The organism is Escherichia sp. E4736, assembly GCF_005781225.1.
Lineage (GTDB): Bacteria > Pseudomonadota > Gammaproteobacteria > Enterobacterales > Enterobacteriaceae > Escherichia.
This window is the reverse complement of record NZ_VATT01000018.1, coordinates 230686-288356: the sequence shown is the minus strand read 5'-3', so window position 1 is coordinate 288356 and position 57671 is coordinate 230686. Positions and strand designations below refer to the sequence as shown.

Genomic DNA, 57671 nt, shown 5'->3' with positions numbered 1-57671 from the left:
CCGGAAATCGAGAAGTTCGACCGTCTGCCGGAACCGCGCGCCGAAGGGCCGACTGCGTTTGTCTCCATCATGGAAGGCTGCAATAAATATTGCACCTACTGCGTGGTGCCTTACACCCGTGGTGAAGAGGTAAGCCGTCCGTCCGACGATATTCTGTTTGAGATTGCCCAGCTTGCGGCACAGGGCGTGCGTGAAGTCAACCTGCTCGGTCAGAACGTGAACGCCTGGCGCGGTGAGAACTACGACGGTACCACCGGATCGTTTGCCGATCTGCTGCGTCTGGTTGCTGCGATCGACGGGATCGATCGTATTCGCTTTACCACTAGCCATCCGATCGAATTCACCGACGATATCATCGAAGTGTACCGCGACACGCCGGAGTTGGTGAGCTTCCTGCACCTGCCGGTACAAAGCGGTTCCGATCGCATCCTCAACCTGATGGGCCGTACCCATACGGCGCTGGAGTACAAAGCGATCATCCGTAAACTGCGTGCGGCGCGTCCGGATATTCAGATAAGTTCTGATTTCATTGTCGGCTTCCCGGGCGAAACCACCGAAGACTTCGAGAAAACGATGAAGCTGATTGCCGACGTCAATTTCGACATGAGCTACAGCTTTATCTTCTCCGCACGTCCGGGTACGCCAGCCGCCGATATGGTTGATGATGTTCCAGAAGAAGAGAAGAAGCAGCGTCTGTATATTCTGCAAGAACGTATCAATCAGCAAGCGATGGCATGGAGCCGCCGGATGCTCGGCACCACCCAACGTATTCTGGTAGAAGGTACATCGCGTAAGAGCATCATGGAACTTTCCGGGCGTACCGAAAATAACCGCGTGGTCAACTTCGAGGGCACACCGGATATGATCGGTAAATTCGTCGATGTAGAAATTACCGACGTCTACCCGAACTCTCTGCGCGGTAAAGTGGTGCGTACTGAAGATGAAATGGGTCTGCGCGTGGCAGAAACACCGGAATCGGTGATTGCCCGTACCCGCAAAGAAAACGACCTGGGCGTGGGTTATTATCAGCCGTAATTCTCAGGCCCGCCAGTCTGGTAAGTTTTGAGACTGACGACAAACGCAAATTGCCTGATGCGCTACGCTTATCATGCCTACATGATTCCAGCAATATATTGAATTTGCATGAATTTGTAGGCCGGATAAGGCGTTTACGCCGCATCCGGCATGAACAACACGCACTTCGTCAATAATCACTGGCCCGCCGTTCCGGTGGGCCTTGTTTTTTCTCTCTTTATCCCCATCTTTATCGCAATGCTTGCGCCTTTTTCCTGTGGCGTGAATAATTTCGTTATAGGCCGGTGAATGTTCAGCTTCCGGCGGCATACAGATAAGAGGAACAGTTTGAACATAGACACTCGCGAAATCACCCTGGAGCCAGCAGACAACGCGCGTCTGTTGAGCCTGTGCGGCCCGTTTGATGACAACATCAAACAACTCGAACGCCGTCTCGGCATCGAAATCAATCGCCGCGATAACCACTTTAAACTGACCGGCCGCCCGATTTGCGTCACCGCCGCGGCAGACATTCTGCGCAGCCTGTATGTCGATACCGCCCCAATGCGCGGTCAGATTCAGGATATCGAACCAGAACAGATCCACCTTGCGATTAAAGAAGCGCGCGTGCTGGAGCAAAGCGCAGAGAGCGTGCCGGAGTACGGCAAAGCGGTCAATATCAAAACCAAACGCGGCGTAATTAAGCCGCGCACGCCAAACCAGGCGCAGTACATCGCCAATATTCTCGACCATGACATCACCTTCGGCGTTGGCCCGGCGGGTACGGGTAAAACCTACCTGGCGGTAGCTGCGGCAGTTGATGCCCTGGAGCGTCAGGAAATTCGCCGTATTCTGCTGACTCGTCCGGCAGTAGAAGCCGGTGAGAAACTGGGCTTCCTGCCGGGTGATTTAAGCCAGAAAGTAGACCCGTATCTGCGCCCGCTGTACGACGCGCTGTTTGAAATGCTGGGTTTTGAGAAAGTCGAGAAACTGATTGAGCGCAACGTTATTGAAGTCGCGCCGCTGGCCTATATGCGTGGTCGTACGCTGAACGACGCGTTTATCATTCTTGATGAGAGCCAGAACACCACCATCGAACAGATGAAGATGTTCCTGACCCGTATCGGTTTTAACTCAAAAGCGGTTATCACCGGCGACGTCACGCAGATCGACCTGCCGCGTAATACCAAGTCTGGTTTGCGTCACGCCATCGAAGTGCTGGCCGATGTCGAAGAGATCAGCTTTAACTTCTTCCACAGCGAAGACGTGGTTCGTCACCCGGTGGTGGCGCGTATCGTTAACGCCTATGAAGCCTGGGAAGAAGCTGAACAAAAACGTAAAGCGGCGCTGGCGGCAGAACGCAAGCGCGAAGAACAGGAACAAAAATGAGTCAGGTGATCCTCGATTTACAACTGGCATGTGAAGATAATTCCGGGTTACCGGAAGAGAGCCAGTTTCAGACATGGCTGAATGCGGTGATCCCGCAGTTTCAGGAAGAGTCGGAAGTGACTATTCGCGTGGTCGACACCGCCGAAAGCCACAGTCTGAATATGACCTATCGCGGTAAGGATAAGCCGACCAACGTGCTCTCCTTCCCGTTTGAAGTGCCGCCTGGCATGGAGATGTCGCTACTGGGCGATCTGGTTATCTGCCGTCAGGTGGTTGAGAAGGAAGCTCAGGAGCAAGGCAAACCACTGGAGGCGCACTGGGCGCATATGGTGGTGCATGGCAGTCTGCATTTGTTAGGTTACGATCACATCGAAGATGACGAAGCAGAAGAAATGGAAGCCCTCGAAACAGAGATTATGCTTGCTCTGGGCTATGAGGATCCGTACATTGCCGAGAAAGAATAATTTGCCAGGCATTTGACTGGCAGATGTCCCCGCCGTTGGTGATTAACGACGGCGTTTTGATTAACTAACATGAGAACCCATACGACGCCATGAGCGACGACAATTCACACAGTAGTGACACGATAAGCAACAAGAAGGGATTTTTCTCCCTGTTACTCAGCCAACTTTTCCACGGTGAACCGAAAAACCGTGACGAACTGCTGGCGCTGATCCGTGATTCCGGGCAGAACGACCTTATCGACGAAGATACGCGCGATATGCTCGAAGGGGTAATGGACATCGCAGACCAACGCGTTCGCGACATCATGATCCCCCGCTCCCAGATGATTACCCTGAAACGCAACCAGACGCTGGACGAATGCCTTGATGTCATCATCGAGTCCGCCCACTCACGTTTCCCGGTGATTAGCGAAGACAAAGATCACATTGAAGGGATTCTGATGGCGAAAGACTTGCTGCCGTTTATGCGCAGCGATGCTGAAGCCTTCAGCATGGACAAAGTGTTACGTCAGGCGGTTGTCGTTCCTGAAAGTAAGCGCGTAGACCGGATGCTGAAAGAGTTTCGCTCTCAGCGTTACCACATGGCGATCGTCATTGACGAATTCGGTGGGGTTTCCGGTCTGGTGACCATTGAAGACATCCTGGAACTGATTGTTGGTGAGATTGAAGACGAGTATGACGAAGAAGATGATATCGACTTCCGTCAGCTGAGTCGTCATACCTGGACTGTGCGCGCACTGGCTTCCATTGAAGATTTCAACGAAGCGTTCGGCACCCACTTTAGCGATGAAGAGGTTGACACCATCGGTGGTCTGGTGATGCAGGCGTTTGGGCATCTTCCGGCGCGTGGCGAAACCATCGACATCGACGGTTATCAGTTCAAAGTGGCGATGGCCGATAGTCGGCGTATTATTCAGGTTCATGTCAAAATCCCGGATGACTCACCCCAGCCAAAGCTGGATGAATAAAACCGAAACTGGATAGATAACTACATGGCTTTTGCCTCATTAATTGAACGCCAGCGCATTCGCCTGCTGCTGGCGTTATTATTCGGTGCCTGCGGAACGCTGGCCTTCTCTCCTTACGACGTCTGGCCTGCGGCGATTATTTCGCTGATGGGGCTTCAGGCGTTGACCTTTAACCGCCGTCCACTCCAGTCTGCCGCTATTGGCTTTTGCTGGGGATTTGGCCTCTTTGGCAGCGGTATTAACTGGGTCTATGTCAGCATCGCGACCTTTGGCGGAATGCCTGGCCCGGTTAACATCTTCCTGGTGGTACTGCTGGCGGCGTATCTGTCGCTGTATACCGGACTGTTTGCTGGCGTGTTGTCGCGTCTGTGGCCGAAAACCACCTGGCTACGCGTGGCGATTGCCGCCCCTGCTCTCTGGCAAGTAACCGAGTTTCTGCGCGGTTGGGTGCTGACTGGCTTCCCGTGGTTGCAGTTCGGCTATAGCCAGATTGACGGCCCGTTAAAAGGGCTGGCACCGATAATGGGCGTGGAAGCCATTAACTTTCTGCTGATGATGGTTAGCGGCCTGCTGGCACTGGCGTTAGTCAAACGCAACTGGCGTCCGCTGGTGGTGGCCGTCGTGCTGTTCGCCCTTCCCTTCCCGCTGCGTTACATCCAGTGGTTCACCCCGCAACCGGAGAAAACCATTCAGGTTTCGATGGTTCAGGGCGATATTCCGCAATCGCTGAAGTGGGACGAAGGCCAGCTTCTTAATACGCTGAAGGTTTACTACAACGCAACGGCACCACTGATGGGTAAATCGTCGCTGATCATCTGGCCGGAGTCAGCGATAACCGATCTGGAAATTAATCAGCAACCGTTCCTCAAAGAGCTGGATGGCGTTCTGCGTGAGAAAGGTAGCTCGTTGATCACCGGGATTGTCGACGCGCGTCTCAATAAGCAGAACCGCTACGATACCTACAACACCATCATCACGCTGGGTAAAGGTGCACCGTACAGCTACGAATCAGCCGATCGCTATAACAAAAACCATCTGGTGCCGTTTGGCGAGTTTGTCCCGCTGGAGTCGATTCTGCGTCCGTTAGCACCGTTCTTTGATCTGCCGATGTCGTCGTTCAGCCGTGGGCCATATATCCAGCCGCCGCTGTCGGTAAATGGTATTGAGCTTACTGCGGCTATTTGCTACGAGATCATTCTTGGAGAACAAGTGCGCGATAACTTCCGCCCGGATACCGACTATCTGCTGACTATCTCCAACGATGCGTGGTTTGGTAAGTCTATTGGTCCATGGCAGCACTTCCAGATGGCGCGAATGCGTGCGCTGGAGCTGGCGCGCCCGCTACTGCGCAGCACCAATAACGGCATTACGGCGGTGATTGGTCCTCAAGGTGAGATTCAGGCGATGATCCCGCAATTCACCCGCGAGGTGTTGACCACTAACGTGACGCCGACTACCGGACTCACGCCATACGCACGTACCGGCAACTGGCCGCTTTGGGCGCTGACGGCGCTGTTTGGTTTTGCCGCTGTGTTGATGAGTCTGCGTCAGCGACGTAAATAATCCCTTCTTATCGTGCCGGAATACATCCCGTATTTCGGCACGCTCGCCGGATGCGGCATGCACACCTTTTCCACCTTCACCATTCTTCTGTCCATTTCTGGCACATCTATTGCTTTGTTATACAAGGCAAACCTTGAACCGGCATTAGCGCAACCCGGTTGCACCACAACAATCCACCGGTAGCACCAAAAAGGTGCATTTTAAGAATTTTGCTTCGGAATGGTGCGGTGCATCTCGCAAAAACAAACAATAAAACAGCAATATCTTTACATTTAGCCAAACTAAATGTTACCTAACAAGCACAACACTGCACAATAAAGTTGCAGATGATAACAACACAAACACTCACAACGGGTATCCATGCGTTTTTAACGCAGAAGATAAAGGAGTTGGATATGCAATTACGTAAACCTGCCACAGCAATCCTGGCCCTGGCGCTTTCCGCAGGACTGGCACAGGCAGATGACGCCGCCCCGGCAGCGGGCAGTACACTAGACAAAATCGCCAAAAACGGTGTGATTGTCGTCGGTCACCGTGAATCTTCAGTACCTTTTTCTTATTACGACAATCAGCAAAAAGTGGTGGGTTACTCGCAGGATTACTCCAACGCCATTGTTGAAGCAGTGAAAAAGAAACTCAACAAACCGGACTTGCAGGTGAAACTGATTCCGATCACCTCACAAAACCGTATTCCACTGCTGCAAAACGGCACTTTTGATTTTGAATGTGGTTCTACCACCAACAACGTCGAACGCCAAAAACAGGCGGCTTTCTCTGACACTATTTTCGTGGTCGGTACGCGCCTGTTGACCAAAAAGGGTGGTGATATCAAAGATTTTGCCGATCTGAAAGGCAAAGCCGTAGTCGTTACTTCCGGCACTACCTCTGAAGTTTTGCTCAACAAACTGAATGAAGAGCAAAAAATGAATATGCGAATTATCAGCGCCAAAGATCACGGTGACTCTTTCCGCACCCTGGAAAGCGGTCGTGCCGTTGCCTTTATGATGGATGATGCTCTGCTGGCTGGTGAACGTGCGAAAGCGAAGAAACCAGACAACTGGGAAATCGTCGGCAAGCCGCAGTCTCAGGAAGCTTACGGTTGCATGTTGCGTAAAGACGATCCGCAGTTCAAAAAGCTGATGGATGACACCATCGCTCAGGTCCAGACCTCCGGTGAAGCGGAAAAATGGTTTGATAAATGGTTCAAAAATCCAATTCCGCCGAAAAACCTGAACATGAATTTCGAACTGTCGGACGAAATGAAAGCACTGTTCAAAGAACCGAATGACAAAGCACTGAACTAATTACAAGAACCAGGGGCGGAAATTCCAGCCCTCTCGATTGTTACGTAGCACGGACAGACTATACGCCTGATGGTCGTTCCCCATCGGGCCTGAAAACCGCAATACGCTGGGTAACAATCTTCGAGGGTAGCAGTTAACGCTGCTACCCTCTTTTTTCTGGAGTAGATTTATGTCTATAGACTGGAACTGGGGTATTTTTTTACAACAAGCCCCGTTCGGCAACACCACCTATCTTGGTTGGATCTGGAGTGGTTTTCAGGTGACGATCGCTTTGTCGATCTGCGCCTGGATTATCGCTTTCCTCGTCGGCTCGTTATTCGGCATTTTGCGCACCGTTCCTAACCGTTTTCTCTCCGGTCTGGGTACGTTGTATGTCGAACTGTTCCGCAACGTGCCATTGATTGTGCAATTCTTTACCTGGTATCTGGTGATCCCAGAGCTGCTGCCGGAGAAAATCGGCATGTGGTTTAAGGCGGAACTGGACCCAAATATTCAGTTTTTCCTCTCCTCTATGCTCTGCCTGGGGCTGTTTACTGCGGCTCGCGTTTGCGAACAAGTACGCGCCGCAATCCAGTCACTACCGCGCGGGCAGAAGAATGCCGCGCTGGCAATGGGGCTGACGCTGCCGCAGGCTTACCGCTATGTGCTGCTGCCTAACGCTTATCGCGTTATCGTCCCGCCGATGACTTCCGAGATGATGAACCTGGTGAAAAACTCCGCCATCGCCTCGACTATCGGTCTGGTAGATATGGCGGCGCAGGCGGGTAAATTGCTCGACTACTCGGCCCACGCCTGGGAGTCGTTTACCGCCATCACGCTGGCGTATGTGTTGATTAACGCGGTTATCATGCTGGTGATGACGCTGGTTGAACGTAAAGTTCGCCTGCCCGGCAATATGGGGGGCAAATAATGTACGAGTTTGACTGGAGTTCTATTGTCCCTTCCCTGCCGTATCTGCTGGATGGGCTGGTGATCACCCTGAAAATCACCGTCACGGCAGTCGTGATTGGTATTTTGTGGGGCACCATGCTGGCGGTGATGCGCTTATCGAGCTTTGCGCCCGTTGCCTGGTTTGCCAAAGCCTACGTTAACGTGTTCCGTTCGATCCCACTGGTAATGGTACTGTTGTGGTTTTACCTGATTGTGCCGGGTTTTCTGCAAAACGTGCTGGGATTATCGCCGAAAACCGATATTCGTTTAATTTCTGCGATGGTGGCGTTTTCGATGTTTGAAGCGGCCTACTATTCAGAGATTATCCGCGCCGGTATTCAAAGTATTTCTCGTGGTCAGTCAAGCGCCGCGCTGGCGTTGGGGATGACTCACTGGCAGTCGATGAAACTGATTATTCTGCCGCAGGCGTTCCGCGCGATGGTGCCGCTGCTGCTCACTCAGGGTATCGTACTGTTCCAGGATACCTCACTGGTGTATGTGTTATCTCTGGCCGATTTCTTCCGTACCGCCTCAACCATTGGTGAGCGTGATGGTACGCAGGTTGAGATGATCCTGTTTGCCGGATTTGTTTATTTCGTTATTAGCCTTAGCGCGTCGTTGTTGGTCAGCTACTTGAAAAGAAGGACAGCATAATGATTACCCTGAAAAATGTTTCAAAATGGTATGGTCACTTTCAGGTGCTGACCGACTGCTCAACCGAAGTGAAAAAAGGCGAAGTGGTGGTGGTTTGCGGCCCGTCTGGTTCTGGCAAATCAACGCTGATTAAAACCGTCAACGGCCTCGAACCGGTGCAGCAAGGTGAAATCACCGTCGATGGTATCGTGGTTAACGACAAGAAAACCGATCTGGCAAAGCTGCGTTCCCGCGTCGGGATGGTGTTCCAGCATTTTGAACTGTTCCCTCATCTGTCGATTATCGAAAACTTGACCCTGGCGCAGGTGAAAGTGCTTAAACGCGATAAAGCGCCGGCTCGTGAAAAAGCATTGAAATTGCTGGAGCGCGTGGGACTTTCCGCACATGCCAATAAGTTTCCGGCGCAGCTTTCCGGCGGTCAGCAGCAGCGTGTGGCGATCGCTCGCGCATTGTGCATGGATCCTATTGCGATGCTGTTCGACGAACCGACATCGGCGCTGGATCCGGAGATGATCAACGAAGTGCTGGACGTGATGGTGGAACTGGCGAACGAGGGGATGACCATGATGGTGGTGACCCACGAAATGGGCTTTGCCCGTAAAGTGGCGAATAGAGTGATCTTTATGGACGAGGGAAAAATTGTCGAAGACTCGCCGAAAGACGCTTTCTTCGATGATCCGAAATCGGACCGCGCAAAAGACTTCCTCGCGAAAATCCTGCACTAATCCTTCTGGCGCGCATACCCAGGTGCGCGCCATCTCACGCTTTATCGTTTCGGTCCTCGTATCTGTTACATTCCGGCGTTACCCTTGTCGCAAAGAAACACACAACAAGGAGCAACAATGGCACTGCCAATTCTGTTAGATTGCGACCCAGGTCATGACGACGCTATCGCAATAGTTCTCGCCCTCGCCTCACCAGAGCTTGATGTCAAAGCCATCACATCTTCCGCCGGAAACCAGACACCCGATAAAACATTACGCAATGTTCTGCGTATGCTGACCTTGCTTAATCGCACCGATATTCCGGTAGCAGGCGGCGCGGTGAAACCGTTAATGCGTGAGTTGATTATCGCGGACAATGTGCACGGCGAAAGCGGTCTGGATGGTCCGGCATTACCGGAACCGACGTTTGCACCGCAAAACTGTACGGCGGTAGAGCTGATGGCGAAAACGCTGCGTGAAAGTACGGAACCTGTCACCATTGTTTCTACCGGACCGCAAACTAACGTCGCCTTGCTGCTCAATAGCCATCCGGAACTGCACAGCAAAATCGCCCGTATCGTGATTATGGGTGGTGCAATGGGGCTTGGTAACTGGACGCCAGCCGCCGAGTTTAATATTTACGTGGACCCGGAAGCAGCAGAGATTGTCTTCCAGTCAGGGATCCCGGTGGTGATGGCCGGTCTGGATGTCACTCACAAAGCACAAATCCACGTTGAAGACACCGAGCGTTTCCGCGCGATTGGTAACCCGATTTCAACCATTGTTGCCGAACTGCTGGATTTCTTCCTCGAATATCATAAAGACGAAAAATGGGGCTTTGTCGGCGCGCCGCTGCACGATCCGTGCACCATTGCCTGGCTATTGAAACCCGAGTTGTTTACCACCGTGGAGCGCTGGGTCGGCGTTGAAACACAGGGGAAATATACCCAGGGGATGACAGTTGTTGATTATTACTATCTGACCGGTAATAAACCGAATGCCACTGTAATGGTCGATGTTGATCGTCAGGGCTTTGTTGATTTACTGGCTGAACGTCTGAAATTTTACGCTTAATACTCCTTATTGATTAAGATCACCACGTTTTACCAGGGTGGTCTTAATCTGGTTATCTCTTTTTCTTTCAAGATATAAATGCAATGGATAATGCAGAACTCGCCATTGGTATCGATCTCGGTACTACCAATAGTTTAATTGCTGTCTGGAAAGACGGTGCCGCACAATTAATTCCAAATAAATTCGGTGAATATTTAACACCATCCATAATTAGCATGGATGAAAATAACCATATTCTGGTCGGTAAACCGGCAGTGTCCAGGCGCACATCGCATCCTGATAAAACCGCAGCGTTATTTAAACGCGCGATGGGCAGTAATACCAACTGGCGTTTAGGCGGTGACACATTTAATGCACCGGAATTGTCCTCTTTGGTATTGCGTTCATTAAAAGAAGATGCTGAAGAATTTCTGCAACAACCGATTAAAGATGTGGTGATCTCTGTTCCTGCTTATTTCAGTGATGAACAACGCAAGCATACCCGTTTAGCAGCAGAGTTAGCCGGGCTAAATGCAGTGCGCCTGATTAATGAGCCAACGGCAGCCGCGATGGCGTATGGCCTGCATACGCAGCAAAATACCCGCTCGCTGGTTTTTGATCTCGGTGGCGGCACGTTTGACGTCACGGTGCTTGAATACGCTACGCCGGTGATTGAAGTGCACGCCTCCGCGGGTGATAACTTTCTTGGTGGCGAAGATTTTACTCATATGCTGGTCGATGAAGTTTTAAGACGCACGGAAGTTGCCAAAACCACGCTTAACGAGAGCGAACTGGCAGCCTTATACGCCTGCGTGGAAGCGACAAAATGTAGCAATCAATCGCCAATGCACATTCGCTGGCAGTACCAGGAAGAAACACGTGAATGCGAATTTTACGAGAACGAACTGGAAGATTTGTGGTTGCCGCTACTCAACCGCTTGCGTGTGCCGATTGAACAGGCGTTGCGCGATGCACGTCTGAAACCGAGTCAAATCGACAGCCTGGTACTGGTCGGCGGTGCGTCGCAAATGCCGCTGGTGCAGCGAATCGCCGTGCGTCTGTTTGGCAAACTACCGTATCAAAGTTACGACCCGAGCACCATTGTCGCGCTGGGCGCAGCGATCCAGGCCGCCTGCCGCTTACGCAGCGAAGATATTGAAGAAGTGATCCTCACCGATATTTGCCCCTACTCGTTGGGCGTTGAAGTTAACCGCCAGGGCGTTTCCGGCATTTTCTCGCCAATTATTGAACGAAACACCACTGTGCCTGTATCGCGTGTAGAAACTTACTCAACCATGCACCCGGAACAGGATTCAATTACGGTTAACGTCTATCAGGGAGAAAACCACAAAGTTAAAAATAACATTCTGGTGGAGTCATTCGATGTGCCGTTGAAGAAAACCGGGGCTTATCAGTCGATTGATATTCGCTTTAGTTATGATATCAACGGGTTGCTTGAAGTTGACGTGCTTCTGGAAGACGGCAGCGTTAAGTCCAGAGTCATTAATCACAGTCCGGTAACATTGAGCGCTCAGCAGATTGAAGAGAGTCGGGCGCGGTTATCCGCATTGAAAATTTATCCGCGCGATATGCTCATTAACCGTACCTTTAAAGCCAAACTGGAAGAGTTGTGGGCGCGTGCGCTGGGTGAAGAGCGAGAAGAGATTGGCCGGGTGATCACCGATTTTGATGAGGCGTTGCAGTCAAACGATATGGCCCGCGTCGATGAGGTTAGGCGGCGGGCGAGCGATTATTTAGCCATTGAGCTCCCATAAACACGACTGCCGGATGCGGCGTAAACGCTGCATCCGGCCTACTCGTAGATCGGATAAGATGCGTCAGCATCACATCTAACTGAGCAACATCGCGATTTTGCCGAGAGCATAACCTATCACCAGCACCGTTAAGCCGATTTTAATAATGCTGGTAATGCTCTGTGGTTTTTCATCCTCATCATTTTTCTCTTCATGATTTTCAGGTATAGGCTCATCGACATCTTCATCCTCCGGCTCGAGTTTCACTTTTGTCAACAGCATCCGGGTGATAATGGCCTCTAATGGATGAGCGTCTCCGCCTTCCAGCCTTGTATTAAGACGGGCCAGCATCTCTTGTTTCGGAAACGCTTCCAGTACTACCTGTTCCGCTACCCGATACAGATCCAGTAACGGTGAATCTTGCCCTGTCTCGCTACCGACTCTCGATTTCCACCACGCCCATGCTTTGCGTTTGAAGAATAACGACTCGATAAACGATTGACCTAACGGCGATAATTTTCCGCTATGTAAAATTTCCGCCCATAACAGCCGCGTCCAGGCGCTCTCGCCAGGGACATATTTCAGCGGCTTACCTTGTGCATCAATCATGCTTCGCGCTTCGATAACCATCGCTAATAACGCGAAGTAATCCGGGCAATGACGCTTGCTCCACTGCAACAACAAATAATCCGCTTGTGTAGATGGGTAACTCTCCCAGTATGCGCAGAGATCGGCAAGCAGACTTTCCCCCTCACCGCAGTACAACCGTTGTGCACACGAGTAATATCGGGCATCTCCGCTTTCTGGTTCTTCCGTTTGCCACTGTTGGGCAACAGGAATGAGTTCCGCCATACCTGTTTGCACCGAGCTATACCAGCGCAACAATTTGCGATGCAACTTCGCATCATCAGGAATTAACCATGGACCTGCCATCGCCAAAAATGCAGTGACATAGTCAGGATGGTAACGGCAGCAACGTTCCAGCGCGAAGTAATAATCAACAGTCTGGTTCTGTAACGCGACGGGATATTCCAGAAGGCTAAGGAAATCGAAACAATCCCCAGCCTGAATGTCCTCAAGAAAAGCCTCCCGCTCTTCTTCATCCATTCCTTCGCTGTCACTAAACGAATGCCAGTTCAAACGCTCTGCCAACAAAGATGCACAATTCAATGAAAGATATCGCGCCTTCATAGCGATTGCACACAGCGGCCAGCGTAATTGTTCGACATCCTCCATGTTCCAGGTATTTAATTGCTGAATAAATTTCTGCCAGGCGGAGGGCTGAAAACGATCACTTTCCGAAGCCAGTAAGGTTCTGAACGCTTTCAGTGCTTCGTGCTCTTCTGCAAGATCTTTCTCGTTATCAGCATTTTTTTCGTCTGGATTGACCGCAAGTCGCAGCGCCTCTTCATAGGCCTGGCGTAACGCTTTAAACCCCTGCGGATCGGTTTCTGGATGGTACAACGGTAAACGAGCAAGATAAGCCTGACGGATAATATCAACTTGTGTTGTGCTTTCGATTTCGAGGATTTGCCAACATGTTTTCATAGGTCGCTCACATCCTTAAGCGTTGCCGGGCATTCAGGCTGGGCAGTTAATGGCTGCCAGGGAAGCGTGGCATAGAAACGATCGCTTCCCGCTGCCAGCTCTTCGAACATCCGACTCCCGGCGCTATCGTATTTGTACAAGGTCAGCGCCTCGCGTAGCGAAGCGTTGTCTTCGCACTGAGCGGATTGCCAGTAGAGACGTCCTAACGAATAGGCGGAAAAATAGTGCATCCAACTGTGATAGTAATGGTGTGCTCGTTCATAGACACGCGATTGCAGCCATAAACTCTCGTCTTCCGTCAGCCACTTGTTGAGCACACCGACCCGTGACAGAAACCCCATTCGAACATAATCCCAGGCTTTGATTCCCCCTTCCCCGCAGCACATAGCGGTTTGTGCAACAAATTGGGTATAAATCAGCCCTCTGTCAGAGCCACCAGCTATTAATGCTTTCCACTCTTCAGGTGAAGAGCGATGCCATGCCAGATATAACCCGGCTAAATCATTTGCGTGACCATCATCGGTCATTTGGTAAATAGTCTGAATTAAATCATCACGATTATTTATTCCCCAGGATGATGACAGATCAAATTCTTTTACTCCGGTATACATTTTTGGCGAGTCATGTGCAGGCTTGCATCCCTTATTAAGAATCTCCATTGGCGTAGAAAGCGCAAATAGAAGGCGTTGTTCTTCCTTATCCATATATTAACAATCCTTTAAGTACATTAACTGACTACTTTTTTATTAATGATGAGTATAAACTTGACGCTTTCAAAATAAAAAGAAAATCGAAGCATTGATAAATGAACAAAAAAATATATTTTATATTCGCAATATTTATAGTTGCGGCTATCACTTGTATTAGCCAACCTAAGAAAACGACCTTGCGCGATAAAGCTATGGCGAATTATGTCTTTGATTATTTAAGATCACCAGGCAGTCTTCCGTTTACCACGGCAGCAACGGAGCTTTCCGCGATTCATGGTCACTCAACGTCGCAATATCGCCTTGGCGAATTTTATCTTCATGGTAGCGACGGTAAACCACTGGATTATACACAGGCGAGATACTGGTATGAGCAATCAGCAGAACAGGAAAATCCGCGCGCACAAAGCAAACTGGGGTGGATCTACCTGAAAGGTCTGGGAGTCAAACCAGATACCCGTAAAGCAATTCTCTGGTATAAGGAAGCAGCTGAACAAGGGTATGCTCATGCTCAATATACTTTGGGTTTGATCTACAGAAATGGCTCAGGTGTTAATGTTAACCATTATGAATCTCAAAAATGGTTAAAACTGGCCGCCAAACAACATTACAAAAATGCGGAAAGATTGCTTGCCGGGCTTCCCGCACATTAACGTCGACTGTCACCCGAAGAGATGGAGTATTTTCCCTATCAAACCAGCAAAAATAAAAATATAGAAAATAATTTTAATGATGCCCAGACAGCCCGGCCCACCATCATCAACAGGCATTGGCTGCGGTTGCGGCTCCGGTTCGACGGTTTGCTTCTCGGTAAAATTCGCCGACTGAATTAATAATCGACGAATAATTAATGCTTCCAGTGGGCAACGATCTTCTGCATCAAGACGAGCGACGATCGGCATTAATGATTCTTCTGTAGGCTGGTTCGCCAGCACTAATTGTTTAGCAACTAAATATAATGGCCATAAGGGATGCTCTGTATCACGCGTGAGTGAGATTCGCGGCTTACGCCCTTTGTGCAAAACCATCTCGACCAGAGAACGCCCCAGCGCAGAGAGTTTTTCATGGCTGAGTATTTCGTATAATTGAAAGCGCGTACGGGCGCTGTCGCCGGGGACATAAAGTAGCGGTTTTCCCTGATCGTTAACCAGTTCACGTGCTTCAATCATCATAACCACTAACGGGTAATAATCGACCCGATGCTGACGGCACCATTGCAACATTAAAGCATCCGCCTGGGTAGAGGGAGACTCGCGCCAGTAATCACAAAGTTCTGCCAGCAGGTTTTCGCCTTCCCCACAATAGACGCGTTGCGCGTATTCATAATAACGCGCATCTTCATTATCAGGTTCAGCTTCCCGCCACGACCGAGCGTAATCCAGGAGTTCGGGTATTCCCACGCGGCTTGAGGTATACCAGCACAGTAAATTTCTGTGCAGTTTTGCATCATCGGGGATAATCACTGCGCGATGTTGCGCTAAATACAGTGTCAGCCATTCTGGATGCGATGACCAAATCCGAGCGAACATTTGATAAAAATCAATGGTGTCATTTTGCACGGCAACGGACAGATGCAGGATGGTCTGGAAGTTAAAAATATTCCCCTTCGCAATGGCATATAAAAAGGATTCCAGTTCTTCTTCGTCTATTTCCCCGGTGTTTTCCTCCTGCAACCACCGCAATCTTTCTGCTAATAACACCACGCACTCGAAGGATAAATGGGCAGTGTTCATAGCTATCGCGCACAACAACCAGCGTAATTCATCAATCTCTTCCATCGAGCAATAATTTAATTGCTGAATGAATCGCTGCCAGGCTGAGGGCAGAAAACGTTCGCTATCAGAGGCAAGTAACGCACGAAAGGCGAGCAGAATTTCATGTTCTGCAACTTCATGTTCTTCTGCTTGCCAAACAGATTTAGCAGGCGACTGCGCAATCCGTAGCGCGTCTTCATACGCCTGACGCAGTTGTTTAAAGCCCTGTGGATCGGTTTCTGGATGAAAGGACGGTAACAGCGCCAGATAAGCGCGACGGATAATATCGACGTCAGTCGTTTCCTCTATTTCAAGGATCTTCCAGCAATTTTTCATAGGTCGCTCATATCCTTAAGCGTTTCCGGGCATGAAGGGTAGTCAGCCAGATGTTGCCAGGGTAAGGTCGCGTAATATGCATCGTCACTGGCAACTAATTGATAAAACATATCATTGCCGGAATCGTCGTATTCTTTACGCGCTAAGAATTCACGTAATAAAGGCAGATTATCATCCTCGGGAGACTGCCAATAATGTCGACCAAAGGTATAACCGGCAAAGTATTGCCGCCAGTTACTATAATAACGTAGCGCCCGTAAATGAATGCGCGACTGGATCCATAGACTTTCTTCTTCACTCAACCAGTTATTAAGTACGCCCATTCGGCTTAAAAAACCCATCCGGACATAATCCCAGGCTTTGATTCCCCCTTCGCCACAGCATTCGGCGGTGCTGGCGACAAATTGCGCATAAGTCTGACCTTGCTCATTTAATTCAGCAAGATAGCCACGCCATTCACATGGCGAATAACGAAACCAGCGGTGATAAAACCCAGCCAACCGTGCAGCATGACCGTTATCGATCATTCGGTGAATTGTGCGCAGCAGGTCATCACGGCCATCAATTCCCCAGGAAGAAGAAAGGTCAAAAAAGCGTGTACCTAAATACATTTTGGGAGATGAATGCGAAGGTAAACAGCATTCATTGCGTATTTCCATCGGAGTGGAAAGTGCAAACAATATTTTTTGCGACTCCATGTCCATATAATTCATCCTTAAATATTCACTCAATGAATATTAACTACATCGCGAGGCTCATTTATTTATACTTTTCTGACGCAGCATAATACGCATAAAATAAGGCTTACGCAAAATAGAACATATAAAAATATAATATGCCTTATCTGCAACCATAAGGAAATGATAATGATTTTTACGTCAAGTTGCTGCGATAATTTATCAATAGATGAGATTATCGAACGTGCTGAACATGGCGATAGTGAGGCTCAATATATTGTTGGATTTTATTACAATCGCGATAGTGCAATTGACTCTCCGGACGACGAAAAGGCCTTTTACTGGCTCAAACTTGCCGCTGAACAAGGACATTGTGAAGCACAATATTCTTTAGGTCGAAAATATAACGAGAATAAAAGCCGCTATAAAGATAATGCGCAAGCTATCTTCTGGTTGAAGAAAGCCGCCTTGCAAGAACAGGCATTAGCAGCCAATTTGCTGGGTTGCATACTCGACGAAGCGGCACCGCCTAACTATGAAGATGCGGTTGAGTGGTATCGGAAGGCAGCAGAGCAGGGTTTGAAATATGCACAAAATAATCTGGGGTTAATGTACCAAAATGGCACTGGGGTGACGCAAGACTATGAACAGGCTTTCTTTTGGTACAAACAAGCCGCGCTCCAGGGGCATAATCCCGCACAGGATAACCTTGCTGACCTTTATGAAAAAGGTACAGGTGTTCCCCAAAACAAGACTCTCGCCGCATTCTGGTATTTGAAAAGCGCCCTGCAAGGTAATCAGCACGCCCAATTTCAAATAGCGTGGGATTATGATTTGGGCGAAGGAGTGGACCAGGACTATAAACAAGCGATGTACTGGTATCTGAAGGCTGCCGCTCAGGGAAGCATCGGCGCTTACGTTAACATCGGCTATATGTATAAACATGGGCAAGGCGTTGAGAAAGATTATCAGGCCGCCTTTGAATGGTTTACGAAAGCCGCTGAATGCAATGACGCCACTGCCTGGTATAACCTGGCCATTATGTATCACTACGGAGAAGGAAGACCTGTCGATCTCCGACAGGCTCTCGACCTGTATCGTAAAGTTCAGTCATCCGGTACCAGAGATGTCAGTCAAGAAATCCGTGAGATTGAAGATTTACTGTAGAGATAAAAACAAGGGCCGGGGAATTTCATTCGGCCCAAATTCTCTTTATTGGTGTGCGAAATCAAACTATTACGGCTCGAACGGGCGTCTCTGGAACTGATCATGACCACATTTCGGGCATAGCGTCAGCACTTCCGGCGTGTAGATGGGGAGATGGAAGTGACATTTCTCGCAGACCAGATTCCCAAGCCCTACCACTTCTCCGCTGTGATAAACCCCGTGATGATTGAGATCCTGGAAAACTTCACGCCATTCAAGCTGCGTTTTATCGGTGATGTCCGCCAGCTCCTGCCAGAGGCTTTCTTTAATCACCCGCATAAAAACGCTGTCGGATTCTTCCTTCAGGCTCTCTTCATAACTCATGGCGAACTCTTCCAGGTCACGTCTGACGGCCCGAGTCAGTTCATCGACCTCGGTCCGCGTTAACTCCCCTGTTTTTATTACACGCTCACGCGCCTGTTCTACCAGTGCATCGATATCGCGTTCGCCATTACGCAGTCGCTCGCTTAATGACGCCACCAGTTCACGGTAATATTGAGCAACCTTGTTCATCATTTCATCTCCCGTGTCGTTAACTGGCTATAATAATAGACGTTATTTACGCTCAACTTTGCAAGACTGCCCACAGAGTGTGTAAATTCGTGCAAGGATTACCGCTGTGCGATTTCAACGTCGAGTGCGCGAAAGGCTGTTTTGACGCGGACGTTTGGGCTATGCTATGCGGATCTGAAAAACCACCTCTAACGCTACTTTTGTAGCCGTAATGAAAACAGGACCACTGGCTGCCATGCAAGAGCAATACCGCCCGGAAGAGATAGAATCCAAAGTACAGCTTCATTGGGATGAGAAGCGCACATTTGAAGTAACCGAAGACGAGAGCAAAGAGAAGTATTACTGCCTGTCTATGCTTCCCTATCCTTCTGGTCGACTACACATGGGCCACGTACGTAACTACACCATCGGTGACGTGATCGCCCGTTACCAGCGCATGCTGGGCAAAAACGTTCTGCAGCCGATCGGCTGGGACGCGTTTGGTCTGCCTGCGGAAGGCGCGGCGGTAAAAAACAACACCGCGCCAGCACCGTGGACGTACGACAACATCGCGTACATGAAAAACCAGCTCAAAATGCTGGGCTTTGGTTATGACTGGAGCCGCGAGCTGGCAACCTGCACGCCGGAATACTACCGTTGGGAACAGAAATTCTTCACCGAGCTGTATAAAAAAGGCCTGGTGTATAAGAAAACCTCTGCGGTCAACTGGTGCCCGAACGACCAGACCGTACTGGCGAACGAACAGGTTATCGACGGCTGCTGCTGGCGCTGCGATACCAAAGTTGAGCGTAAAGAGATCCCGCAGTGGTTTATCAAAATCACCGCTTACGCTGACGAGCTGCTCAACGATCTGGATAAACTCGATCACTGGCCAGACACCGTTAAAACTATGCAGCGTAACTGGATCGGTCGTTCCGAAGGCGTAGAAATCACCTTCAACGTTAACGACTATGACAACACGCTGACTGTTTATACTACTCGCCCGGACACCTTTATGGGTTGTACCTATCTGGCGGTAGCGGCAGGTCATCCGCTGGCGCAGAAAGCGGCGGAAAATAATCCAGAACTGGCGGCCTTTATTGACGAATGCCGTAACACCAAAGTTGCCGAAGCTGAAATGGCGACGATGGAGAAAAAAGGCGTCGATACTGGCTTTAAAGCTGTTCACCCATTAACGGGCGAAGAAATTCCTGTTTGGGCAGCAAACTTCGTATTGATGGAGTACGGCACGGGCGCAGTCATGGCGGTTCCGGGTCACGACCAGCGCGACTACGAGTTTGCCTCTAAATACGGCCTGAACATCAAACCGGTTATCCTGGCGGCTGATGGTTCTGAACCCGATCTTTCTCAGCAGGCACTGACTGAAAAAGGCGTGCTGTTCAACTCTGGCGAGTTCAACGGTCTTGACCATGAAGCGGCCTTCAACGCCATCGCCGATAAACTGACTGCGATGGGCGTTGGCGAGCGTAAAGTGAACTACCGCCTGCGCGACTGGGGTGTTTCCCGTCAGCGTTACTGGGGCGCACCGATTCCGATGGTGACGCTGGAAGACGGCACTGTGATGCCGACCCCGGACGACCAACTGCCGGTGATCCTGCCGGAAGATGTGGTGATGGACGGCATTACCAGCCCGATTAAAGCAGATCCTGAGTGGGCGAAAACCACCGTTAACGGTATGCCAGCGCTGCGTGAAACCGACACTTTCGACACCTTTATGGAGTCCTCCTGGTACTATGCGCGCTACACTTGCCCGGAGTACAAAGAAGGTATGCTGGATTCCGAAGCGGCTAACTACTGGCTGCCGGTGGATATCTACATTGGTGGTATCGAACACGCCATCATGCACCTGCTCTACTTCCGCTTCTTCCACAAACTGATGCGTGATGCAGGCATGGTGAACTCTGACGAACCAGCGAAACAGTTGCTGTGTCAGGGTATGGTGCTGGCAGATGCCTTCTACTATGTTGGCGAAAACGGCGAACGTAACTGGGTCTCCCCGGTTGATGCTATCGTTGAACGTGACGAGAAAGGCCGTATCGTGAAAGCGAAAGACGCGGCAGGCCATGAGCTGGTTTATACCGGCATGAGCAAAATGTCCAAGTCGAAGAACAACGGTATCGACCCGCAGGTGATGGTTGAACGTTACGGCGCGGACACCGTTCGTCTGTTTATGATGTTCGCTTCTCCGGCGGATATGACTCTTGAATGGCAGGAGTCCGGCGTGGAAGGGGCTAACCGCTTCCTGAAACGTGTCTGGAAACTGGTGTACGAGCATACTACGAAAGGCGATGTTGCGGCACTGAACGTCGATGCACTGACTGAAGATCAGAAAGCGCTGCGTCGCGATGTGCATAAAACAATCGCTAAAGTGACCGATGATATCGGCCGTCGTCAGACCTTCAACACCGCAATTGCGGCGATTATGGAGCTGATGAACAAACTGGCGAAAGCACCGACCGATGGCGAGCAGGATCGCGCCCTGATGCAGGAAGCGCTGCTGGCGGTAGTTCGTATGCTTAACCCGTTCACCCCACACATCTGTTTCACGCTGTGGCAGGAACTGAAAGGCGAAGGCGATATCGACAACGCGCCGTGGCCGGTTGCTGATGAAAAAGCGATGGTGGAAGACTCCACGCTGGTCGTTATTCAGGTTAACGGTAAAGTCCGTGCCAAAATCACCGTTCCGGTGGATGCAACGGAAGAACAGGTTCGCGAACGTGCTGGCCAGGAACATCTGGTAGCAAAATATCTTGATGGCGTTACCGTGCGTAAAGTGATTTACGTACCGGGTAAACTCCTCAATCTGGTCGTTGGCTAAGCGCGGGAGGAAGCGTGCGATATCTGGCAACATTGTTGTTATCTCTGGCGGTGTTAATCACCGCCGGGTGTGGCTGGCATCTGCGTGATACCACGCAGGTCCCTTCCACTATGAAGGTTATGATCCTGGATTCCGGTGACCCGAACGGGCCGTTAAGCCGTGCAGTGCGTAACCAGTTACGTCTGAACGGTGTCGAGTTGCTCGATAAAGAAACCACGCGTAAGGATGTTCCATCCCTGCGTCTGGGCGCTGTATCAATCTCACAGGATACCGCGTCGGTTTTCCGTAATGGTCAAACTGCGGAATATCAGATGGTGATGACTGTTAGCGCGTCGGTATTGATTCCTGGGCGAGATATCTACCCGATTAGCGCCAAAGTCTTCCGTTCGTTCTTCGATAACCCGCAAATGGCGTTAGCGAAAGATAACGAGCAGGACATGATCATTAAAGAGATGTACGACCGTGCCGCCGAACAGCTTATTCGTAAGCTGCCAAGCATTCGCGCTGCGGACGTCCGTTCCGACGAAGAAACGTCGACAACAACGGATACCACAGCAACGCCTGCACGCGTCTCCACCACGCTGGGTAACTGATGATTCGGTTGTACCCGGAACAGCTCCGCGCGCAGCTCACTGAAGGGCTGCGCGCGGCCTATCTTTTACTTGGTAACGATCCCCTGTTGTTGCAAGAAAGCCAGGACGCCATTCGTCAGGTAGCTGCGGCACAAGGATTCGAAGAACACCACACTTTTTCCATTGATCCCAACACGGACTGGAACGCAATATTTTCGCTATGCCAGGCAATGAGCCTGTTTGCCAGTCGACAAACGCTATTGCTGTTGTTACCAGAAAACGGACCGAATGCGGCGATCAATGAACAACTCCTCACGCTCACCGGATTGCTGCATGACGATCTGCTGTTGATCGTCCGCGGTAATAAATTGAGCAAAGCGCAGGAAAATGCCGCCTGGTTTACCGCGCTTGCAAACCGTAGCGTGCAGGTTACTTGCCAGACCCCAGAACAGGCCCAGCTTCCTCGCTGGGTTGCCGCGCGAGCAAAACAGCTCAATTTAGAACTGGATGACGCGGCGAATCAGGTGCTCTGCTACTGTTATGAAGGAAACCTGCTGGCGCTGGCACAGGCACTGGAGCGTTTATCGCTACTCTGGCCCGACGGCAAACTGACACTGCCGCGCGTTGAGCAAGCGGTGAATGATGCCGCACATTTCACCCCTTTTCATTGGGTTGACGCTTTGTTGAGCGGCAAAAGCAAGCGCGCATTGCATATTCTGCAGCAGCTGCGCCTGGAAGGCAGTGAACCGGTGATTTTGTTGCGCACTTTGCAACGTGAACTGTTGCTGCTGGTTAATCTGAAGCGTCAGTCTGCTTATACTCCACTGCGTACGCTGTTTGACAAGCATCGGGTATGGCAGAACCGTCGTAACATGATTAGCGAAGCGTTAAATCGCCTGAGTCAGCCACAGTTACGTCAGGCTGTACAACTCCTGACACGAACGGAACTTACTCTCAAACAAGATTACGGTCAGTCCGTGTGGGCAGAACTGGAGGGATTATCTCTTCTTTTGTGTCATAAACCACTGGCAGACGTATTTATCGACGGTTGATATGAAATCTTTACAAGCTCTGTTTGGCGGCACCTTCGACCCGGTGCATTATGGCCATCTAAAACCCGTGGAAACGCTGGCGAATCTGATTGGCCTGACGCGGGTAACGATTATCCCTAACAACGTTCCTCCGCATCGCCCCCAGCCTGAAGCGAACAGCGTGCAGCGAAAACACATGCTTGAACTGGCGATTGCCGACAAGTCGCTGTTTACCCTTGATGAACGCGAGTTAAAGCGTAATGCCCCCTCTTACACGTCGCAGACGTTAAAAGAGTGGCGACAGGAGCAAGGCCCAGATGTGCCGCTGGCGTTTATTATCGGTCAGGACTCGCTGCTGAACTTTCCGACCTGGTATGAATACGAAACGATTCTCGACAATGCACATTTGATAGTCTGTCGACGTCCAGGTTATCCGCTGGAAATGGCACAACCGCAGTACCAGCAGTGGCTGGAAGATCATTTGACGCATAATCCGGAAGATCTGCATCTTCAGCCTGCTGGTAAAATTTATCTCGCCGAAACGCCGTGGTTCAACATCTCGGCGACAATCATCCGCGAACGTTTGCAAAACGGCGAATCTTGTGAGGAATTGTTACCAGAATCGGTACTGACTTACATTAACCAACAAGGCTTGTATCGCTGATATCTGCCGTCACGGAGGGAATGATGCGACTGTGGTTAATTCGTCACGGTGAAACGCAAGCGAATGTCGACGGGTTATACAGCGGTCATGCGCCTACACCACTTACGGAGCGCGGTATCGCGCAGGCGAAAAGCTTGCATACACTGCTACGTGATGTTCCCTTCGATAAGGTTTTATGCAGTGAACTGGAACGGGCGCAGCACACCGCGCGCCTGGTTCTTGATGCCCGTCAACTCCCCATGCAAATCATCCCTGAACTCAACGAAATGTTTTTTGGTGACTGGGAAATGCGGCATCATCGCGAGCTGATGCAAGAAGATGCCGAAAACTATAGTGCCTGGTGCAATGACTGGCAGCATACCGTCCCTACTCGCGGTGAAGGCTTTCAGGCATTTTCACAGCGGATAGAAAGGTTTATTGCCGGACTTGGTGAGTATCAGCAGCACAAAAACATATTAATCGTTAGCCACCAGGGTGTGTTGAGCCTGTTGATTGCCCGCTTAATCGGCATGCCTCCCGAGGCAATGTGGCATTTTCGTGTAGACCAGGGCTGCTGGAGCGCCATTGATATCAATGACGAGTTCGCAACACTACGCGTCCTCAATAGCCGTGCCATCTGGTGCGAAGAAGCATGACTTTTCTGTTTTTTTACAGGTAAGCCGCAACGGACATTGACAGGCCCGGGCAGGCTGATATTCTCCGCAACCTGACTTTTCCGCCATACACGACTTTGTAGAAATTGTTTTACAAAAATGGCGATGCAATCTGTGACGCGGGGTGGGATGATAGCCCACTTTCAAGAGCCGATTTGCTGACATTTGTCCCGAAATCGCCTCTGCTTCAGGTATACTGACAGACCATTTTTATCTTTTTTATTTCACCCAGGGGGAAAACTTGCAGGGTAAAGCACTCCAGGATTTTGTTATCGACAAAATTGATGACCTCAAAGGTCAGGACATCATCGCCTTAGACGTTCAGGGCAAATCCAGTATCACCGACTGTATGATCATCTGTACGGGTACATCCAGCCGCCATGTTATGTCCATTGCTGACCACGTGGTTCAGGAATCTCGCGCTGCGGGTTTATTGCCCCTCGGCGTTGAAGGTGAAAACGGCGCCGACTGGATTGTGGTCGATCTAGGTGATGTGATTGTCCATGTTATGCAGGAAGAGAGCCGTCGCCTGTATGAGCTGGAAAAACTCTGGAGTTAATGCGTGAAGCTGCAACTTGTCGCCGTGGGAACGAAAATGCCGGACTGGGTACAAACCGGTTTTACCGAGTACCTGCGTCGTTTTCCGAAAGATATGCCTTTTGAACTGATTGAAATTCCGGCGGGAAAACGCGGCAAGAACGCGGATATCAAGCGCATACTCGACAAAGAGGGTGAACAAATGCTGGCTGCCGCAGGTAAAAACCGCATTGTCACCCTTGATATCCCAGGCAAGCCCTGGGACACGCCGCAGTTAGCCGCTGAACTGGAACGCTGGAAGCTGGATGGCCGCGATGTCAGCTTGCTGATTGGCGGGCCGGAAGGGTTATCGCCTGCCTGTAAAGCGGCGGCAGAACAAAGCTGGTCACTTTCGGCGCTTACCCTCCCCCATCCGCTGGTTCGCGTACTGGTCGCAGAGAGTCTGTACCGGGCGTGGAGCATTACCACCAACCATCCTTATCACCGTGAGTGATATGGTAGCCTTAAGTAGAAAACGCAGCGGATGAAATTACAGAACTCTTTTCGCGACTATTCGGCAGAGTCCGCGCTGTTTGTGCGCCGGGCGCTGGTCGCCTTTTTGGGGATTTTGCTGCTAACCGGCGTGCTCATCGCCAACTTGTATAATCTACAAATTGTTCGCTTTACCGATTACCAGACCCGTTCTAATGAAAACCGCATTAAGCTGGTGCCTATCGCCCCCAGCCGCGGCATTATCTACGACCGTAACGGTATCCCTCTGGCACTCAACCGAACTATCTATCAGATAGAGATGATGCCGGAGAAAGTCGATAACGTGCAGCAGACTCTGGACGCCCTGCGCAGCGTGGTTGACCTGACCGATGACGATATTGCCGCGTTTCGAAAGGAGCGTGCACGTTCGCACCGTTTTACCTCTATTCCGGTGAAAACCAACCTGACTGAAGTTCAGGTGGCGCGTTTCGCCGTTAACCAGTACCGTTTTCCTGGTGTGGAAGTTAAAGGCTATAAACGTCGTTACTATCCCTATGGCTCAGCGCTGACCCACGTTATCGGTTATGTCTCGAAAATTAACGATAAAGACGTCGAGCGACTGAATAATGACGGCAAACTGGCCAACTATGCCGCAACACATGATATCGGCAAGCTGGGGATTGAACGTTACTACGAAGATGTTCTGCACGGCCAGACGGGTTATGAAGAAGTTGAAGTTAACAACCGCGGTCGCGTCATCCGCCAGTTAAAAGAAGTATCGCCGCAGGCCGGGCATGATATTTACCTGACGATTGATCTCAAGCTCCAGCAGTACATTGAAACACTGCTGGCGGGCAGTCGTGCCGCTGTTGTGGTCACCGATCCGCGTACAGGTGGCGTGCTGGCGCTGGTTTCCACACCAAGTTACGACCCTAACCTGTTTGTTGACGGTATCTCCAGCAAAGATTATTCCGCGTTGCTGAACGACCCGAACACACCACTGGTGAACCGTGCCACGCAGGGGGTTTATCCGCCAGCGTCGACGGTTAAACCTTATGTGGCGGTTTCGGCATTAAGTGCAGGGGTGATCACCCGTAATACCAGCCTGTTTGATCCTGGATGGTGGCAGTTGCCGGGATCTGAAAAGCGTTATCGTGACTGGAAAAAATGGGGCCACGGTCGCCTGAATGTCACTAAATCACTGGAAGAGTCAGCAGATACCTTCTTCTATCAGGTTGCCTACGATATGGGCATCGACCGCCTTTCTGAATGGATGGGTAAATTTGGCTACGGTCATTACACCGGTATCGACCTGTCGGAAGAACGTTCAGGTAATATGCCGACCCGCGAATGGAAACAGAAACGCTTTAAAAAACCGTGGTATCAGGGTGACACCATTCCGGTCGGTATCGGTCAGGGGTACTGGACAGCGACCCCTATCCAGATGAACAAAGCACTGATGATCCTGATTAACGACGGTATTGTGAAGGTTCCGCATTTGCTGATGAGCACCGCCGAAAATGGCAAACAAGTGCCGTGGGTACAGCCGCATGAACCGCCGGTAGGCGATATTCATTCTGGTTACTGGGAACTGGCGAAAGACGGCATGTTTGGTGTTGCTAACCGTCCTAACGGTACGGCACATAAATACTTTGCCAGCGCGCCCTACAAAATTGCGGCGAAATCCGGTACCGCGCAGGTCTTCGGCCTGAAGGCGAACGAAACCTATAATGCGCACAAAATTGCCGAGCGTCTGCGCGACCACAAACTGATGACCGCGTTTGCGCCGTATAACAATCCGCAAGTCGCTGTCGCTATGATTCTGGAAAACGGCGGGGCTGGCCCGGCGGTCGGTACGCTGATGCGCCAGATCCTCGACCATATTATGCTTGGTGACAACAACACCGATCTGCCTGCAGAAAACCCGGCGGTTACTGCTGCGGAGGACCATTAATCATGACGGATAATCCGAATAAAAAAACATTCTGGGATAAAGTCCATCTTGATCCCACAATGCTACTGATCTTACTGGCATTACTGGTCTACAGCGCCCTGGTAATCTGGAGCGCCAGCGGCCAGGACATCGGCATGATGGAGCGTAAAATCGGCCAGATCGCGATGGGGCTGGTCATTATGGTGGTGATGGCTCAAATTCCGCCGCGCGTTTATGAAGGCTGGGCGCCCTATCTCTATATTATCTGTATTATTTTGCTGGTAGCGGTAGATGCCTTTGGGGCCATCTCCAAAGGCGCTCAACGTTGGCTGGATCTCGGTATCGTTCGTTTCCAGCCCTCGGAAATCGCCAAAATAGCTGTGCCGCTCATGGTGGCTCGCTTTATCAACCGTGACGTTTGCCCGCCGTCGTTAAAAAATACCGCCATCGCGCTGGTGCTGATTTTTATGCCCACGTTGCTGGTGGCAGCGCAGCCTGACCTGGGAACGTCAATCCTCGTTGCGCTTTCCGGTCTGTTTGTACTGTTTCTCTCCGGACTTAGCTGGCGCCTGATTGGCGTTGCAGTGGTACTGGTGGCAGCATTTATCCCAATCTTGTGGTTCTTCCTGATGCATGATTACCAGCGCCAGCGCGTAATGATGCTACTCGACCCGGAATCAGACCCACTTGGCGCGGGCTATCACATTATTCAGTCTAAAATTGCTATTGGCTCCGGCGGATTACGCGGTAAAGGCTGGCTGCACGGTACCCAGTCACAGCTTGAATTTCTGCCCGAACGCCATACCGATTTTATCTTCGCGGTACTGGCGGAAGAGTTGGGATTAGTGGGTATTTTGATTCTGCTTGCTCTCTATATTCTGCTCATCATGCGCGGACTGTGGATTGCAGCCAGAGCACAAACTACCTTTGGTCGCGTCATGGCTGGCGGCTTAATGCTGATATTATTCGTTTATGTCTTCGTAAATATTGGTATGGTAAGCGGTATTCTGCCGGTTGTAGGGGTTCCACTCCCGCTGGTCAGTTATGGAGGATCGGCGCTCATAGTGCTGATGGCTGGGTTTGGGATTGTGATGTCAATCCACACCCACAGGAAAATGTTGTCGAAAAGCGTGTAAGAGGTGCGAATGCGTAAGCAGTGGCTCGGGATCTGCATCGCGGCAGGAATGCTCGCGGCATGTACTAGCGATGATGGTCAGCAACAGACGGTAAGTGTGCCGCAGCCTGCGGTATGTAACGGCCCTATAGTTGAAATTAGCGGGGCGGAACCACGTTTCGAACCACTGAACGCGACGGCAAATCAGGATTATCAGCGCGACGGCAGAAGCTACAAAATAGTGCAGGACCCTTCACGCTTTAGTCAGGCGGGCCTTGCAGCCATTTATGATGCCGAACCTGGCAGCAATCTGACAGCATCTGGCGAAGCATTTGATCCAACGCAGCTGACGGCGGCGCATCCAACGCTCCCCATCCCCAGCTACGCCAGAATCACCAACCTGGCTAATGGGCGGATGATCGTGGTGCGCATTAACGATCGCGGTCCCTACGGCAACGACCGTGTGATTTCACTTTCACGCGCGGCAGCTGACCGTCTTAACACCTCGAACAATACAAAAGTTCGTATCGATCCTATTATCGTCGCCCAGGATGGTTCATTTTCTGGCCCAGGCATGGCTTGTACTACCATTGCCAAACAGACTTACGCCCTGCCTGCGCCGCCCGATTTAAACGGCGGCAGCGGAACAAACTCTATGTCTGTCCCGCAGGGTGATATTCTCCCGGTCAGCAACTCAACGCTGAAAAGCGAAGATCCGACCGGCGCGCCGGTAACCAGCAGCGGCTTCCTCGGCGCGCCGACTACCCTGGCGCCCGGCGTACTGGAAGGCAGCGAACCGACGCCTGCACCACAGCCCGTTGTCTCAGCACCTGCAACAACACCTGCAATGGTGACACCGCAAGCCGCTTCGCAAAGCGCCAGCGGTAACTTTATGGTGCAAGTGGGGGCCGTTAGCGATCAGGCACGCGCGCAACAGTATCAACAGCAACTGGGACAACAGTTCGGCGTACCCGGTCGCGTGACCCAAAACGGCGCGGTCTGGCGTATTCAGCTTGGTCCATTCGCCAACAAAGCTGAAGCCAGTGCCTTACAGCAACGTTTACAAACCGAAGCCCAATTACAGTCATTTATTACCACCGCGCAATAACGTAAGGCAGGCATCTGAAATGTCAATTTCTGTAAATGACGTTAACAAAGTCACGCGGAAAGTCGGATGCCTGGCGGTAGTGCATTTGCTATAGTAGGGCACTTATTTTAAATTCCATCACGGATGTCGTAGTTCAGACCATGAATACCATTTTTTCCGCTCGTATCATGAAGCGCCTGGCGCTCACCACGGCTCTTTGCACAGCCTTTATCTCTGCTGCACATGCCGATGACCTGAATATCAAAACCATGATCCCGGGTGTACCGCAGATCGACGCGGAGTCTTACATCCTGATCGACTATAACTCCGGCAAAGTGCTTGCCGAGCAAAATGCGGATGTCCGTCGCGACCCTGCAAGTCTGACCAAAATGATGACCAGCTACGTTATCGGTCAGGCAATGAAAGCAGGTAAATTCAAAGAATCTGATTTAGTGACCATCGGCAATGACGCCTGGGCCACCGGTAACCCGGTGTTCAGAGGTTCTTCGCTGATGTTCCTCAAACCTGGCATGCAGGTACCGGTTTCTCAGCTTATCCGTGGTATCAACCTGCAATCTGGTAACGATGCTTGTGTTGCCATGGCTGACTTCGCCGCCGGTAGCCAGGATGCTTTCGTTGGTCTGATGAACAGTTACGTTAACGCCCTGGGCCTGAAAAATACCCACTTCCAGACTGTACACGGTCTGGACGCTGACGGTCAGTACAGCTCCGCGCGTGATATGGCGCTGATCGGTCAGGCCCTGATTCGTGATGTCCCTAACGAATACGCTATCTATAAAGAGAAAGAGTTTACCTTTAACGGTATTCGCCAGCTCAACCGTAACGGCCTGCTATGGGATAACAGCCTGAATGTCGACGGAATCAAAACTGGCCATACTGACAAGGCGGGCTACAACCTTGTCGCCTCCGCAACGGAAGGTCAGATGCGTCTGATCTCCGCAGTCATGGGCGGACGCACGTTCAAAGGCCGTGAAACCGAAAGTAAAAAACTGCTGACCTGGGGCTTCCGTTTCTTCGAAACGGTTAACCCACTGAAAGTTGGCAAAGAGTTCGCCTCTGAACCGGTATGGTTTGGTAATACTGACCGCGCTTCGTTAGGGGTTGATAAAGACGTTTACCTGACCATTCCGCGTGGCCGCATGAAAGACCTGAAAGCCAGCTACGTGCTGAACAGCAGTGAACTGCATGCGCCGCTGCAAAAGAACCAGGTCGTTGGCACCATCAACTTCCAGCTTGATGGCAAAACTATCGAACAACGCCCGCTGGTGGTGTTACAGGAAATTCCGGAAGGTAACTTCTTCGGCAAAATCATTGATTACATTAAATTAATGTTCCATCACTGGTTCGGCTAAAAATTGAACACTTGAAAGTGTAATTTCCGCCCCCATATACTAAGCATCAGTAAAAAACTCCCGCCCTCTGGCGGGAGTTGCTATTTAATTACGTTACGCCGGAGCTGACATGAAAACCAAACTTAACGAACTGCTTGAATTCCCTACTCCTTTTACCTACAAAGTAATGGGGCAGGCGTTACCTGAGCTGGTTGATCAGGTGGTTGAAGTGGTACAGCGCCATGCGCCAGGTGACTACAACCCAACGGTAAAACCAAGCAGCAAAGGCAACTACCACTCGGTATCTATCACTATCAACGCCACTCATATCGAGCAGGTTGAAACTCTGTACGAAGAACTGGGCAAAATCGATATCGTCCGTATGGTTCTGTAATTCGCTTCTCCGTTACCCGGCCTCTGGTCGGGTAACTCCCCTCCCCTCGCTGTGATATAATTTTCCCCACTTTTACTCATTCTCCACGGAGATGCCGTTTTGTATCAGGATAAAATTCTTGTCCGCCAGCTCGGCCTTCAGCCTTACGAGCCTATTTCTCAGGCTATGCATGAATTCACCGATACCCGTGATGAAAATACCCTTGATGAAATCTGGTTGGTTGAACACCATCCTGTATTCACCCAGGGACAAGCAGGTAAAGCGGAACATATTTTAATGCCGGGTGATATTCCGGTGATCCAGAGCGATCGCGGCGGCCAGGTAACTTATCACGGGCCGGGGCAACAGGTGATGTATGTATTGCTTAACCTCAAACGCAGGAAGTTGGGCGTGCGTGAACTGGTGACCTTGCTCGAACAAACGGTAGTGAATACCCTGGCCGAGCTGGATATTGAAGCGCACCCTCGGGCTGATGCTCCAGGTGTCTACGTTGGGGAAAAGAAAATTTGTTCGCTCGGATTGCGTATTCGCCGCGGCTGTTCATTCCACGGTCTGGCATTAAACGTCAATATGGATCTTTCGCCATTTTTACGTATCAACCCTTGTGGTTATGCCGGGATGGAAATGGCAAAAATATCGCAATGGAAACCTGATGCGACCACCGATAATATTGCACCACGCTTACTGGCAAATATTTTAGCGCTACTCAAAAATCCTGACGTAGAATATATCCCTGCTTAATTCCCCCTCATAAATGACCCAAATCATATTGGGTCATTGTAGTCAGCGTGTTCCAATACTTCGCGGGAACTGATGCTATCGAATGTGTTTTGAAAAAGTATCGTTACATAGAGTTCACAGCGCCGAACGATAAAATGGCACAAACCAACAACAATTTTACATTTTCGCGACCGCTTTGGCTGCTTTCTGGGCCGTTTCAATGATATACTGCCAGTCGTTAATTCAAAAATAGTTGATAATTACAACAATCTATTGAATTGAAACGCTTTCCTTCGTAATTCGCAACTGGAACACGCACGCTATGAGTAAACCCATTGTGATGGAACGCGGTGTTAAATACCGCGATGCCGATAAGATGGCCCTTATCCCGGTTAAAAACGTGGCAACAGAGCGCGAAGCCCTGCTGCGCAAGCCGGAATGGATGAAAATCAAGCTTCCCGCGGACTCTACACGTATCCAGGGCATCAAAGCCGCAATGCGCAAAAATGGCCTGCATTCTGTCTGTGAGGAAGCCTCCTGCCCTAACCTGGCAGAATGCTTCAACCACGGCACAGCAACGTTTATGATCCTCGGCGCCATTTGTACCCGCCGTTGTCCGTTCTGTGACGTTGCCCACGGTCGCCCGGTCGCCCCGGATGCCAACGAGCCGGTAAAACTGGCGCAGACCATTGCTGATATGGCGCTGCGTTATGTGGTTATCACCTCCGTTGACCGCGATGACCTGCGCGATGGCGGAGCCCAGCACTTTGCGGATTGCATTACTGCCATCCGGGAAAAAAGCCCGGAAATCAAAATTGAAACTCTGGTGCCGGATTTCCGTGGTCGTATGGATCGTGCGCTGGATATTCTGACCGCCACGCCGCCAGATGTGTTCAACCACAACCTGGAAAACGTACCACGTATTTACCGTCAGGTACGCCCGGGCGCAGATTACAACTGGTCGCTAAAACTATTGGAACGCTTTAAAGAAGCGCATCCGGAGATCCCGACCAAATCCGGTTTGATGGTGGGACTGGGTGAAACCAATGAAGAGATTATTGAAGTCATGCGCGATCTGCGCCGCCATGGTGTAACCATGTTGACACTGGGGCAATATCTGCAGCCAAGCCGCCATCACCTGCCGGTACAACGCTACGTTAGCCCGGATGAGTTTGATGAAATGAAGGCCGAAGCGCTGGCGATGGGCTTTACCCATGCTGCATGCGGTCCGTTTGTCCGCTCTTCGTATCACGCCGACTTGCAGGCAAAAGGGATGGAAGTTAAGTAATCGTGTAATAATTGCTTACATCTGTCTGATAAAAAACCCGCTATCTGAAGCGGGTTTTTTTATCGAACAAGATATTGAGGGAGCGTCCTGCTCGCCACGTCACTCTTTATGAGAGAGCTTTTCAGCCTGAATATCAACGTCTGCGCCTTTTTTAGCCGCAGCGTCATCATCATTCATCGCTTTCTTGAACCCTTTAATGGCCGCTCCCAGGTCTCCGCCCAGCGTACGTAACTTCTTAGTCCCAAACAGCAGAACGACCAGCGCCGCAACTACCAGCAGTTTGGTAATACTAATCTCACCCATAGATACCTTCTTGACATAAAACTGGCAACAGAACGCGCCTTAAAAACCAGAGAATATTAACGGTCATTCGACGCGCGCACACAATAGCAATCTGTAACAAGGTGAATCAAGCGCCGAGTAAAAAAACATCATAATAATTGCGGCGGCGCAAAGCGACGGTTGTTTAAGACGGGAAGTTGCGCGCGCACCTGACGCACACGTTCGGGCGTCACTTCCGCCATAATGAGCGCAGGCATTTCTGCCGCTGCCGCAATGGTGATGCCAAAGGGATCTATAATCCGGCTTTGCCCGATATTTTTGTTCCCGCACTCCCCCGCTGCCACCATATAACAGGTGGTATCCAGAGCACGAGCGGCTAGCAAGGTTGACCAGTGGTGCTCTTTGAGTGGCCCGCGAACCCAAGCCGCTGGCAGGATCAGGATTTCCGCGCCCTGTAATGCCAGGGCTAATGCCAACTCTGGAAAACGTAAATCATAGCAGGTCATCAGCCCCACTTTCATGCCTTCAACCTCCAGTAAAGGGGCTATTTCATCACCTGCATCCACATGGCGCGATTCCTGAATGGCAAACGCATCATAGAGATGCAATTTGGCATAATGGGCGACAATTTTCCCCGCCTGCAGCGCCACCAGCATATTCCACGCGCGCCCAGGGGTTGAGGGAACATGAATCGTCAGAATCGTCGTCATCATGTTACGTTTACTTTCCCGCAGTAAACGTCCGAGGAATTCCCCTTCCAGCAACTGTGCCGATTTAACTGACAAATTCGGGTCAAGATCGTCGCGCGCCAGAAGCGCTTCCGGCAGGACAAACAGCGATACGTCGTTTTCCGCCGCCTGTGCCATTAACGAAGCGCAAATCTCAGCGTTCTTTTCCCATATTGATGTAACAGCAAATTGTCCTGCGGCAACCAGCATTGCCACCTCCTGTCAGAGTTGTAAAATTCGCCAACGACGAATATTCGGCGTTAAACTTATCACTCATACAAATCAAATAGCAGGATTTAGCTGTGTTACAACTCCTTTTAGCAGTTTTTATTGGTGGTGGTACGGGAAGCGTGGCGAGATGGATGTTAAGTATGCGGTTTAACCCACTGCACCAGGCTATTCCACTCGGAACTCTGGCAGCAAACCTGATTGGGGCATTTATCATAGGAATGGGGTTTGCCTGGTTTAGCCGCATGACTAATATCGATCCGGTGTGGAAAGTATTAATCACCACTGGTTTTTGTGGCGGGCTAACGACCTTCTCAACATTTTCGGCAGAAGTGGTGTTTTTATTGCAGGAGGGGCGTTTTGGCTGGGCGCTACTGAACGTCTTCGTTAACCTGTTAGGTTCCTTTGCCATGACCGCACTGGCTTTTTGGCTATTTTCAGCATCAACCGCACACTGAAGACCAAAAAAAACCCGCTGAATAAGCGGGTTTTGAATTCTTGCTGACGTATCTTACAGAGCGATTACGTTTGCAGCAGAAGGGCCTTTGGCACCGTTAGTGATTTCGAACTCTACGCGCTGACCTTCAGCAAGAGTTTTAAAACCATTAGTCTGGATTGCAGAGAAGTGTACGAACACATCTTTGCTGCCGTCTTCCGGAGTAATGAAACCGAATCCTTTGGACTCATTAAACCACTTAACGTTACCTTTAATCTTAGACATCAAAATTACCTTTACATGAAAAATAGACACAAATGCTGTGTCGGTTACCAGTACACCAATTGTGGTACGCTTTGTCCAGTGCAACTTTACTAAAAAGTGATAAAAGTCGCGTTATTTTTGATGTTAATTTCATTACATGCTGATTTTTAAGGATTTTATTAAAACGTGACTTGTCTAAAACTGAAACCGTATCCAGGCAAAGTAAACATTGCCATTGTTGTAAGTGCCAGGGATATAGGTCATCTGAAAAGTTGCAGGGCCATAGCCCACAGAAGCCAATGGCAGTATCAGCGGAACAGGTATGTAGTTCCAGTTATCACGCGCCGTCACACCAGCGGTGAATCCCAGACCGACATGAAAGTTTTCATCGGCAAGCGGTCGCCAGGTACTTTCCCAACCGTATCCGGCAATGGGCTCCCATTTATTCCACGAATCCTTAAACGCCATCGCGTACAAACCGTGCCAGTTGCCTTTCTCATCCCAACGTGACTGACCAAAACCGCCACCCCACGGTCTTTCGTTATAGCGATCGGTTTTTTCTTTGTCATAAGCGAAACGTGCATGCCAGGTAATGGCGGGAATATACAGATCATAATGTTCTGGCCGCTGCCAGGTTTCTGCGACATTATCTTTAAATGTCGCAATCCATTGCTCTGCACTAGCAGAAACTTCTTCAATGCTGATTAACTGAATAAAAGTAAAGGAAAATACGGTAACACATTTACTAGCGCCCATTAGCAACCACAGAAAACTTATCAAAAATATATTACCAGCATAGCCAAAGAAAAATAAATACAACCTTAACAAGGCAAACATAAAGAATAATCCGAGCGCCTGAAAAATTTATTTCATGAAATTTACTAATAAAACCATCAGATTACTCCGGAGACTAAGAAATATTTTCAGCTAAAGAACAACTCATACAAATAAAAGTTACACCCATAAAAACATTTATCATTCACTTATTTTTCAATTAGATACAATAAAGCCATCAATAAAATCATTGTTTGCATTGCCACATGATACGCATACAAAATTATTTTTTGGACGTACAAAATACCATAAAACAATTAACAAAATTGCATCAATTATTCATCAGTTTATAAACATCATTATGTTGTATTTACTCCCCCTAAAATAAATTTTGTTATCCAGGTATAAAAACAGCAACATCAATGTCTTAATGACAGCTTTCTTGATTTCAATCAGCACCTGATGTCAATTTATTCGGCATATTTTTTTCTTATTTTAGGATTTTTTTATTATTTATTGTAGATTCTGGAGACAGGAAAGAATATGCAGACATTTATTGAACTCCTTATTGGGGTTGTCGTTATTGTGGGTGTAGCTCGCTACATCATTAAAGGGTATTCCGCCACTGGGGTGCTATTTGTTGGCGGCCTGCTACTGCTGATCATCAGCGCTATAATGGGACACAAAGTTTTACCTTCCAGCCAGACTTCCACTGGCTACAGCGCCACAGATATCGTTGAATACATTAAAATATTACTGATGAGCCGTGGCGGCGATCTCGGCATGATGATCATGATGCTGTGTGGCTTTGCCGCTTATATGACCCACATTGGCGCGAACGATATGGTTGTCAAACTGGCATCAAAACCGCTGCAGTACATTAACTCCCCTTACCTGCTGATGATTGCCGCCTACTTTGTCGCCTGTCTGATGTCACTGGCAGTCTCTTCCGCAACCGGTCTTGGCGTTTTACTGATGGCAACGTTGTTCCCGGTGATGGTGAACGTTGGTATCAGTCGCGGCGCGGCAGCTGCCATTTGTGCCTCACCTGCAGCAATTATTCTCGCACCAACATCTGGTGATGTGGTGCTGGCAGCACAGGCTTCTGAAATGCCGCTGATTGATTTCGCCTTCAAAACAACACTTCCTATCTCAATTGCCGCGATTATCGGCATGGCGATTGCCCACTTTTTCTGGCAGCGTTATCTGGACAAAAAAGAGCACATCTCTCATGAAATGTTAGATGTCAGCGAAATCACAACCACCGCGCCTGCGTTTTACGCCATTCTGCCGTTTACACCGATCATTGGCGTGCTATTTTTTGACGGTAAATGGGGTCCGCAATTGCACATCATCACCATTCTGGTGATCTGTATGCTGATTGCCTCTGTTCTGGAATTTCTTCGCGGCTTTAATACGCAAAAAGTCTTTTCGGGCCTCGAGGTGGCTTACCGCGGCATGGCTGATGCCTTCGCTAACGTAGTAATGTTATTAGTTGCCGCAGGGGTTTTCGCTCAGGGCCTTAGCACCATCGGCTTTATCCAGAGCCTGATCTCAATCGCCACCTCGTTCGGTTCGGCGAGCATAATCCTGATGCTGGTGCTGGTTATCCTGACAATGCTGGCAGCAGTCACCACGGGTTCCGGCAATGCGCCTTTCTACGCCTTTGTTGAGATGATCCCGAAACTGGCACACTCTTCCGGCATTAACCCGGCGTACCTGACAATCCCGATGCTGCAGGCGTCAAACCTGGGGCGCACGCTTTCGCCAGTCTCTGGCGTGGTGGTTGCCGTTGCCGGGATGGCTAAAATATCACCTTTTGAAGTGGTTAAACGCACCTCGGTGCCGGTGCTTGTTGGGCTGGTGATTGTCATTGTGGCAACAGAGTTGATGGTGCCCGGTACTACCGCCGCGGTTGCTGGTAAGTAATTTCCCAGGCCGGAGGAGCGCGTCCTCCGGCACTCTCTTCATCCGCTGTGGTAAATGCGCTGCGGCCGACCGACTTTGCCGTGAACAATCTCGGCGATGATCAGATGTCGGCTGGCGCAATATTCAAGATAACGTCTCGCGGTGGTGCGGCTTATGGTCAAAGCCTGCGCTACTGTCTCAGCCGTATGTTGCACACCAGGCTCCTTGAACAGTTTTCTCACTGCGTTTAGCGTCAACGCGTCAATGCCAGTTGGCAGCTCATCCTTTGGTTCACCGCGAGCGTAAGCGTTGAACATCTCATCAATTTGCTTCTGACTGGCGCTATCAATGCTTTCCAGCATGTGTCTACGCTGGCGATAACGAGTTAATGTCTGCCCCAGACGCTCATAAGCGATTGGCTTGATTAAATAATCAAACACACCGCAGCGCACAGCCTCAGATACCGTTTCCATATCGCTGGCGGCAGTGGTAAACACCACATCGCCGGGGTAATGCGTCTGCACCAACTCATGCAACAAATTAATGCCTCTACCATCAGGGAGATAGTTATCCAGCAAGATAAGCCCCGGCTTAAAACGCTCGATCATCATTCGGGCCTGCGCCAGGTTTCCCGCCAGCAATATCTGACTGAAGCCGGGAATGTGACGAATATATTCCGCATGCATTTCTGCCAACGGCGTTTCGTCCTCAACGATCAATAGGGTTAATGGAGCTGTCATCAGGTTTCACTTTCGGAATATAGATTGAAAATAAAGTACCGCAGGGATCATTCTCTTCGAGAGTGATAACTCCACCGCAGCGCGTTACATAGCTGGCAATAAGATACAACCCAATGCCATGCTCACCGGGTTCATCAGCACGCGTACTGACGTCCTGCTCAAATATTTTGTCGCGAAGAGACTCTGGAATGCCGCAGCCTTGATCGGCCACTTCGATTACCACGTCGTCGCCTTCATCGCTCAGGTATAATTCGACGGTCTTATTCCCTTTATCACTATGCAGACTGGCTTCGAAGGCATTATCGAGTAAGTTGCCCACTATCGCCGCAAATTCAGTGCTGTCCAGCCCTTGCGGCAGTTGTGAAAGTTGGCTGCCTGGAACAATCGTCATTTTTAGCCCCAGCTCCCGGGCGCGCTGCACTTTACCAAAAAGAAGCCCCGCCACCTGGCGGTCGGCAAATGCTTCACGCAGACTATCAATAAGTTGCTGCTGAGCCTGGGACTCCCCCTGAACCATCGCCAGCACACGATCATACTCTTTCATCTGCAACAGACCATTGAGCGTAGACATCCAATTGAGATGTTCATGACGTAGTGTGCGCAGGCTTTCAACATATTGTTTAATTTGCGTCAGTTGCGCATTAAGGGTAGATATTTCATCTTTACTACGAAAACTAATAATTGCACCTAGCAAATCATCACCAGAACGAATAGCTTCGCGGTTAGCAATAACGCTCAGACCATTAAAATTCGCCACCACATCCTGACGTTTTTCATCAATTTGTTCGGTAAAAAAATCAGCCGGTCTGACAACCTCTGCAATAGGTCTGCCCAGCCACTGCCGTCCGGGGGAACTCAGCCCCAACATTTTTCTTGCGTTGCGGTTGATGGCAGTAATATGCCCATACGGGTCCACCGCAATCAGCCCTTCATAAACCGAACTAAAAAGCGCCTCTTGCTGGCGGACCACGCGCGCAATCTGCTTTGGTTCCATCCCCATCATCTGGCGGCGGATATGCGCAGCTAAGAACCACGACAGCAGCATCAGAATGCCTAACAGCACGACAAACACGCCCACCATCGGTAATAAAAACTCTGCCCGCCAGCTATCGATTTTGCTTACCAGATACCCCACCGACACCACGCCAATGACTTTGCCATCGTCATCAAAGATCGGCGTTTTGGCGCGCATTGCCATACCTATCGACCCTTTGCCGGTGATGAAGTAACTCTCCCCTCTTTCCAGCGCTCCCGGTTTGGTAAACTGCATGGGGTAACCAATCTTTTCCGGATTAGGATGGTAAAGGCGGATCGAATCCCGGTCACCAATCACCACATAATCGAAGTCGGTGTCTCTTTGCAATTTGTTGGCGATAGTCGCCAGCCGTTTGTAGTCACGCATTTTCACTGCGGTGATGATACTGTCATTGGAGGCAATAATTTTCGCCTGATTCATTGCCATGTCACGAACATGAAGCGTTAAATAGTCCTCAAAGCTGGCCGTAAAATATTGCGCCAACGCAGCGATGACAAATATCGAGAACACCAAAATCAGCAAAAAAATACGCAACGGGAACGCCAGTCGTTGGAAAAAAGCAAACTGTTTATTCTCATTAAACTGCAACATTGTTTTCCTTGCGGGGTAAGCCCTGTTTTTTGGCGGATGTAATTAAAATGTTGAATCTCGATTTATAAATATCAAATATGATCGTGACAAATTTCATTCATTAAATCAATTAAATCAATTAAACCTACGGGTCAATTCGTAATTACATTAATTAAAAAACTTAAAACCATTAAATAAATAAAAAACCACTAACTCTATGTGAAATAAATCAAAATTTCACGATGCAATACTCCTTAGGATGTATGGCGAAAGGAGAAACAGAAATACCTCACTCACAACCCTTTCTCTCAACTGAAAATAAAAGGTTATCAATTTGCTACATCGAACAACATTTGTTGCAAATCGATAACAACATGCACCTTCAGGATACTATTTATTATGTTCGGCAATGATATTTTCACCCGGGTAAAACGTTCAGAAAATAAAAAGATGGCGGAAATTACCCACTTTCTGCATGAAAATGATTTGAGTGTTGACACCACGGTCGAAGTATTTATTACCGTAACCCGTAACGACCGCCTTATTGCCTGCGGCGGAATTGCCGGAAATATCATTAAGTGCGTCGCTATTAGTGAATCAGTTCGTGGTGAAGGACTGGCGCTGACATTAGCCACCGAACTGATAAACCTCGCCTATGAACGGCACAGCACGCATCTGTTTATTTATACCAAAACCGAATACGAGACGCTGTTCCGTCAGTGCGGTTTCTATACGTTAACCTGCGTACCTGGCGTGATGGTGTTGATGGAAAATAGCGCCACACGTCTGAAACGCTATGCCGAATCGCTGAAGAAATTCCGTCATGAAGGGAAGAAGATTGGCTGTATCGTCATGAACGCCAATCCCTTTACTAACGGCCACCGTTATCTGCTTCAACAAGCTGCGGCACAGTGCGACTGGCTGCATCTGTTTTTAGTCAAAGAAGACTCTTCACGCTTTCCCTATGACGACCGGTTAGATCTGGTGTTAAAAGGCACCGCCGATATTCCGCGCCTGACCGTGCATCGCGGCTCCGAGTACATCATCTCCCGTGCCACGTTCCCCTGCTACTTCATTAAAGAACAGATCGTCATCAACCATTGTTACACCGAAATTGACCTGAAAATTTTCCGTCAGTACCTCGCGCCCGCGCTGGGCGTTACTCACCGCTTTGTTGGTACTGAACCCATTTGTCGCGTGACCGCTCAGTACAACCAGGATATGCGCTACTGGCTGGAAACACCGACCATCTCCGCACCGCCCATCGAACTGGTTGAAATTGAGCGACTGCGTTACCAGGAACTGCCGATATCCGCTTCCCGGGTACGTCAACTGCTGGTGAAAAACGATCTCACGGCTATCGCGCCACTGGTCCCGGCACCCACTCTGCATTACTTGCAGAATCTGCTTGAACACGCCCGCCAGGACGCGGCAGTTCGTCAAAAGACCCCCGCATAAGAAACAGGTGAAAAATGAAAATAAACCAGCCCGCCGTTGCAGGCACCCTTGAGTCTGGGGATGTGATGATACGCATCGCCCCACTCGATACGCAGGATATCGACCTGCAAATCAACAGCAGCGTTGAGAAACAGTTTGGCGATGCGATTCGCACCACCATTCTGGACGTTCTCGCCCGCTATAACGTGCGCGGCGTACAGCTGAATGTCGATGACAAAGGCGCACTGGACTGCATTTTACGTGCACGACTGGAAGCCTTGCTGGCACGCGCCAGCGGTATCCCGGCGCTGCCATGGGAGGATTGCCAATGATTTCCGCTTCGCTGCAACAACGTAAAACTCGCACCCGCCGCAGCATGCTGTTTGTGCCTGGCGCCAATGCCGCGATGGTCAGCAACTCCTTCATCTACCCGGCTGATGCTCTGATGTTCGACCTCGAAGACTCCGTGGCGCTGCGTGAAAAAGACACCGCACGTCGCATGGTCTACCACGCGCTGCAACATCCGCTGTATCGCGATATTGAAACCATCGTACGTGTTAACGCACTGGATTCTGAATGGGGCGTTAACGACCTGGAAGCCGTCGTTCGCGGTGGCGCAGACGTTGTGCGTCTGCCGAAAACCGATACCGCTCAGGACGTTCTGGATATCGAAAAAGAGATCCTGCGTATTGAAAAAGCCTGTGGTCGCGAACCAGGCAGCACTGGGCTGCTGGCGGCGATTGAATCTCCGCTGGGCATTACCCGCGCGGTGGAAATCGCTCATGCTTCCGAGCGTTTGATCGGTATCGCCCTCGGTGCAGAAGACTACGTGCGCAACCTGCGTACAGAACGCTCTCCGGAAGGAACTGAACTGCTGTTCGCTCGCTGCTCTATTTTGCAGGCCGCACGTTCTGCGGGTATTCAGGCGTTCGATACCGTCTATTCCGACGCCAACAACGAAGCTGGATTCCTGCAAGAAGCCGCCCACATCAAACAACTGGGCTTTGACGGCAAATCGCTGATCAACCCGCGTCAGATTGATCTGCTGCACAACCTCTACGCTCCAACCCAGAAAGAAGTGGATCACGCACGCCGCGTCGTAGAAGCCGCTGAAGCCGCCGCTCGCGAAGGCCTTGGCGTCGTTTCCCTGAACGGCAAGATGGTTGACGGTCCGGTTATCGATCGCGCCCGTCTGGTGCTCTCCCGTGCAGAACTTTCCGGCATCCGCGAAGAATAAGGCAATCAAAATGACGCAGAAAATTGAACAATCTCAACGACAAGAACGGGTAGCAGCCTGGAATCGTCACGCTGAATGCGATCTTGCCGCTTTCCAGAACTCGCCGAAACAAACCTATCAGGCTGAAAAAGCGCGCGATCGCAAACTGTGCGCCAACCTGGAAGAAGCCATTCGTCGTTCTGGTTTGCAAGATGGTATGACCGTCTCCTTCCACCATGCTTTTCGTGGTGGTGACCTGACCGTCAATATGGTGATGGACGTCATCGCGAAGATGGGCTTTAAAAACCTGACCCTGGCATCCAGTTCCCTGAGTGATTGCCATGCGCCACTGGTAGAACATATTCGTCAGGGCGTGGTAACTCGCATTTATACCTCCGGCTTACGCGGCCCGCTGGCAGAAGAAATCTCCCGTGGCCTGCTGGCTGAACCGGTGCAAATCCACTCCCACGGCGGTCGCGTGCATCTGGTACAGAGCGGCGAACTGAACATCGACGTCGCTTTCCTCGGCGTCCCGTCCTGCGATGAATTCGGTAATGCCAACGGCTACACCGGTAAAGCCTGCTGCGGCTCCCTCGGCTATGCAATGGTTGATGCCGACAACGCAAAACAGGTCGTGATGCTCACCGAAGAACTGCTGCCTTATCCGCATAATCCGGCAAGCATTGAGCAAGATCAGGTTGATTTGATCGTCAAAGTTGATCGCGTTGGCGATGCCGCGAAAATCGGTGCTGGCGCAACCCGTATGACCACTAACCCGCGCGAACTGCTGATTGCCCGCAGCGCTGCGGATGTGATTGTCAACTCTGGCTACTTCAAAGAAGGTTTCTCCATGCAGACCGGCACCGGCGGCGCTTCGCTTGCGGTAACCCGTTTCCTGGAAGACAAAATGCGTAGCCGCGATATTCGCGCCGACTTCGCCCTCGGTGGCATTACCGCAACGATGGTTGATCTGCACGAAAAAGGTCTGATCCGCAAACTGCTGGATGTGCAGAGCTTTGACAGCCACGCTGCGCAATCGCTGGCCCGTAACCCGAATCACATCGAAATCAGTGCCAACCAGTACGCTAACTGGGGCTCTAAAGGCGCATCGGTTGATCGTCTCGACGTGGTGGTACTGAGCGCGCTGGAAATTGATACCCAGTTCAACGTTAACGTGCTGACCGGCTCTGACGGTGTGCTGCGTGGCGCTTCCGGCGGTCACTGCGATACCGCAATTGCCTCTGCGCTTTCCATCATAGTTGCGCCGCTGGTGCGCGGTCGTATCCCTACTCTGGTGGATAATGTGCTGACCTGCATTACCCCAGGGTCCAGCGTCGATATTCTGGTCACCGACCACGGCATCGCTGTTAACCCGGCACGTCCGGAACTGGCAGAACGTCTGCAGGAAGCAGGCATAAAAGTGGTTTCCATTGAGTGGCTGCGCGAACGTGCGCGTCTGCTGACCGGTGAACCACAGCCGATTGAATTCACCGACCGCGTCGTTGCCGTCGTGCGCTACCGCGATGGCTCGGTGATTGACGTTGTGCATCAGGTGAAGGAATAAGCCATGCACCTGCTCCCTGAACTCGCCAGCCACCATGCGGTTTCAATTCCCGAGTTGCTCGTCAGCCGGGATGAAAGGCAAGCACGGCAACACGCCTGGCTCAAGCGCCATCCTGTTCCACTGGTCTCCTTTACCGTGGTTGCGCCGGGTCCGATTAAAGACAGCGAGGTCACACGCCGAATTTTTAATCATGGCGTGACAGCCTTGCGCGCTTTAGCCGCAAAGCAGGGCTGGCAAATTCAGGAGCAGGCTGCACTGGTTTCCGCCAGCGGGCCGGAGGGCATGTTGAGCATTGCCGCTCCAGCTCGCGACCTCAAGCTCGCCACGATTGAGCTTGAACATAGTCATCCTCTCGGGCGTTTATGGGATATCGATGTCCTGACGCCCGAAGGCGAAATTCTCTCCCGCCGCGATTATTCGCTGCCGCCTCGCCGCTGCCTGCTATGCGAGCAAAGCGCAGCCGTCTGCGCGCGCGGGAAAACCCACCAACTGACCGATTTACTCAACCGCATGGAGGCGCTGCTGAACGATGTCGATGCCTGCAACGTCAACTAAAACCACAAAGCTTGCTGCGTCATTAATCAATGAATACGCCCTGCTGGGCTGGCGCGCCATGCTGACTGAAGTCAATCTGTCACCGAAACCAGGCCTGGTAGATCGCATTAACTGCGGTGCGCACAAAGATATGGCGCTGGAAGATTTCCACCGTAGCGCACTGGCGATCCAGGGCTGGTTACCCTGTTTCATTGAATTTGGTGCCTGTAGTGCAGAAATGGCACCGGAAGCGGTACTCCACGGATTACGCCCAATTGGTATGGCTTGCGAAGGTGATATGTTCCGCGTCACTGCGGGCGTAAACACGCATAAAGGCAGCATTTTTTCTTTAGGGCTGCTATGTGCAGCAATTGGCCGTTTGCTTCAGCTCAACCAGCCGGTAACGCCCACAACCGTTTGTTCGACGGCGGCAAGTTTCTGCCGTGGTCTGACCGAGCGCGAACTGCGTACCAATAATCAACAACTGACCGCAGGTCAACGGTTGTACCAGCAACTTGGCCTTACCGGCGCGCGCGGTGAAGCCGAAGCAGGTTATCCACTGGTGATCAACCACGCCCTACCGCATTACCTCACTCTGCTGGATCAGGGGCTAGATCCTGAACTGGCATTGCTCGATACCTTGCTCCTACTGATGGCTACCAACGGCGATACCAACGTTGCATCGCGCGGTGGTGAGGGGGGCCTGCGCTGGCTACAGCGCGAGGCGCAAACACTATTGCAAAAAGGGGGCATTCGAACCCCCGCCGATCTCGATTATCTCCGGCAGTTCGACAGGGAGTGTATCGAACGAAATCTCAGTCCAGGCGGCAGTGCCGACCTGCTGATCCTTACCTGGTTTTTAGCACAGATTTAATAATTTAAGCACTTGATAAATTTGGAAATATTAATTTTCGGAGAACCCGTATGTCTTTAGCAAAAGATAATATATGGAAACTATTGGCCCCACTGGTGGTGATGGGTGTCATGTTTCTTATCCCTGTCCCCGACGGTATGCCGCCGCAGGCATGGCATTACTTCGCTGTGTTTGTGGCAATGATTGTCGGAATGATCCTCGAGCCAATCCCGGCAACAGCGATCAGTTTTATTGCGGTTACTATTTGCGTGATTGGCAGTAATTACCTGCTCTTTGACGCCAAAGAATTAGCTGACCCAGCGTTTAATGCGCAAAAACAGGCGCTGAAATGGGGGCTGGCTGGTTTTTCCAGTACCACAGTCTGGCTGGTATTTGGCGCATTTATCTTTGCATTAGGATATGAAGTTTCTGGATTAGGCCGTCGTATTGCCCTTTTCCTGGTGAAATTCATGGGGAAACGCACGCTGACGTTGGGTTATGCGATTGTCATTATCGACATTCTGCTGGCACCGTTTACACCGTCCAACACCGCGCGTACCGGGGGTACGGTTTTCCCGGTCATTAAAAACCTGCCGCCGCTATTTAAATCATTCCCGAACGATCCGTCCGCGCGTCGTATTGGCGGCTATTTGATGTGGATGATGGTCATTAGTACCAGTCTTAGCTCCTCTATGTTTGTCACTGGTGCAGCACCAAACGTGCTGGGTCTGGAGTTCGTCAGCAAAATTGCCGGTATCCAGATTAGCTGGTTACAGTGGTTCCTCTGCTTCCTGCCGGTTGGGGTTATCTTGCTTATCATTGCGCCGTGGCTTTCCTACGTGCTGTACAAACCGGAAATCACACACAGTGAAGAAGTGGCAACCTGGGCGGGTGATGAACTAAAAACCATGGGGCGTCTGACACGCAGAGAATGGACGCTAATTGGCCTTGTGTTGCTCAGCTTAGGTTTATGGGTATTTGGCAGCGAAGTGATTAATGCCACTGCGGTTGGCCTGCTGGCTGTTTCGCTGATGCTGGCGCTGCACGTTGTGCCGTGGAAAGACATTACCCGTTATAACAGCGCATGGAACACGCTGGTCAACCTGGCAACGCTGGTCGTCATGGCTAATGGCCTGACTCGTTCCGGATTTATCGACTGGTTCGCCAGCACCATGAGTACGCATCTGGAAGGTTTTTCGCCAAATGCGACGGTTATCGTCCTCGTGCTGGTGTTCTATTTTGCTCATTACCTGTTTGCCAGCCTGTCAGCGCACACCGCAACCATGCTGCCGGTCATTCTGGCGGTCGGTAAAGGTATTCCGGGCGTACCGATGGAACAACTGTGTATTCTGCTGGTGCTGTCTATCGGTATCATGGGCTGTCTGACCCCATATGCTACTGGCCCAGGTGTGATTATTTACGGCTGCGGCTATGTGAAATCAAAAGATTACTGGCGTCTTGGGGCTATCTTCGGGGGGATTTATATTGCCATGCTGCTTCTGGTAGGCTGGCCGATTCTCGCCATGTGGAACTAATACGTTCGCCAAACGCTGAATAAATCACCGCGCCCGCCAGGTTAGCCAACCTGGCGGGCTTTTTTATGATTTAATAGATAGTATTCAGTGCATGTATGAGTTCCACACCCACTATGAAAATATTCTGGCGTAACGCCGCTTTACTGGCGGCTTCTCTGCTCCCCTTATCTTCTGTCAACGCCGCTGCATTACAGGCAAAACAGTATGGCGATTTTGATCGTTACGTTTTAGCTCTTTCCTGGCAAACCGGGTTTTGCCAGAGTCAGCACGACCGAAATCGTAACGAACGCGATGAGTGTCGACTGCAAACCGAAACGAGCAACAAGGCCGATTTTCTGACCGTACATGGTCTGTGGCCAGGATTACCTAAATCGGTTGCTGCGCGTGGCGTTGATGAACGCCGCTGGATGCGCTTCGGCTGCGCCACTCGCCCAGTCCCAAACCTGCCGGAAGCTCGCGCCAGCCGGATGTGTTCTTCACCGGAAACAGGGTTATCGCTGGAAACAGCAGCTAAATTGAGTGAAGTTATGCCGGGCGCAGGTGGTCGTTCCTGTCTGGAACGTTATGAATACGCGAAACACGGCGCCTGCTTTGGTTTTGATCCGGACGCTTACTTCGGGACGATGGTACGTCTGAATCAAGAGATCAAAGAGAGCGCAGCCGGAAAATTCCTCGCTGATAACTACGGTAAAACCGTGAGCCGCAGTGACTTTGACGACGCCTTTGCCAAAAACTGGGGGAAAGAGAACGTCAAAGCGGTCAAGTTAACGTGCCAGGGTAATCCGGCGTATTTGACTGAAATCCAGATTTCAATCAAAGCTGATGCCATCAATGCGCCGCTCTCGGCAAGCTCATTCTTGCCACAACCTCACCCAGGCAACTGTGGCAAAGCCTTTGTGATTGATAAAGCAGGTTATTGAGATCCAGCGCAGCGGAAGTTAATCCATCACGAAAATTTATCCTTTACGCTGTTTTTCGATTAAGATTTATACAAATCGCTCAGCATTAAGGAATTACCTGAATGTGATGTAAATCACTTCAAAGAGTGAGCAACAGTCAGTATCATCATATGAGCTAAACCCTCGCCGCCTGACGGTGAGGGTTTTCTTTTGGGTATGTTTATCTGCGACAATCGCAGTACCGACGACATGGAGTAAAAATGTCCAGACCAACAATCATCATTAACGACCTGGATGCCGAACGCATCGATATTCTGCTGGAGCAACCTGCCTATGCCGGTTTGCCAATCGCCGACGCGTTAAACGCAGAGTTGGATCGCGCCCAAATGTGTTCGCCAGAAGAGATGCCGCACGATGTGGTGACGATGAACAGCCGGGTTAAATTCCGCAATCTTAGCGATGGCGAAGTCCGTGTGCGTACACTGGTGTATCCGGCAAAAATGACCGACAGCAATACTCAACTTTCCGTTATGGCTCCGGTTGGTGCCGCACTGCTGGGGTTGCGCGTTGGCGATACCATCCACTGGGAACTTCCGGGCGGCGTTGCTACCCACCTTGAAGTGCTGGAACTCGAATACCAGCCTGAAGCCGCTGGCGACTACCTGCTTTAATCCCATCTGCACAAGCGTTATTCGCTTTGCCCGGAGGATGCTTCTGCATCCTCTTTCCGCTCAAATATCAACCAGATTTATCATTTTGCTCTTCACCGCTGCGTTCTAATCTGAACAAGTTATCCACCAGCGGATCCCCCTATGAGCGAAGCTCTCGGTATTACTGCGTTTTATATATTCATTGCAGCAATTCTTGTTGTGGCAGTGCTATATCTTGAGCAACGCTGGTAGTAGCTGACTTAATCCATTTTCCAGATCAATTGCTATCCCAGATCAAATCAACTTCGCAAATCATAGAATCATAATCAATAATATGCTGTTATATGTTCATGCAATAGCAAGGAGGGAATGCTTATGTACAAAACAATCATTATGCCAGTAGACGTATTTGAAATGGAATTGAGCGACAAAGCCGTTCGTCACGCTGAATTTCTCGCCCAGGATGATGGCGTAATTCATTTACTCCATGTATTACCGGGCGCCGCAAGCCTTAGTCTGCACCGTTTTGCTGCTGATGTGCGTCGTTTCGAAGAACATTTGCAACATGAAGCCGAAGAGCGCTTACAGACAATGGTCGGCCATTTCAATATTGATCCATCCCGTATCAAACCACATGTCCGTTTTGGTAACGTGCGAGATGAAGTGAACGAGTTAGCTAAAGAACTGGATGCGGATGTTGTGGTTATCGGTTCGCGAAATCCATCGATTTCAACCCATCTGTTAGGTTCCAACGCTTCCAACGTGATCCGCCACGCCAATCTGCCAGTATTAGTCGTTCGTTAACAAATTAACGCATTTATGACGCCCTGCCCTGAGCAATCCCGGCAGGGCGTTTTTTATAAAAAAAGCCTCCAGGTTTGACCCCGGCGGCTAAGCAATTGCAGGTGAATCTTACTTCTTCTTATGCAGTTTTGGTGCGAATCAAGTAGTCAAAAGCGCTCAGAGAGGCTTTAGCACCTTCGCCAGTAGCGATGATGATCTGCTTGTACGGAACCGTCGTACAGTCACCGGCAGCGAACACGCCTTTGACGTTGGTTTCGCATTTCGCATCAATGATTATCTCACCCATACGATTACGTTCTACTGCGCCTTCCAGCCAGTTGGTGTTCGGCAGCAGACCAATCTGGACGAAAATACCAGCCAGTTCGATGTTGTGAACATCGCCGCTGACACGATCACGATATTCCAGACCAACGACTTTGCTGCCGTCGCCTTTCACTTCCGTGGTTTGCGCATTCAGAATGATGTCGACGTTTTTCAGGCTGCGCAGTTTGTCCTGCAGGACCTGGTCGGCTTTCATTTCTGGGGCAAATTCCAGCAGCGTTACGTGTTCAACAATCCCTGCCAGGTCGATTGCCGCTTCCACACCGGAGTTACCGCCGCCGATAACCGCTACGCGTTTGCCTTTAAACAGTGGGCCGTCGCAGTGCGGGCAGTAGGTCACGCCTTTGGTGCGATACTGATCTTCGCCCGGAACGTTCATGTTGCGCCATTTTGCACCGGTCGCCACGATAATGCTGCGAGCTTTCAGTACCGCGCCGGAAGCCGTTTCAATCTGATGCAAGCCGCCTTCAACCGCTGCCGGGATCAGTTTGCTCGCGCTCTGGCTATCAATCACATCAACATCGTATTCATCAACGTGAACCTTCAGCGCGCCTGCCAGTTTTTGGCCTTCGGTTTTCGGCACAGAGATGTAGTTTTCGATATCAACAGTATCGAGGATCTGACCGCCAAAACGTTCGCCCATCAGACCAGTACGGATGCCTTTACGTGCGGAGTAAATTGCTGCCGCAGCCCCTGCCGGGCCAGAACCGACAATCAGCACATCGTAAGCGTCACGCTTGTTCAGCTCTTCTGCCGCACGTTTTTCAGCGCCAGTATCGATTTTGGCGACGATTTCGGAAATAGTCATGCGGCCCTGACCAAACTCTTTCCCGTTTACGAACACTGCCGGAACGCCCATCACGTTGCGATCGGTGATTTCGTTCTGGAAGGTGCCGCCGTCAATTGCAGTGTGCTTGATGCGCGGGTTCAGTACGCTCATCAGGTTCAGCGCCTGCACCACGTCCGGGCAGTTGTGGCAAGAGAGCGAATAATAAGTTTCGAATTCAAAATCACCGTCAATGTTGCGGATCTGCTCCAGTAGAGACTGCGCTTCTTTCGACGGATGACCACCGGTCCACAGCAGCGCCAGTACCAGCGAGGTGAACTCATGACCCAGCGGGGAGCCTGCAAAACGCGGCCCCTGGTTGGAACCTGGGTTGGTGATCAGGAAAGACGGCTTACGCACCGGCAAGCTGTTATCTTCTTTAAAGGTGACTTTGTCTGACAGTTCTGCGATTTCAGCCAACAGTTCCTTGATTTCTGCCGATTTAGCGCTGTCATCCAGCGTGGCAATCAACTCAACAGGCTTGGTCAATTTCTCAAGGTAAGCCTTGAGTTGAGTTTTCATATTTGTGTCGAGCATGTTTATCTCCTGGGCTTTAAACATCATCATGCAAGCGGCCTTCATCGGCTACCTGGATGCAGCTTGCATCATGATGCGGGGAAGAAAATCGGGTGCCGCAGCACCCGAAGAATTAGGTGAATTTCCGAAGTATTTCGCGCCGGAGTTGGTAGCGCGAAAGACGAAGGAAATTTAGATTTTACCAACCAGGTCCAGAGACGGAGCCAGAGTTGCTTCACCTTCTTTCCATTTAGCCGGGCAAACTTCACCTGGGTGAGAAGCTACATACTGAGCAGCTTTGATTTTACGCAGCAGGTCAGACGCGTCACGGCCAATGCCTTCAGCGGTAACTTCGATTGCCTGGATGATACCCTGCGGGTCAACAACGAAGGTCGCACGGTCAGCCAGACCTTCATCTTCACGCATGTTGTCGAAGTTACGGGTCAGGGCGCCAGTCGGGTCGCCGATCATCGCGTATTTGATTTTCGCGATGGTTTCAGAGCTGCTGTGCCATGCTTTGTGGGTGAAGTGAGTATCGGTAGATACTGCGTATACGTCTACGCCCAGTTTCTGCAGTTCTTCGTAATGGTCTGCAACGTCGCCCAGTTCGGTCGGGCATACGAAAGTAAAGTCAGCCGGGTAGAAGAAGAAGACGCTCCAGCGGCCTTCGGTATCTTTCTCGGTGATTTCGATGAATTCGCCGTTTTTGAATGCCTGGTTTTTAAAAGGTTTAATTTTGGTGTTAATCAAGGACATCTATACTTCCTCCGTGTTTTCGATGAGATGTAAGGTAACCAATTTTTGCCGATTCGGCTAATGCGTTTCCATTATCAAATCGATAAGTTTTACCTTACAACCTTCGTAAGACAACTTTGTGAACTTTGCACCGCCAGCGGCGATAAAAGTAAAATGGGCCTCCTTTCCAGGTGGCCGCGTAACCTGAACTACCCTTTGGTATCTTCAGCGCCTGTTCAGCAGGCTGCGGTGTTGCGATGACGACCGCAATGCCGAGAGGGATTACAACACCCTCATAAACAAAGGGCAATCACCTGTTCTAAGCTCTTACCTATGACAGTGATAGGTTATGCCTTTTACTCAAATTTTGCACTGACTGAAAAGGACAAATTAATGTTAAAAAAGATAATTTTTTTTACCCTGCTACCGGGAATCGTTTACGCCGAAGAGCTTCCCGCCCCCGTAAAAGCGATTGAAAAACAGGGGATTACGATTATTAAATCGTTCGATGCGCCAGGCGGTCTGAAAGGTTATCTGGGGAAATATCAGGACATGGGGGTCACTATCTACCTTACGCCAGACGGTAAACATGCCATCTCTGGCTATATTTACAACGAAAAGGGAGAAAACCTCAGTAACGCTCTTATTGAAAAAGAGATTTACGCGCCTGCCGGACGCGAAATGTGGCAGCGTATGGAACAATCAAACTGGCTACTTGACGGTAAAAAAGACGCGCCGATCGTGGTTTATGTTTTTGCCGATCCTTTCTGCCCATATTGCAAACAATTCTGGCAACAAGCACGCCCGTGGGTTGATGCCGGTAAAGTACAGATTCGTACTTTGTTGGTTGGCGTGATAAAACCAGAAAGCCCCGCCACCGCAGCGGCAATCCTCGCGTCTAAAGATCCGGCAAAAACGTGGCAAGAATATGAAGCATCTGGCGGCAAATTAAAGCTGAACCTCTCCGGGAACGTTACACCTGAACAGATGAAGATTCTCAGTGCCAACGAGGCGTTGATGGACGAACTGGGTGCAAATGTCACCCCTGCGATTTATTACATGAGCCCAGAAAAAACATTACAGCAGGCTGTTGGATTACCAGATAAAAAGACCTTAAACATTATTATGGGGAATAATTAACATTCAATTCATGGATAACTGAAATACATATCACTTTTCAGTTATCCAAATAATAGCAAGTATTGCTCACCTCACGCATATCAACTATGCTAGTTTAGAAAAACTTAATCATAGATTAAGCAAAACAACATAATATATTGAAATACATAAAGCCATATCATTGACTTGATGAATATCATGAAAACAAGTATATGAATGGAGTACATCATGGCTAATCTTTACGACCTAAAAAAATTTGATTTAAACTTACTTGTCATTTTTGAGTGCATCTATCAACATCTCAGTATTAGCAAGGCAGCTGAATCGTTATACATAACACCTTCTGCAGTAAGCCAGTCTTTACAACGTCTACGAGCGCAATTTAATGATCCCTTGTTTACTCGATCCGGTAAAGGGATTGCACCAACAACAACGGGTTTAAATTTGCATCATCATCTTGAGAAAAACCTTAAAAATCTTGAACAAACCATCAACATTGTCAATAAATCTGAGCTAAAGAAAAAATTTATTATTTACGGCCCGCAACTTATTTCCTCAACGAACAGTAGCCTTTTGATCGGATGTCTCCGACAAGATTCGTCCGTAGAAATTGAACATCATGACATTATGATGTCAGCAGAAAGTGCCGAAGATTTATTAGCTTATCGCAAAGCAGATCTGGTCATCACATTAACGCCAGTTATCAGTCGCTCGGTGAGCTGTGTACCTTTTCAATCGATACGCAATACACTTATCTGTAGTTCATCCCATCCGAGAATAACGGAATACAGCAGCCGCGAAGAAATTCTTGATGAAGAGTTTACTTTTCTGATATCAAAAGCATCTGGACTTGAAGATTTTCAGATGGAAATAGAAGCGCTTCTGACAAACCGAAAAATAGCATTCCGTAGTTCTTCACTGTTTACTATCATCAATACTATTGCGGTAACCGATTTATTGGGCATTGTTCCCGTTGAGTTATATCGCAGCAATCAAAAGAACCTACAATTAAAACAAATAAAGCTAGAGCAAAACCTACCCTCTAATACGCTTTATATCTCCTATAACAAATCATCATTAAACAATCTGGGATTCTCCCGATTTATTGATCGCTTAAATGACAATTTATCCTGAACACCGTTCAATAAGGACAATGCTCCTCATAAAAAATTCAGCCGATGAATATAAAATGAGATATCTTATTTTAATTTGTTACTACTATAATCAGAAAACTATCGCACTATTCTCCAGATCACGTTAAGAGAGCGTTTTCAGATGTCCATTTATAAAATTCCGCTTCCGCTCAATATTCTGGAAGCTGCACAAGAGCGTATTACCTGGACACTCAACACCCTACCCCGCGTTTGTGTCTCATTTTCTGGCGGTAAAGATTCAGGCTTAATGCTTCATCTAACCGCGAATCTGGCCAGAAAAATGGGAAAAAAAATATACGTTCTGTTTATCGACTGGGAAGCACAGTTTTCTTTAACTATTCACTATATTCAGTCCCTACGAGAGCAGTATGCTGATGTCATTGAAGAATTTTATTGGGTAGCGCTGCCTCTTACGACGCAAAACTCTCTTTCTCAGTATCAACCCGAATGGCAATGCTGGGAACCTGATGTTGAATGGGTACGCCTGCCCCCGGAAGATGCGATAACCGATCCGACATTTTTCTCGTTTTATCAACCGGGTATGACGTTTGAACATTTCGTGCGTGAATTTGCCGAATGGTTTTCGCAAAAACGTCCGGCGGCCATGATGATCGGCATCCGGGCTGACGAGTCCTATAACCGTTTCGTTGCTATCGCCAGTTCGAATAAACAGCGTTTTGCCGACGATAAACCCTGGACTACGGCCGCACCAGGCGGTCATAGCTGGTACATTTACCCCATCTACGACTGGAAAGTGGCTGATATCTGGACCTGGTATGCAAATCATCAAAGTCTCTGCAACCCACTGTATAACCTAATGTATCAGGCAGGCGTCCCTCTGCGTCAGATGCGAATTTGCGAACCTTTTGGCCCGGAGCAACGGCAGGGATTATGGCTCTATCACGTTATCGAACCGGATCGCTGGGCTGCTATGTGCGCACGAGTCAGCGGTGTAAAAAGCGGCGGAATTTACGCCGGACATGACAATCATTTCTATGGGCATCGGAAAATCCTCAAGCCAGAGCATTTAGACTGGCAAGAGTATGCATTATTGCTGCTCGATAGCATGCCGGAGAAAACAGCTGAGCATTACCGCAATAAAATCGCCATTTATTTGCACTGGTATCAGAAAAAAGGCATCGAGGTTCCACAAACCCTGCAAGGGGACATTGGCACGAAAGATATCCCCTCCTGGCGGCGAATATGCAAAGTTTTACTCAATAACGATTACTGGTGCCGGGCATTATCATTTAGTCCTACGAAAGCGAAGAACTATCAGCGTTATAACGAACGGATAAAAGGAAAACGTCAGGAATGGGGGATACTATGCAACAACGATTAACGCAGGATTTAACCCAATTTCTCGCCAGCTTGCCGGAAGGCGATCGCATCAAAGCGATTAATGAAATCCGCATGGCGATCCATCAGGTTAGCCCCTTTCGTGAAGAGCCCGTGGATTGCGTTCTGTGGGTTAAAAATAGCCAACTCGTGCCGAATGATTACAACCCCAATAATGTGGCACCGCCAGAGAAGAAGCTGCTAAAAAAATCCATTGAAATTGATGGTTTTACCCAACCTATTGTGGTGACTAACACTCAATCTGACACAATGGAGATTGTTGATGGCTTTCACCGTCATGAAATTGGTAAAGGATCTAACACGTTAAAAACGCGCTTAAAAGGGTATTTACCGGTTACCTGTCTGGGAGGGGATCGTAACGAGTGCATCGCTGCAACAATTCGCCACAACCGCGCTCGTGGACGCCATCAAATCACCGCCATGTCAGAAATCGTCCGTGAACTCAGCCAGTTGGGATGGGACGACAATAAAATCGGCAAAGAACTGGGAATGGATAGCGACGAAGTGCTGCGCCTGAAGCAAATTAACGGCCTGCAAGAACTGTTTGCCGACCGTCAATATTCCCGCGCCTGGACTGTCAAATAACTAAAGCTGGCGCAGGCGTTCAGCTGCTGCCAGCAACGTCGATTCCTTCTTGGCAAAACAGAGACGAATCAGTTTATGGGGGAAGGGATCGGCGCAAAATACCGATAGCGGGATCGCCGCCACGCCATGCTCCCGCGTCAGCCACTGGCAAAACTCAACATCATCCAGCGTAGACACGGCGCTGTATTCCACCAGCAAAAAGTAAGTACCTTCGCAGGGTAGTATCTCCAGCCGACTTTCACTTAAGGCGTTCACCAGAATATCGCGTTTCTGGCGATAAAAGTCCGGTAACGCAAGATAATGCTCAGGTTCTGCACGTAGCATATCCGCAAGCGCCAGCTGCGCCGGGGTATTCACCGAAAAGGTCAGATATTGATGCACTTTGCGGATTTCGGCGCTGATGGGCGCAGGCGCAACGCAATAGCCCACTTTCCAGCCGGTCATATGATAGGTCTTGCCAAATGAAGAAACTGCCACCGCCCGCTCACGCAACTGCGGATGCGCCAGCACGCTGGCATGGCCCTGCTGTGAAAAGTTGATGTGCTCGTACACTTCATCACTAATAACAAAAATCTCGTGCCCGGCAATTGCCTGCCACAAAGCGGCGAAATCAGCCTGCTGCCAGACGGTGGCGCTGGGATTATGCGGCGTATTGAGGATCACCAGTCGGGTGCGCTCGCTTAACAATGCGGCAAATTCCTGCCAGTCAACGCGAAAATGCGGAGGTTGCAGTGCAATACGTTTCACTATTCCCCCAGAAAGCGCGATGGCGGGGGCGTAACTGTCATAGCTGGGATCAAAGCAAATCACTTCATCACCATTGCGCACCAATGCGGTAATCGCTGCATATAACGCTTCCGTCGCCCCTGCCGTTACGGTGATATCGCTATCGGCATCTGGTTGATAGCCATACAGCCGCGCGGTTTTCTGAGCAATCGCCTCGCGCAATGCCTGCACGCCGGCCATGGGCGCGTATTGATTTGCCCCCTGGGCAACGTGGTACGCCAGCCGCTCCTGTAAATAGCGCGGACCATCAAAATCAGGAAAGCCTTGCGACAGGTTAATCGCCTGGTGTTGCTGCGCCAGTGCGCTCATCTGGGTGAAAATAGTGGTGCCAAGTTGTGGAAGTTTGCTTTGTGGAATCAGAGGGTTATTTGTCATTTTTATTGTACCTGACGAAGTTGCGTGTTGAAGGCACTATAACACGATGCTAGTATTTGGCAATCAAGACGTTTAGATGTCTAAATAAAACAATAAGGACAACACAACATGCCTCACAATCCCATCCGCGTCGTCGTCGGCCCGGCTAACTACTTTTCACATCCAGGAAGTCTCAATCACCTGCACGATTTTTTCACTGATGAACAGCTTTCTCGCGCGGTGTGGATCTACGGCGAACGCGCCATTGCTGCGGCGCAAACCAAAC

The 57671-nt window shown here is 50.1% G+C and carries 59 protein-coding genes (2 of these 59 only partly in view); 45 read left to right on the top strand and 14 right to left on the bottom strand.

Annotated features, from left to right (window positions below):
- The 11 genes from miaB to hscC all read left to right on the top strand — a co-directional run.
- Positions 1–1035, top strand: the 3' portion of a protein-coding gene (gene miaB / locus FEK46_RS14990; RefSeq protein ID WP_000162740.1) for a tRNA (N6-isopentenyl adenosine(37)-C2)-methylthiotransferase MiaB. The gene continues 390 nt to the left of window position 1, outside the view; the window shows 1035 of its 1425 coding nt (coding positions 391–1425); its start codon lies beyond the left edge, outside the window; its stop codon occupies positions 1033–1035.
- A 327-nt stretch (positions 1036–1362) separates the two neighbouring features.
- Complete coding sequence (locus tag FEK46_RS14985) at positions 1363–2403, top strand: PhoH family protein (RefSeq protein ID WP_001018040.1); 1041 nt, start codon at positions 1363–1365, stop codon at positions 2401–2403.
- Positions 2400–2867, top strand: a complete 468-nt coding sequence (gene ybeY / locus FEK46_RS14980; RefSeq protein WP_130206518.1) for an rRNA maturation RNase YbeY — start codon at positions 2400–2402, stop codon at positions 2865–2867. The genes FEK46_RS14985 and ybeY overlap by 4 nt, the downstream gene beginning before the upstream one ends.
- An 89-nt stretch (positions 2868–2956) precedes the next feature.
- The gene (corC, locus tag FEK46_RS14975) at positions 2957–3835 is read left to right on the top strand and encodes a CNNM family magnesium/cobalt transport protein CorC (RefSeq protein WP_001278605.1); all 879 of its coding nucleotides are present in this window, start codon (positions 2957–2959) and stop codon (positions 3833–3835) included.
- Between the two features lie 24 nt (positions 3836–3859).
- A complete protein-coding gene (gene lnt, locus FEK46_RS14970) occupies positions 3860–5398 on the top strand; it encodes an apolipoprotein N-acyltransferase (RefSeq protein WP_135559941.1) in 1539 nt (512 codons plus the stop codon).
- A gap of 395 nt (positions 5399–5793) precedes the next feature.
- Positions 5794–6702, top strand: coding sequence for a glutamate/aspartate ABC transporter substrate-binding protein GltI (gene gltI / locus FEK46_RS14965; RefSeq protein WP_001177085.1), 909 nt, complete (start codon positions 5794–5796; stop codon positions 6700–6702).
- 169 nt (positions 6703–6871) lie between these two features.
- Positions 6872–7612 carry a glutamate/aspartate ABC transporter permease GltJ gene (gltJ, locus tag FEK46_RS14960; RefSeq protein WP_000020950.1) on the top strand — a complete coding sequence of 247 codons (741 nt, stop codon included), beginning with the start codon at positions 6872–6874 and terminating at the stop codon, positions 7610–7612.
- Complete coding sequence (gltK, locus tag FEK46_RS14955) at positions 7612–8286, top strand: glutamate/aspartate ABC transporter permease GltK (RefSeq protein ID WP_000272828.1); 675 nt, start codon at positions 7612–7614, stop codon at positions 8284–8286. The genes gltJ and gltK overlap by 1 nt, the downstream gene beginning before the upstream one ends.
- Positions 8286–9011 (top strand): glutamate/aspartate ABC transporter ATP-binding protein GltL, encoded by a 726-nt coding sequence (gene gltL / locus FEK46_RS14950; protein ID WP_000631384.1) that lies wholly within the window; start codon positions 8286–8288, stop codon positions 9009–9011. The genes gltK and gltL overlap by 1 nt, the downstream gene beginning before the upstream one ends.
- Positions 9012–9128: 117 nt before the next feature.
- Complete coding sequence (gene rihA, locus FEK46_RS14945; protein WP_135559942.1) at positions 9129–10064, top strand: pyrimidine-specific ribonucleoside hydrolase RihA; 936 nt, start codon at positions 9129–9131, stop codon at positions 10062–10064.
- 83 nt (positions 10065–10147) lie between these two features.
- Entirely contained in the window at positions 10148–11818 is a 1671-nt protein-coding gene (hscC, locus tag FEK46_RS14940; RefSeq protein ID WP_135493537.1) for a molecular chaperone HscC, read from the top strand.
- 75 nt (positions 11819–11893) lie between these two features.
- On the opposite strand, the gene FEK46_RS14935 is transcribed toward hscC, so the two are convergent.
- Both FEK46_RS14935 and FEK46_RS14930 read right to left on the bottom strand, forming a co-directional pair.
- Positions 11894–13345, bottom strand: coding sequence for a J domain-containing protein (locus FEK46_RS14935; protein WP_135493536.1), 1452 nt, complete (start codon positions 13343–13345; stop codon positions 11894–11896).
- Positions 13342–14049, bottom strand: coding sequence for a DUF1266 domain-containing protein (locus tag FEK46_RS14930; RefSeq protein ID WP_135492613.1), 708 nt, complete (start codon positions 14047–14049; stop codon positions 13342–13344). Before FEK46_RS14930 ends, FEK46_RS14935 begins: the two co-directional genes overlap by 4 nt.
- Before the next feature lie 101 nt (positions 14050–14150).
- On the opposite strand from FEK46_RS14930, the gene FEK46_RS14925 reads away from it, so the two are divergent.
- Positions 14151–14705 (top strand): tetratricopeptide repeat protein, encoded by a 555-nt coding sequence (locus FEK46_RS14925; RefSeq protein WP_130206501.1) that lies wholly within the window; start codon positions 14151–14153, stop codon positions 14703–14705.
- 9 nt (positions 14706–14714) lie between these two features.
- Here FEK46_RS14925 and FEK46_RS14920 read toward each other — a convergent pair whose 3' ends face one another.
- Together FEK46_RS14920 and FEK46_RS14915 are read right to left on the bottom strand one after the other, a co-directional pair.
- Positions 14715–16142 (bottom strand): J domain-containing protein, encoded by a 1428-nt coding sequence (locus tag FEK46_RS14920; RefSeq protein ID WP_135493534.1) that lies wholly within the window; start codon positions 16140–16142, stop codon positions 14715–14717.
- Positions 16139–16846 carry a DUF1266 domain-containing protein gene (locus tag FEK46_RS14915; RefSeq protein WP_135493533.1) on the bottom strand — a complete coding sequence of 236 codons (708 nt, stop codon included), beginning with the start codon at positions 16844–16846 and terminating at the stop codon, positions 16139–16141. Before FEK46_RS14915 ends, FEK46_RS14920 begins: the two co-directional genes overlap by 4 nt.
- Positions 16847–17008: 162 nt before the next feature.
- Between FEK46_RS14915 and FEK46_RS14910 the strand changes: the two genes are divergently transcribed.
- The gene (locus FEK46_RS14910; RefSeq protein WP_135493532.1) at positions 17009–17986 is read left to right on the top strand and encodes a tetratricopeptide repeat protein; all 978 of its coding nucleotides are present in this window, start codon (positions 17009–17011) and stop codon (positions 17984–17986) included.
- Between the two features lie 69 nt (positions 17987–18055).
- On the opposite strand, the gene FEK46_RS14905 is transcribed toward FEK46_RS14910, so the two are convergent.
- On the bottom strand, positions 18056–18538 hold the full coding sequence (locus FEK46_RS14905; protein WP_001044880.1) for a zinc ribbon-containing protein: 483 nt from the start codon (positions 18536–18538) through the stop codon (positions 18056–18058).
- A gap of 235 nt (positions 18539–18773) precedes the next feature.
- Here FEK46_RS14905 and leuS point away from each other — a divergent pair, with 235 nt between their 5' ends.
- The 14 genes from leuS to lipA all read left to right on the top strand — a co-directional run bounded on the left by leuS (position 18774) and on the right by lipA (position 33172).
- Positions 18774–21356: a leucine--tRNA ligase gene (gene leuS / locus FEK46_RS14900; RefSeq protein WP_135559998.1), complete on the top strand. Its 2583-nt coding sequence runs from the start codon at positions 18774–18776 to the stop codon at positions 21354–21356.
- Between the two features lie 14 nt (positions 21357–21370).
- Positions 21371–21949, top strand: a complete 579-nt coding sequence (gene lptE, locus FEK46_RS14895) for an LPS assembly lipoprotein LptE (protein WP_064528965.1) — start codon at positions 21371–21373, stop codon at positions 21947–21949.
- Positions 21949–22980, top strand: a complete 1032-nt coding sequence (gene holA / locus FEK46_RS14890) for a DNA polymerase III subunit delta (RefSeq protein ID WP_135559943.1) — start codon at positions 21949–21951, stop codon at positions 22978–22980. The genes lptE and holA overlap by 1 nt, the downstream gene beginning before the upstream one ends.
- A 1-nt stretch (position 22981) precedes the next feature.
- Positions 22982–23623, top strand: a complete 642-nt coding sequence (nadD, locus tag FEK46_RS14885; protein WP_064528967.1) for a nicotinate-nucleotide adenylyltransferase — start codon at positions 22982–22984, stop codon at positions 23621–23623.
- 23 nt (positions 23624–23646) lie between these two features.
- On the top strand, positions 23647–24258 hold the full coding sequence (locus tag FEK46_RS14880) for an adenosylcobalamin/alpha-ribazole phosphatase (RefSeq protein ID WP_135559999.1): 612 nt from the start codon (positions 23647–23649) through the stop codon (positions 24256–24258).
- A 259-nt stretch (positions 24259–24517) separates the two neighbouring features.
- Entirely contained in the window at positions 24518–24835 is a 318-nt protein-coding gene (gene rsfS / locus FEK46_RS14875) for a ribosome silencing factor (protein WP_001161662.1), read from the top strand.
- A gap of 3 nt (positions 24836–24838) precedes the next feature.
- Positions 24839–25306 (top strand): 23S rRNA (pseudouridine(1915)-N(3))-methyltransferase RlmH, encoded by a 468-nt coding sequence (rlmH, locus tag FEK46_RS14870; protein ID WP_000776104.1) that lies wholly within the window; start codon positions 24839–24841, stop codon positions 25304–25306.
- Between the two features lie 30 nt (positions 25307–25336).
- On the top strand, positions 25337–27238 hold the full coding sequence (gene mrdA, locus FEK46_RS14865; protein WP_130219433.1) for a peptidoglycan DD-transpeptidase MrdA: 1902 nt from the start codon (positions 25337–25339) through the stop codon (positions 27236–27238).
- 2 nt (positions 27239–27240) lie between these two features.
- Positions 27241–28353 (top strand): peptidoglycan glycosyltransferase MrdB, encoded by a 1113-nt coding sequence (mrdB, locus tag FEK46_RS14860; protein ID WP_000131717.1) that lies wholly within the window; start codon positions 27241–27243, stop codon positions 28351–28353.
- Positions 28354–28362: 9 nt separating this feature from the next.
- On the top strand, positions 28363–29439 hold the full coding sequence (rlpA, locus tag FEK46_RS14855) for an endolytic peptidoglycan transglycosylase RlpA (protein ID WP_135559944.1): 1077 nt from the start codon (positions 28363–28365) through the stop codon (positions 29437–29439).
- 140 nt (positions 29440–29579) lie between these two features.
- Positions 29580–30791, top strand: coding sequence for a D-alanyl-D-alanine carboxypeptidase DacA (gene dacA, locus FEK46_RS14850; protein WP_064528971.1), 1212 nt, complete (start codon positions 29580–29582; stop codon positions 30789–30791).
- Positions 30792–30900: 109 nt separating this feature from the next.
- On the top strand, positions 30901–31164 hold the full coding sequence (gene ybeD / locus FEK46_RS14845) for a DUF493 family protein YbeD (RefSeq protein ID WP_130206481.1): 264 nt from the start codon (positions 30901–30903) through the stop codon (positions 31162–31164).
- Between the two features lie 99 nt (positions 31165–31263).
- Positions 31264–31905, top strand: coding sequence for a lipoyl(octanoyl) transferase LipB (gene lipB, locus FEK46_RS14840; RefSeq protein WP_130206479.1), 642 nt, complete (start codon positions 31264–31266; stop codon positions 31903–31905).
- A 301-nt stretch (positions 31906–32206) separates the two neighbouring features.
- A complete protein-coding gene (lipA, locus tag FEK46_RS14835) occupies positions 32207–33172 on the top strand; it encodes a lipoyl synthase (protein ID WP_000042625.1) in 966 nt (321 codons plus the stop codon).
- Between the two features lie 99 nt (positions 33173–33271).
- Here the strand turns inward: lipA and tatE are convergent, their stop codons facing one another.
- Both tatE and FEK46_RS14825 read right to left on the bottom strand, forming a co-directional pair.
- A complete protein-coding gene (gene tatE, locus FEK46_RS14830) occupies positions 33272–33475 on the bottom strand; it encodes a twin-arginine translocase subunit TatE (protein WP_064528973.1) in 204 nt (67 codons plus the stop codon).
- A 128-nt stretch (positions 33476–33603) separates the two neighbouring features.
- The gene (locus FEK46_RS14825; RefSeq protein ID WP_130206477.1) at positions 33604–34392 is read right to left on the bottom strand and encodes a deaminated glutathione amidase; all 789 of its coding nucleotides are present in this window, start codon (positions 34390–34392) and stop codon (positions 33604–33606) included.
- 92 nt (positions 34393–34484) lie between these two features.
- Here FEK46_RS14825 and crcB point away from each other — a divergent pair, with 92 nt between their 5' ends.
- On the top strand, positions 34485–34868 hold the full coding sequence (crcB, locus tag FEK46_RS14820; protein WP_130206475.1) for a fluoride efflux transporter CrcB: 384 nt from the start codon (positions 34485–34487) through the stop codon (positions 34866–34868).
- A 53-nt stretch (positions 34869–34921) separates the two neighbouring features.
- Here the strand turns inward: crcB and cspE are convergent, their stop codons facing one another.
- Together cspE and pagP are read right to left on the bottom strand one after the other, a co-directional pair.
- A complete protein-coding gene (gene cspE, locus FEK46_RS14815) occupies positions 34922–35131 on the bottom strand; it encodes a transcription antiterminator/RNA stability regulator CspE (protein WP_000034825.1) in 210 nt (69 codons plus the stop codon).
- 174 nt (positions 35132–35305) lie between these two features.
- Complete coding sequence (pagP, locus tag FEK46_RS14810; protein ID WP_130206473.1) at positions 35306–35866, bottom strand: lipid IV(A) palmitoyltransferase PagP; 561 nt, start codon at positions 35864–35866, stop codon at positions 35306–35308.
- A 561-nt stretch (positions 35867–36427) separates the two neighbouring features.
- Between pagP and dcuC the strand changes: the two genes are divergently transcribed.
- On the top strand, positions 36428–37813 hold the full coding sequence (dcuC, locus tag FEK46_RS14805) for an anaerobic C4-dicarboxylate transporter DcuC (RefSeq protein WP_130206471.1): 1386 nt from the start codon (positions 36428–36430) through the stop codon (positions 37811–37813).
- A gap of 38 nt (positions 37814–37851) precedes the next feature.
- On the opposite strand, the gene dpiA is transcribed toward dcuC, so the two are convergent.
- On the bottom strand, positions 37852–38532 hold the full coding sequence (gene dpiA, locus FEK46_RS14800) for a two-component response regulator DpiA (RefSeq protein WP_130206469.1): 681 nt from the start codon (positions 38530–38532) through the stop codon (positions 37852–37854).
- A complete protein-coding gene (gene dpiB, locus FEK46_RS14795; RefSeq protein WP_135559945.1) occupies positions 38501–40159 on the bottom strand; it encodes a sensor histidine kinase DpiB in 1659 nt (552 codons plus the stop codon). Before dpiB ends, dpiA begins: the two co-directional genes overlap by 32 nt.
- Positions 40160–40537: 378 nt before the next feature.
- Here dpiB and citC point away from each other — a divergent pair, with 378 nt between their 5' ends.
- From citC to uspG, 10 genes are all read left to right on the top strand, one after another.
- A complete protein-coding gene (gene citC, locus FEK46_RS14790) occupies positions 40538–41596 on the top strand; it encodes a [citrate (pro-3S)-lyase] ligase (protein ID WP_135559946.1) in 1059 nt (352 codons plus the stop codon).
- A gap of 14 nt (positions 41597–41610) precedes the next feature.
- Complete coding sequence (gene citD / locus FEK46_RS14785) at positions 41611–41907, top strand: citrate lyase acyl carrier protein (protein WP_000700703.1); 297 nt, start codon at positions 41611–41613, stop codon at positions 41905–41907.
- Entirely contained in the window at positions 41904–42812 is a 909-nt protein-coding gene (citE, locus tag FEK46_RS14780) for a citrate (pro-3S)-lyase subunit beta (protein WP_000622357.1), read from the top strand. The genes citD and citE overlap by 4 nt, the downstream gene beginning before the upstream one ends.
- 10 nt (positions 42813–42822) lie before the next feature.
- Entirely contained in the window at positions 42823–44355 is a 1533-nt protein-coding gene (citF, locus tag FEK46_RS14775) for a citrate lyase subunit alpha (RefSeq protein ID WP_096987655.1), read from the top strand.
- Positions 44356–44358: 3 nt separating this feature from the next.
- A complete protein-coding gene (citX, locus tag FEK46_RS14770; protein WP_000550408.1) occupies positions 44359–44910 on the top strand; it encodes a citrate lyase holo-[acyl-carrier protein] synthase in 552 nt (183 codons plus the stop codon).
- Positions 44885–45763 carry a triphosphoribosyl-dephospho-CoA synthase CitG gene (gene citG, locus FEK46_RS14765; protein WP_135559947.1) on the top strand — a complete coding sequence of 293 codons (879 nt, stop codon included), beginning with the start codon at positions 44885–44887 and terminating at the stop codon, positions 45761–45763. Before citX ends, citG begins: the two co-directional genes overlap by 26 nt.
- Positions 45764–45813: 50 nt before the next feature.
- Entirely contained in the window at positions 45814–47277 is a 1464-nt protein-coding gene (gene citT, locus FEK46_RS14760) for a citrate/succinate antiporter CitT (RefSeq protein ID WP_135559948.1), read from the top strand.
- 113 nt (positions 47278–47390) lie between these two features.
- On the top strand, positions 47391–48197 hold the full coding sequence (gene rna, locus FEK46_RS14755; RefSeq protein WP_130206457.1) for a ribonuclease I: 807 nt from the start codon (positions 47391–47393) through the stop codon (positions 48195–48197).
- A 239-nt stretch (positions 48198–48436) separates the two neighbouring features.
- Positions 48437–48847, top strand: coding sequence for a nucleoside diphosphate kinase regulator (rnk, locus tag FEK46_RS14750; protein ID WP_130206455.1), 411 nt, complete (start codon positions 48437–48439; stop codon positions 48845–48847).
- 354 nt (positions 48848–49201) lie between these two features.
- On the top strand, positions 49202–49630 hold the full coding sequence (uspG, locus tag FEK46_RS14745; RefSeq protein ID WP_130206453.1) for a universal stress protein UspG: 429 nt from the start codon (positions 49202–49204) through the stop codon (positions 49628–49630).
- A gap of 118 nt (positions 49631–49748) precedes the next feature.
- Here the strand turns inward: uspG and ahpF are convergent, their stop codons facing one another.
- Complete coding sequence (gene ahpF / locus FEK46_RS14740; RefSeq protein ID WP_135559949.1) at positions 49749–51314, bottom strand: alkyl hydroperoxide reductase subunit F; 1566 nt, start codon at positions 51312–51314, stop codon at positions 49749–49751.
- Between ahpF and FEK46_RS23415 the strand changes: the two genes are divergently transcribed.
- On the top strand, positions 51313–51489 hold the full coding sequence (locus FEK46_RS23415) for a hypothetical protein (protein WP_165383272.1): 177 nt from the start codon (positions 51313–51315) through the stop codon (positions 51487–51489). The genes ahpF and FEK46_RS23415 overlap by 2 nt on opposite strands.
- Here FEK46_RS23415 and ahpC read toward each other — a convergent pair.
- Positions 51486–52049, bottom strand: a complete 564-nt coding sequence (ahpC, locus tag FEK46_RS14735) for an alkyl hydroperoxide reductase subunit C (protein ID WP_000052796.1) — start codon at positions 52047–52049, stop codon at positions 51486–51488. The genes FEK46_RS23415 and ahpC overlap by 4 nt on opposite strands.
- A 372-nt stretch (positions 52050–52421) precedes the next feature.
- Between ahpC and dsbG the strand changes: the two genes are divergently transcribed.
- The 4 genes from dsbG (at position 52422) to FEK46_RS14715 (ending at position 56245) form a co-directional block, all read left to right on the top strand.
- On the top strand, positions 52422–53168 hold the full coding sequence (gene dsbG / locus FEK46_RS14730) for a thiol:disulfide interchange protein DsbG (RefSeq protein WP_135559950.1): 747 nt from the start codon (positions 52422–52424) through the stop codon (positions 53166–53168).
- Positions 53169–53375: 207 nt separating this feature from the next.
- Positions 53376–54281, top strand: a complete 906-nt coding sequence (locus FEK46_RS14725; RefSeq protein WP_130206447.1) for a LysR family transcriptional regulator — start codon at positions 53376–53378, stop codon at positions 54279–54281.
- Between the two features lie 141 nt (positions 54282–54422).
- On the top strand, positions 54423–55643 hold the full coding sequence (locus tag FEK46_RS14720; protein ID WP_135559951.1) for a phosphoadenosine phosphosulfate reductase: 1221 nt from the start codon (positions 54423–54425) through the stop codon (positions 55641–55643).
- Positions 55616–56245 carry a ParB/RepB/Spo0J family partition protein gene (locus FEK46_RS14715; RefSeq protein WP_135559952.1) on the top strand — a complete coding sequence of 210 codons (630 nt, stop codon included), beginning with the start codon at positions 55616–55618 and terminating at the stop codon, positions 56243–56245. Before FEK46_RS14720 ends, FEK46_RS14715 begins: the two co-directional genes overlap by 28 nt.
- On the opposite strand, the gene ybdL is transcribed toward FEK46_RS14715, so the two are convergent.
- Positions 56246–57406, bottom strand: coding sequence for a methionine-oxo-acid transaminase (gene ybdL, locus FEK46_RS14710; RefSeq protein WP_135559953.1), 1161 nt, complete (start codon positions 57404–57406; stop codon positions 56246–56248). It abuts the gene before it with no gap.
- A 108-nt stretch (positions 57407–57514) separates the two neighbouring features.
- Between ybdL and hcxA the strand changes: the two genes are divergently transcribed.
- Positions 57515–57671 carry the 5' end (the start) of a hydroxycarboxylate dehydrogenase HcxA gene (gene hcxA, locus FEK46_RS14705; protein ID WP_135559954.1) on the top strand. 932 nt of this gene lie beyond the right edge of the window, so 157 of the gene's 1089 nt are visible here — the first part of the coding sequence; its start codon is at positions 57515–57517; its stop codon lies off the right edge, out of view.

What these genes read in the sequence shown, in the direction of transcription:
- gltL (WP_000631384.1), top strand. Translation starts at nt 8,286, where the DNA reads ATGATTACCCTGAAAAATGTTTCAAAATGGTATGGTCACTTTCAGGTG.
- gltK (WP_000272828.1), top strand. Translation starts at nt 7,612, where the DNA reads ATGTACGAGTTTGACTGGAGTTCTATTGTCCCTTCCCTGCCGTATCTG.
- FEK46_RS14915 (WP_135493533.1), bottom strand. Translation starts at nt 16,846, where the DNA reads ATGGACATGGAGTCGCAAAAAATATTGTTTGCACTTTCCACTCCGATG.
- FEK46_RS14910 (WP_135493532.1), top strand. Translation starts at nt 17,009, where the DNA reads ATGATTTTTACGTCAAGTTGCTGCGATAATTTATCAATAGATGAGATT.
- dcuC (WP_130206471.1), top strand. Translation starts at nt 36,428, where the DNA reads ATGCAGACATTTATTGAACTCCTTATTGGGGTTGTCGTTATTGTGGGT.
- FEK46_RS14930 (WP_135492613.1), bottom strand. Translation starts at nt 14,049, where the DNA reads ATGGATAAGGAAGAACAACGCCTTCTATTTGCGCTTTCTACGCCAATG.
- gltI (WP_001177085.1), top strand. Translation starts at nt 5,794, where the DNA reads ATGCAATTACGTAAACCTGCCACAGCAATCCTGGCCCTGGCGCTTTCC.
- hscC (WP_135493537.1), top strand. Translation starts at nt 10,148, where the DNA reads ATGGATAATGCAGAACTCGCCATTGGTATCGATCTCGGTACTACCAAT.
- FEK46_RS14725 (WP_130206447.1), top strand. Translation starts at nt 53,376, where the DNA reads ATGGCTAATCTTTACGACCTAAAAAAATTTGATTTAAACTTACTTGTC.
- FEK46_RS14905 (WP_001044880.1), bottom strand. Translation starts at nt 18,538, where the DNA reads ATGAACAAGGTTGCTCAATATTACCGTGAACTGGTGGCGTCATTAAGC.
- rnk (WP_130206455.1), top strand. Translation starts at nt 48,437, where the DNA reads ATGTCCAGACCAACAATCATCATTAACGACCTGGATGCCGAACGCATC.
- FEK46_RS14925 (WP_130206501.1), top strand. Translation starts at nt 14,151, where the DNA reads ATGAACAAAAAAATATATTTTATATTCGCAATATTTATAGTTGCGGCT.
- pagP (WP_130206473.1), bottom strand. Translation starts at nt 35,866, where the DNA reads ATGGGCGCTAGTAAATGTGTTACCGTATTTTCCTTTACTTTTATTCAG.
- ahpF (WP_135559949.1), bottom strand. Translation starts at nt 51,314, where the DNA reads ATGCTCGACACAAATATGAAAACTCAACTCAAGGCTTACCTTGAGAAA.
- dpiB (WP_135559945.1), bottom strand. Translation starts at nt 40,159, where the DNA reads ATGTTGCAGTTTAATGAGAATAAACAGTTTGCTTTTTTCCAACGACTG.
- FEK46_RS14825 (WP_130206477.1), bottom strand. Translation starts at nt 34,392, where the DNA reads ATGCTGGTTGCCGCAGGACAATTTGCTGTTACATCAATATGGGAAAAG.
- FEK46_RS14920 (WP_135493534.1), bottom strand. Translation starts at nt 16,142, where the DNA reads ATGAAAAATTGCTGGAAGATCCTTGAAATAGAGGAAACGACTGACGTC.
- leuS (WP_135559998.1), top strand. Translation starts at nt 18,774, where the DNA reads ATGCAAGAGCAATACCGCCCGGAAGAGATAGAATCCAAAGTACAGCTT.
- ybeD (WP_130206481.1), top strand. Translation starts at nt 30,901, where the DNA reads ATGAAAACCAAACTTAACGAACTGCTTGAATTCCCTACTCCTTTTACC.
- citE (WP_000622357.1), top strand. Translation starts at nt 41,904, where the DNA reads ATGATTTCCGCTTCGCTGCAACAACGTAAAACTCGCACCCGCCGCAGC.
- lnt (WP_135559941.1), top strand. Translation starts at nt 3,860, where the DNA reads ATGGCTTTTGCCTCATTAATTGAACGCCAGCGCATTCGCCTGCTGCTG.
- FEK46_RS14935 (WP_135493536.1), bottom strand. Translation starts at nt 13,345, where the DNA reads ATGAAAACATGTTGGCAAATCCTCGAAATCGAAAGCACAACACAAGTT.
- mrdB (WP_000131717.1), top strand. Translation starts at nt 27,241, where the DNA reads ATGACGGATAATCCGAATAAAAAAACATTCTGGGATAAAGTCCATCTT.
- citT (WP_135559948.1), top strand. Translation starts at nt 45,814, where the DNA reads ATGTCTTTAGCAAAAGATAATATATGGAAACTATTGGCCCCACTGGTG.
- cspE (WP_000034825.1), bottom strand. Translation starts at nt 35,131, where the DNA reads ATGTCTAAGATTAAAGGTAACGTTAAGTGGTTTAATGAGTCCAAAGGA.
- dsbG (WP_135559950.1), top strand. Translation starts at nt 52,422, where the DNA reads ATGTTAAAAAAGATAATTTTTTTTACCCTGCTACCGGGAATCGTTTAC.
- citD (WP_000700703.1), top strand. Translation starts at nt 41,611, where the DNA reads ATGAAAATAAACCAGCCCGCCGTTGCAGGCACCCTTGAGTCTGGGGAT.
- citC (WP_135559946.1), top strand. Translation starts at nt 40,538, where the DNA reads ATGTTCGGCAATGATATTTTCACCCGGGTAAAACGTTCAGAAAATAAA.
- dacA (WP_064528971.1), top strand. Translation starts at nt 29,580, where the DNA reads ATGAATACCATTTTTTCCGCTCGTATCATGAAGCGCCTGGCGCTCACC.
- FEK46_RS23415 (WP_165383272.1), top strand. Translation starts at nt 51,313, where the DNA reads ATGTTTATCTCCTGGGCTTTAAACATCATCATGCAAGCGGCCTTCATC.
- rlpA (WP_135559944.1), top strand. Translation starts at nt 28,363, where the DNA reads ATGCGTAAGCAGTGGCTCGGGATCTGCATCGCGGCAGGAATGCTCGCG.
- tatE (WP_064528973.1), bottom strand. Translation starts at nt 33,475, where the DNA reads ATGGGTGAGATTAGTATTACCAAACTGCTGGTAGTTGCGGCGCTGGTC.
- dpiA (WP_130206469.1), bottom strand. Translation starts at nt 38,532, where the DNA reads ATGACAGCTCCATTAACCCTATTGATCGTTGAGGACGAAACGCCGTTG.
- holA (WP_135559943.1), top strand. Translation starts at nt 21,949, where the DNA reads ATGATTCGGTTGTACCCGGAACAGCTCCGCGCGCAGCTCACTGAAGGG.
- ahpC (WP_000052796.1), bottom strand. Translation starts at nt 52,049, where the DNA reads ATGTCCTTGATTAACACCAAAATTAAACCTTTTAAAAACCAGGCATTC.
- citF (WP_096987655.1), top strand. Translation starts at nt 42,823, where the DNA reads ATGACGCAGAAAATTGAACAATCTCAACGACAAGAACGGGTAGCAGCC.
- mrdA (WP_130219433.1), top strand. Translation starts at nt 25,337, where the DNA reads ATGAAATTACAGAACTCTTTTCGCGACTATTCGGCAGAGTCCGCGCTG.
- ybeY (WP_130206518.1), top strand. Translation starts at nt 2,400, where the DNA reads ATGAGTCAGGTGATCCTCGATTTACAACTGGCATGTGAAGATAATTCC.
- lipA (WP_000042625.1), top strand. Translation starts at nt 32,207, where the DNA reads ATGAGTAAACCCATTGTGATGGAACGCGGTGTTAAATACCGCGATGCC.
- rihA (WP_135559942.1), top strand. Translation starts at nt 9,129, where the DNA reads ATGGCACTGCCAATTCTGTTAGATTGCGACCCAGGTCATGACGACGCT.
- nadD (WP_064528967.1), top strand. Translation starts at nt 22,982, where the DNA reads ATGAAATCTTTACAAGCTCTGTTTGGCGGCACCTTCGACCCGGTGCAT.
- FEK46_RS14715 (WP_135559952.1), top strand. Translation starts at nt 55,616, where the DNA reads ATGGGGGATACTATGCAACAACGATTAACGCAGGATTTAACCCAATTT.
- rna (WP_130206457.1), top strand. Translation starts at nt 47,391, where the DNA reads ATGAAAATATTCTGGCGTAACGCCGCTTTACTGGCGGCTTCTCTGCTC.
- FEK46_RS14880 (WP_135559999.1), top strand. Translation starts at nt 23,647, where the DNA reads ATGCGACTGTGGTTAATTCGTCACGGTGAAACGCAAGCGAATGTCGAC.
- FEK46_RS14720 (WP_135559951.1), top strand. Translation starts at nt 54,423, where the DNA reads ATGTCCATTTATAAAATTCCGCTTCCGCTCAATATTCTGGAAGCTGCA.
- ybdL (WP_135559953.1), bottom strand. Translation starts at nt 57,406, where the DNA reads ATGACAAATAACCCTCTGATTCCACAAAGCAAACTTCCACAACTTGGC.
- gltJ (WP_000020950.1), top strand. Translation starts at nt 6,872, where the DNA reads ATGTCTATAGACTGGAACTGGGGTATTTTTTTACAACAAGCCCCGTTC.
- citG (WP_135559947.1), top strand. Translation starts at nt 44,885, where the DNA reads ATGTCGATGCCTGCAACGTCAACTAAAACCACAAAGCTTGCTGCGTCA.
- corC (WP_001278605.1), top strand. Translation starts at nt 2,957, where the DNA reads ATGAGCGACGACAATTCACACAGTAGTGACACGATAAGCAACAAGAAG.
- citX (WP_000550408.1), top strand. Translation starts at nt 44,359, where the DNA reads ATGCACCTGCTCCCTGAACTCGCCAGCCACCATGCGGTTTCAATTCCC.
- uspG (WP_130206453.1), top strand. Translation starts at nt 49,202, where the DNA reads ATGTACAAAACAATCATTATGCCAGTAGACGTATTTGAAATGGAATTG.